Here is a 57,671-nt window from a genome sequence, read left to right as displayed (position 1 = left end):
TGAATAAATCGTAATCATTTATGGTACGTAATGAATTCTCTAAACTCATCAATATAGAAAGCTACATAACCGCAGTTCGGGCATACAGACGCTTTAGGGTATGCAGAAACACTACTGAAGAGTCCTTTCTTTTGACTAATCTTTATCCCATTCATTCCGCCTTGAATATTTACTTTGCATTCATCTATCATTTCAGTTTGGCACTGATTACAAATTCGATTCATTAACAACACTCCCTTTTCATTTGCCAAAAACTACTTAAGCAGAAACACTCGGAATTTAATGTATATTTTAACACAAATAGCCAAAATACCTTATGGGATTACATAAGAAAAGTCATGTTAATAGTGGAAGGGTTGATGACTTTAAGACAGCAAGTTTAGCAGTCTAAAAGAGAATTTAACAATACCATTTTTATGTTCCTGGCCGAACATGAATATGAAGTGAATACACCATGACCGAAGGAGCCAGCCATGAAAGAAGAAGCTTATTGATAGTGATGGGCGTGATCGTATTCGGGGTCATTGCCTCGATAGCATGGGTATCTCAAACCAAGAAGAAAGAGATTGCCGGTAAAAGGGCTTTTCCCCAACATACAGTCTATCAAGACATTCACAGATAGGACGAACACGCCTCTTACAGAACTCATATGCCTAGTAAAAGGCTTCAGTTCATCGAATGTATGATTGAAGGGTATTCCCTTCGGATTGAGCATCATCGCTTTAAAGCAAATGGTAGGGAGCAAGTTAAAGGGATCAGCCGTTTAAAGAGCTGGATGGAACGTTTTAATGGTGTAGCGACTAAATATCTAGACCATTATGTTAGATGGTTCCAATTCTTAGACACCATCTAACATATAAAAGATAACCAAAATGGTTTTAGACAGTTGTTCTTTCTCAGTTAACACAACTTCTGATAAACTAAGGTTATCAGAATTTTCCAAATAACGGAAGGTTCATTGTTCCGTAAATGGCCAGATTAATTGAACAAGGAATTGGCATGACACCTTAATTAGTGAGCTATCTACAACACGCCGCAAATGAATTTTGACCAAAGGGATTAGCTATTAAAGGGATTAAATTGGAGGGAATAGAAAATGGATGTAAAGACACTTTTGTTACAGCAATGGGCAAGCTGCTTAGATGAAGAAGACTGGTTTCCACCACTTGAAAAAGTGCTAAAGGATATCACTTTTGAACAGGCCATTTGGAAACCAGCTGATGGGGCAATGAATTCCATTTGGGAATTAGTTTGTCATTTACTTTTCTATGAAAAGAGATTTCTGATGCGATTTCTTGGTGAAACAGCGAATGAACCACAGGCAGAAAATAATGAATCTACATTTCGATTACCAACTGAGACGGTAGAAAATTGGAAGGAAACAAAACAAGAATACTTTTATGTTCATCGTGAACTTGGAAAAATACTAGCAAAATCAGAACATGAAGATTTGTATAGACAGATCCCAGGAGAAGATAATTCATTAGTGCTTGAACTGAAGAGTTTAGCAATGCACGACGCATATCATATTGGACAAATTGTATTCCTAAGTAAAATGCAAGGAGCTTGGCCAGGCAAACGCAGCTTTTAAAAAAGCTTCATTAGCTTTACAGTTATCATTATAGGGGGCTTTAATGGAATAAGAACGGGAACGTCCAAATCGGATGTTCCTATATTTTTACTTTAAATGGGCAATTTCAATCATGGCCCTTTTATTGATCGTTCATTTCGAGGATCTCCTCTTTCATAAATGAGAGATTTGGATTCCAGGAAGTGGCGTCGCTGCCCAGTACGTAGCAAAGGTACATTAAACGGGCAAGAGTTAGATTGATCCAGGATAAACCGTTTGTGCTGTGAACGAATTAATTATATATTAATCCTTGAGTACATTAATTCATGGATTAATGTATGAGGATAAGAAAAGCCCGGAGGAGACGATCATGAAAAATATCAATACAGAACAAGAATACCGTGAACAAATCAACCAAGAGGGACTGACGGTCGGGATTTTTACGACTACATGGTGTCCGGACTGCAAACGTTTAGACATGTTCATCGATGAGATCACTCAAGAACATCAGGACAAACAGTGGTTTACAATCGATCGTGACGAGTTCCCTGAGATTTCTGAAGAGCAAACGGTAATGGGAATTCCATCATTTTTAGTATTTAAAAATGGAGAAAAGGTTGCACATCTGCACAGTGCAAATGCTAAAACTCCAGAAGCGGTCAATGAATTTCTAAAAGAACTATAATAGATCCTGGTAAAGGTGAACCCCGTATGGTGCTGTAATAAGGGGTTCATCTTTTTTTAGGAATTTTTTCTAAAAATAACTTGATTTCTAAGAGGAAACGGGCTTTAATTATAGATACCGAATATCCATTATGGATATCGAATATCCATATAGATGCTGAAAGAGGTGAACTGATTTGCAATTTACAAAAGGGGTCGAGCAAGCTATATGCATCATTGTTATACTCTCTACCCAGGATAAAAATGTACCGCTTTCTTCAAATGAGATCAGCAGGCGATTAGAAGTATCTCCTTCTTATTTGAAAAAAATCATAAGGAAATTGGTCGTTAAGCAGATAATCACTTCCGTTCCTGGTAATAATGGCGGCCTTACTCTTGCCAAAAGTGTAGATAAGATTAAAAACCTTGAAATCATTGAGGCGATGGAAGGTCCCATTTCGATGTTTCCGGATACAGGACTTATAGAAAAAGCGTTTAAAGATGGAGAATATGCGGAGAAGGGGATGGACGTCCTTCGTCGGATGTTTTCTCGGGCGGATCAACTTTTAATCGAGTTCTTTTCCAGTCAAACAGTAGCGGATTTGCTTAAAGAAAGCTTTGGCACCACGGACATACCGACTCTTAATTGGAATAAGGCGTCATTGAGTGATGTACTGCGTGAAAAGAAAGGTGAAAAGAAGTGAACATGCTTAAACAGGAATGGAAGCTTTTCCTTACAAATCGAAAACTGCTCGGTGTCGCAATCGTTTTACTGTTCGTCCCGATTATTTATGGGGGGTTATTCCTTAGTTCTGCTTGGAATCCATATGGGAATACAGGTAAATTGCCTGTTGCGGTCGTGAATAAGGATGTGAAGGCGGAATATGAGGGCAAGACCTTATCAGTCGGTAATGAGCTAATCGAGCAATTGAAGGACAATGATGATTTAGAATGGCATTTCGTAACGGAAAAAGCGGCGAAAAAAGGATTCGATGATGGGACCTATTATATGGTCGTTACCATTCCGGAAGACTTTTCAAAAAATGCTTCAACCGTCATGGATGATAAGCCAAAAAAAATGAATTTAACGTATGACGTGAACCCTGGACGAAGTTTCGTTTCTGAAACGGTCGGAAAACAGGCAACGAATAATTTGAAAACGGAAATTGCCGAAAGTGTCACAAAAGAATATGCGGAAGCGATCTTTTCCCAACTGGATGAAATCGGAGAAGGATTGGACGATGCAGCAGATGGGGCATCCAAACTGGATGACGGTGCTGAAAAACTGCATGAAGGAAACACAGAAGTGACAGAAAATCTGAATAAATTAGCTTCCAGCACTTTAACCTTTAAAGATGGAGCGGATAAACTTCAAATTGGCGTAGGCGAGTTTATGGAAGGAGCAAATAAGCTTGAAAGTGGCGCGTCGGAATTAAATAAGGGAATTTCGCAATACACTTCCGGTGTCGGTCAGTTGCAACAGGGTGCGGACGAACTCGCATCAGGCACAGGGGAATTAACTAATAATAGTGAGGCACTTATACAAGGTTCTACCCAACTTTCCACTGGGCTGGCCAAAGTGGTTCCAGGAGCCCAAAGTTTAAATAATGGTTTGGCACAAGCTCAATCAGGCAGTGCGAATTTGAATGATGGGTTGAATCAATTATCACAAAATGCAAGCCAGCTGACGGACCAATCGACAGGAATTCCAAAGTTGGCAGCAGGTCAGCAGAGTTTAAATGAGGGAATCAATCAATTGGCAGAAGGAAGCGAGGCGTTAAATGACGGCCTGAAAAAAATGGATGGCCAATTGCCCGCAGAGGAACAGCTGAGTCAACTTGAGCAAGGACTGACTAGCATTCAAAGCGGTGTAAATCAATTGCAAGAAGCGGTTCCCGCAGGAAGCGGCACGTCCGGTACCGTATCAGGCATTAATGAAGATCTCAAGAATAGCCAAGCGGCTTTAATCGAACTTCAATCAACAATTGCGAATAATGGGCAAAGTACAATCAATGCCGTTCAAAACACGGAAGCGTTCAAAAGCTTGACCGGTGAACAACAATCCGAATTAATCGGAGCCATTCAAAATGAACTTCAAAACCAGGCGGAAGCACAAAAACAGATTGCATCGACTCTTGCTGCAAGTGTATCCGACTTATCGACGCAATTAACGGATAAAGTAATGCCCGTATTGAATGGATTAGGTCAGCTTCCGGAACAAGTGGCCAATTTAAATAATGCGGTGAATAAGGTCAATCCAAACACCGTTACAGCGTTAAACGGATATACGGCAATAAGGAACGCACTGGAAGAACAATTGATTCCTGGTGCAACCCAATTAAATGGCGGCTTGAATGAAGCTGTTGAGGGGAGCAATCAATTAACGGAGGCAACACATAGTTTAAATGAACGGACACCAGAATTAGTGAAGGGGATCAACCAGTTAGCACAAGGCGGTTCCTCGTTAAATAATGGTCTTTCAAAACTAACTGAGGGTTCTGGTCAGTTGGTAGATGGGGTTTCACAACTTCAAGCAGGGTCATCCTCCTTTGGGAATGGTCTTGAGAAGTATGCATTCGGTGTTAGCCAAGTTGGCGAAGGGGCAAACAAACTGGCTAGTGGTGCCAATCAACTAAACGCCAACTCAGCTGCCTTGAACGAGGGCTCATCAGCACTTGTTAAAGGCACTGAACAATTGGCAGGCAATCTGCCTACTTTAAGCAATGGAGTCATTCAGCTTGCTGATGGCGCAGGTAAGATCAATGAAGGCTCATCAGCACTTGCTGAAGGTTCCGGTAAATTGGGTGATGGAATTTCCTCGCTTAAAGATGGAACGGTCGAGCTCTCTGAAAAACTCAGTGATGGTGCAGAAGAAATAAGTGAAAATAAAACTACAGAGGATAATTACAGCATGATTGCTGAGCCGACTCAGGTTAAGGAACAAAAAAGCAGTGACGTGCCGAATTATGGTCATGCATTGGCTCCTTATGTATTGTCCCTTGGGCTATTTGTAGGAGCCATTGCCTTCAATATGGGATTCCCGACAGGCTTGCCTTCAACAAGGCCAACATCAGGAGTGGCATGGTGGTTCAGTAAATTTACGGTTCTATTCATCCAAGCGACACTATCTGCATTGGTGTTGGATGCGATCATGATTTGGGGAATGGATTTACAGGTCGAGAACATGGGGCAATTCATTGGGGTTTCCATACTGACTTCCCTTACCTTCATGTTCATCGTAACCTTCTTGACCGTAGGATTTGGAAATCCAGGTCGTTTATTGGCGATGATATTCCTTGTATTGCAGCTAGGTGCAAGCGGAGGGATGTTCCCAGTGGAGCTGACCAATAACTTCTTCAGTCATGTTCACCCGTTCATACCGATGACATACTCGGTCATGGGCTTCCGTCAGGCGATGAGTACGAGTCTCGGAGCGGATGCATTGACAACGAGTATAGTGTTCCTTACTGGATGCATCATAGTCTTTAATCTATTATTATTGCTAACGATGGTCATCAGGAAGCGCAAAGCGCACAAGGTTGAGCTGGATGCATAAATTAATGAAGAAAACCCCCGGTGCAATGCGCCGGGGGTTTTCTTATGAAGGTTCATCCGTGTCCATTTCTTTTTCGATGATTTTCAATCCATTTTCCGCTGAACCTTCAATCACATGTTTAAGGATGGATAGTTTGTTATCCCAGAATTGATCGTAAAAGGAAAGCCACTGTTTCAATTCCGCTAAAGGTTCTGGCTGAAGCCGAAAGCGTTTTTCCCTTCCTACCTTCCGACCACTGACCAATTCAGCTTCAGAAAGGATATGAAGATGCTTGGCAATCGCTGTACGGCTCATGGAAAAGTGAGAGGTGATTTCTGAAATGGGTAAATCCCCTTCAGCGAGCAATTGCAGGACCTTTCTGCGGGTTGGGTCGGCGATAGCCTGAAATACATCATGCTTTTCTGCTGCAGCCACTTAGCCCTCAACAGCCTTTTTAAGTTTTTGATTAACGATCTGTTCCCAGCCATGATCCATTCTATCACGAATGACTGAGCTTTTTTCGTTCGGTTTCGGAAGAATCGTTTCAGGCCCTTTCCAACCACCATGAATAAGGGTGAACTCCGTTTTGCCATCCATTTCTTTTAAAATGAACGAGATGCTCCACCCGTCCGTATCCCAACTGAATGAAAGCCGATGTGGAGCATCTAACTCCGTTACCTTACAAGGAGATGGACCAAAAGGTGAGTGGACATGGAACTCATGTCCCACTTTCGGTTGAAAATCATTAGGCATGAACCAAGAAGCTATGCCCTCGGAAGTCGAAACTGTATCCCAAACTTTTTGGATAGGTGCTTCAAGAATGACCGTCTTCTTGATATCCTGTAATGTATGTTGATTTTCCATACTGATTCTCCTTTTTAATTAAAGATATAAAACCAATTGGTTTCGCTTTGTCGATTATATAAAACCTTTTGGTTTCATGTCAATAATTTGTTTCGGACCGCTCCTTTTTATTCATTGCAGCCTGCTTAATTACCAAACTCTTCAATTTGTTTTGCCAATCCAGTTATATTATCGATTGATTTCATAATCTCTGAGTCTTCCAATGCCTTAGGGTCAATCTGGCCATTTTCAATATTATTCAGATATAATTCAATGCCCTCTGAAAGCTGTTGATTTGAGCTGACGAGCTTCTCGTGGAAGCCTTCAGCGATTTGGGGTGGTTCAGTTGCATTGAATTCTTCAATCTCCGTTTTCATCAATTCCAGTTCTTTTTCAAGATTTGCTCTTGCTTCGTCATTCGTGACGGCATCTTGTGATAATGCGGGCACCTCATTGGTAAAATCCTTAACGGTATTTACATACTCCGTCGCATTATCCGCATACTCCAATGATGAATTGACTTCTCCCAAAAGCGAGCATCCGCTTAATGTAAGGATGGACAGTAAAGCAATGGTCATTATTTTTTTCATATGTGCCTCCAATGTGATTTTTTATAGTGATGATCAGATGGGTAGAAATCTCTTTTTATAAATTGCTGCAATGGAATTCAATATGAAGCTGGGGATCTTCTTCGGAAAAAATGACTTCGAATAGAAAAGGTGAAATGCACTTTTCAAGTCGTGCCACTGATTGCAGGATTTCACTTGTTTAAACCTTGCAACGTCAATGATCTTCACCTTTTTTTCGGAAGTGATGAAGATGTTTCGTAAATGGATATCCGAAGGGTTCAATCCCTCTTTCCTTGCCAATTGCAGCGCATGGTCTATCTCCGCGATGTTTTCTTCCGTTACCGGGATCCCTAAAGTTAAACATTCAAAAAGAGTGTTGCCTTCAATGTGATCTATAACCAGGTAATTTTCCCCCGCATCATATAGGGTGGGATAGTATTCGATGGATTGGACGGTTTTGTATATTTCAGCTTCAGTTATAGCTGTTTGAGTATGATCTGGGAAAAACACTTTTAGTGCTTTATTGGTGGATTGTATTCGGAATACATATGCGCTGCGGCCTTTTCCGATTAGTGATAAAGATGGGGCGGCATCAAGCAATATATGCTTTTTATCATCGGAAATCTTAACGCTTTGAGCTAATTCATTATAGTTCTGCATACTTTTCACCTCTATTGTGCAATTTTTTCGAATAAAAAAGACGGTATAACCGATTATTGGTTATACCGTCTATTAAAAATTAAAAGACCTCACCAAATAATCGGCAAGGTCTTGCAAACAACTAAAATCAGTTGCCAATAAAGCCGAGGATTCAATCCTGTACTGACGACTTTATTGTATAGCTACTCCCCTTAACAGAAGGATTCTTATAAGTTATATACAGTAATTATATAGGTTATTGCCTCGATCCGTCAAATATAAGGAACGGGTGCTCACCCTTTATGTATATTCGGTAAATGCAGAAAGATGCTCGTCCCATAAGGATTAATTTGAGCACTAAGTAATTATATCAATATATTTTATTTTCATTATTGGCTTATCGCGGAAGCTTCATTGCGAATATTTCTAATTAGTTACTTAAATCTCAATCAGTTTGCTATTATGTTACAAATCTCTTCATCTCCCTGTAGATCTAAAGGAATTTGATATATTTTAGATGAATGAGTATAAATACCTATATCATCATACTAATTTTAACCGATATTTAAATAAATGTTAAAAATATAATTCTTTAGTAGGGAGATTGAGATGAAAAAATTAATTATACCAACTTTCTGTTTTGCAGTGTTGTCTACAGTTGCTTTCGAAGAAAAAATATCTGCAGCTCCACTAAATGCTGAACAGCAAAATATTGAAGATGTCATGTTTGTACATGTGAATTCCGGTTCGCTCAATATGAGAAAAACCGGGGCGGAAGGTGCAACCATAGTTGCAAAGCTGGCAAATGGCACACAGGTAACGGTCTATTCGGAATCTAAAGGCTGGGCGAAGATCAAAGCCAATGGAAAAGAAGGATATGTCAGTACGAAGTATTTATCGGCCTCAAAGCCAGGGACTTTAACGAAAACTGCAGTAGCCAGTAAAACGACAACAAAATATGTGAATGTAAGCACAGGTTCACTAAATATACGAAAAAGCGGCAGTGATAGTGCCAGCATAGTCGCGAAGCTTACAAGGGGTACACAGGTGACGGTGTATTCGGAATCCAAAGGCTGGGCGAAGATCAAAGCCAATGGAAAAGAAGGATATGTCAGTACCAAGTATCTATCGGCAATGAAGCCTGGAATGGTAACCAAAGCTTTGGCGACGGTTAAAACGACAACGAAATATGTGAATGTGAGCACAGGTTCACTAAATATGCGAAAAAGCGGCAGTGATAGTGCCGGCCTGGTCGCGAAGCTGACAAGAGGCACACAGGTAACGGTGTATTCGGAATCGAAAGGCTGGGCGAAAATCAAAGCCAGTGGAAAAGAAGGATATGTCAGTACCAATTATTTATCGGCAACGAAGCCTGGAACGGTAACCAAAGCTGCGGCAACGGTTAAAACGACAACGAAATATGTGAGCACGGGCGCACTAAATATGCGAAAAAGTGGAAAAGCTGCCGCAAGCATAGTCGCCATACTTTCAAAAGGAACGAAAGTGACGGTCTATTCGGAATCCAAAGGCTGGGCGAAGATCAAAGCGAATGGAAAGGACGGATATGTCAGCACCAAATATCTGTCTGCTGCAAAGCCGGGATCGGGATCAACGGCAGCCACACCTGCAAAAACGACGACGAAGTATGTGAATGTGAGCACGGGCGCACTAAATATGCGAAAAAGTGGAAAAGCTACCGCAAGCATAGTCGCCATACTTTCAAAAGGAACGAAAGTGACGGTCTATTCGGAATCCAATGGCTGGGCCAAAGTCAAAGCTAATGGAAAGGACGGATATGTCAACACCAAATATCTATCTGATTCAAAGCCAGGAACGGGATCAACGCCTGTCACACCTGAAAAAACGACAACAAAATATGTAAATGTAAGCTCTGGAACGCTCAATATGCGAAAAAGCGGCTCGGAAAGCGCCAGCTTAGTCGCGAAGCTGTCCAAAGGAACGAAAGTGACGGTGTATTCGGAATCCAATGGCTGGGCCAAAGTCAATGCAAATGGAAAAGACGGCCATGTCAGTGCCAAATATCTATCGACAACAAAACCAGGAACGGAATCAACGGCCGTCACGCCTGAAAAAACGACGACGAAATATGTAAACGTAAGCTCTGGGACGCTCAATATGCGAAAAAGCGGCTCGGAAAGCGCGAGCATAGTCGCAAAGCTGTCCAAAGGAACCGAAGTGACGGTGTATTCGGAATCCCAAGGTTGGGCGAAGGTCAAGGCAAATGGGAAGGATGGATATGTCAGTACTGTCTATCTTTCAACGGCAAAGCCAGGAACGGATTCAAAACCATCCATACCTGAAAAAACAATGACGAAATATGTAAATGTCAGCTCGGGTTCACTGAATATGCGGAATCAGCCAGCAGAGAGTGCTTCCATCATTGTGAAATTGGCAAGGGGTGTAGAGGTAGAAATAGTCTCGGAATCCAATGGCTGGTCAAGAGTTAAAGTGTATGGCGGGGAGGGTTATGTCAATACGCAATATCTATCAGCAACGATGCCTGGTTCTTTACCGGAGCTGAATCCGGAGGAAGTAGAGAACACGTTAGTTAAATATGTAAATGTGAATGATGGCTCCAATCTGAATATGCGGTCTGTTGCATCAGCTACCGCTTCAATTATAGCCAAGCTTGTAAATAATACGGCCGTAACGGTGTATTCAGAGTCTAATGGCTGGTCAAGAGTCACGGCCAATGGAAAAACGGGATATGTCAGCACGCAATATTTAACGGTCAATGCACCGGAAGGTCCAGGAAGTTCGAATGAATCGATAATCAGGATTGATAAGGAGTATAATCTTACGATGGAAAAGATGGTTGAAATTCAAATGGCCGTAAATAGTCAAACGGATAAAAACTATAAAACCTACATACGTGAAGATGGATTAACTTTAATCAATTCAACAAAAGGTACGGTAAAAGGAACCGGATGGCGTGTCAGGGGTGGGGCTGGATCTAATTATTGGGTTGTAGGTCCTGTCAGCGATAATCAATCTATGAATATTAAATCAAAAGTAAAGGGCTCTGACGGATACTATTGGTATGAGGTGGACTATAGCAAGACATGGGTAAATGCCAGTCCGGAAGATATAGAATATAATCTCAACCCCAATAATTTTGTGAATGATCCAATCAAGTCATTCCAATTCGTCAAGCTCTCCCAAGTCACCAACATGAACGTTTCTGAAGTGAATAATAGAATCCTTTCAGGTAAAGGGATTCTACAAGGCCAAGCTGCAACCTTCAATGCGGCAGGGGAAAAATATGGGGTCAATGAAATCTACCTGATTTCACATGCTTTGCTGGAGACCGGGAATGGCACCTCACCGTTAGCAACTGGCGTAAAGGTGAACGGGAAAACGGTCTATAATATGTATGGAGTCGGAGCCTTTGACGGAACGGCGGTAAGCAGCGGCGCTCAATATGCCTATAATGCAGGCTGGTTCACTCCGGAGGCGGCCATCATAGGCGGAGCCGAATTCATCGCCAAAGGATATATCTCTGCTGGCCAGGACACGCTTTACAAAATGAGATGGAATCCTACAGCTGTAGAGAAATATGGATATGCTTCACACCAATATGCAACTGATATTGGCTGGGCAACAAAACAAGTGAAACAGATTTATAATTTGTATAGTTTAATAGATTCCTATAAATTGACGATTGAAGTTCCTAAGTACAAATAAGAAAACGGTAAAAAAAGAGGCTGGGACATAAGAAATTTAGTCAACGATAAACCCGAACTATAAGCGGAATTTCCGGCTGATAGATCGGGTCTTATTTGTTCTTTTCCATAGATTTTGTTGCTTTTTGCATCCTATTTTTAAAAATCTAGTGTAATGGAGCGGAAGACAATCGACTACTAAGGGAAATGGAGGAAAGGCTGAGACCCCGCAGGCTTGCCGAGGAGGCTCCGCTTCCTCCCCGCGGAAAGCGAGTGTCTGTAGCGCAATGGAACGGACTTGTTCTTCCAGCTTGAATGGATGAATAAAACAAAATATACGGAAACAGCATGATATTTAATAGGTAGAATAACGTAGAATGATTCGTCTTTGAGGATGGTTTATTTAGTTATGTCCCAGCCTCTTTGCTATTTAGTTTTATCCTTTTCCAGAATGCCCCTAACGACATCCTCGATCGTTACCACTCCCAATGCCTTCTCCAAGGCAAGTTCCGCAACTGAAAAGATGGGTTCGATCGCATCCTGTATATTTCTTCCAACAGTGCATGCTGGATTAGGATTTTCATGGATTCCAAATAATTCTTTATCGGAGACAACGTTAACAGCCTGATAAACATCGAGCAAAGTAATATCCGATAAGTCCTTGGCCAATGTCGCTCCGGCGATTCCTGGCCGAACGTTCACTAAACCTGCACTCTTCAGCATGCCGGTGATTTTTCTGATTAAGGCTGGGTTGGTGTTTACACTTTTGGCTATAAAATCAGAAGTGTTAACGCCTTCTTTGTTTATTTCTAAAAGAGATAATATATGGATTCCTACGGAAAAGCGGGTACTGATGGACATCTCTTTTTTCTCTCCTTTAAAATCTCTATTCTTATATAGTATAAAATATTTAACATGTAATTCAAGTGGTTACAAGTTATAATGGCCTGCAAGAATAATATTTATCCATTAAACGTTTCCTTGTCAAGTCACTTCGTGTTGCAAGAGCAAAAATAAAAGGTATGTGTAATTGACAAACCATCATGATGAAACTTATATTATAACGTGTAAATGAAACAGTTACAGGTGGAAACGTGCAGGAAGGGGGAACTGATCGGCCGCTATGGCTGTAGAAGGAATATCGACACAACTACAAGTGATGGAGGTATATGATGGCAAATAATAAAAAGGGTAAACAAAAACAATCTTCTGCATTCACGTTTTGGATCATAGGGTTAATCGCTGTAATCATTATTGGTTTTATATTTTTGGCAAATGGGAAAGGCGAAGATACAGCCGTTAATGAAATCGATTATGAATCACAGCCTTATTTGGGAGAAAAATCGGCTCCTGTCCAAATAGTGGAATTTGGTGATTATAAATGTCCAGTCTGCAAGACATTCGAGGAACAGTTCTTTCCTTCTATACAAAGTGAATTGATTGATACAGGAAAAGCGCAATTTTATTTCATGAATTATTCGTTCATTAACGTCGATTCAACCAGATCCGCTAAATTTGCGGAAAGCGTTTATCAGGAATTAGGAAATGAAACCTTTTGGGAATTTCATGAGCTGTTGTACGATAAGCAGCCAGATGACCTGAAATATGAAAAGGAAGATGTCTTTACTGACAAATTCTTAGAAGAAACCTTGAAAGAAATCGCAAATGACAAAGATGTGAAAAAGGTCGTTTCCTCTTTTAAAGCCGATAAGTCCGAGGACGCATGGAACAAGGATATGGAGTTGGCCGACGAATTGGGCGTTTCTGGAACTCCTTCCTTATTTGTCAATGGCAAGAAGTTTGAAGGAAATACAATTGATGATTTAGTGAAAATGGTTGATGATGCAGCGAAGGAGAAATAGTGATGAACAAGTCACTATTATTTTCTTGGATCCTGTCCATCATGGCCACTGCTGGAAGTCTCTATTTTAGTGAGATTCTCCATTATGTTCCCTGTACCTTTTGTTGGTATCAAAGGATCTTGATGTACCCGCTCGTTATTTTATTGGGCCGGGCCTTTTATGAGCAAGACCTGAAAATTTATCGATACATCCTCCCCTTATCAATTTTGGGCATGTTGGTGTCAGGGTATCACTATAGTCTGCAAAAAATTCCAGCCCTGCAGCATTTCGAAATGTGTCAAAGCGGTGTTCCCTGTTCTGGTGAGTATATAAATTGGCTAGGATTCATCACGATCCCGTTTTTGGCCTTCATCGCTTTTACTCTCATCACTATCTGCATGGGACTGCTAATGAAAAGAAAAAACAGCATGTAATGAAGCGCACCATTCCAAAAGGAATGGTGCTTTTTTACATATAACGACGAAAAACAGGATATATCTCCGGAAATCTGCAATATATCGACGAAACTCCTCTAAATAATAAAAGTTGACAAAAGAACACCTGTAACTTATATTGTTACATGTAAGTTATTCGGTTACAATCAAAGTTTCAAAAACAATATATAGGAGGAATTTAAAGTGAAAATCGGTATTATTGGTGCGAGTGGAAAAGCTGGAAGTCTGATTTTAAAGGAAGCATTGACTAGGGGACATGAAGTTACGGCCATTGTCAGGGATGTAGCCAAAGTCCAAATTCAAGTATCCGTACTGGAAAAAGACGTATTCGATCTGAAATCAGGAGATATTAAAGAATTTGATGTGGTAGTGAATGCATTTGGCGCTGCTCCAGGGAAGGAACAACTGCATGCCGAGGCAGGAAGAATCTTAATTGAGGCAATGAAAGGGGCTCCTCAAACTAAATTGATTGTTGTTGGCGGAGCTGGAAGCCTTTTCGTAGACGAGGCAAAAACGATTCGTGTCCTGGATACGCCTGAGTTCCCTAAAGAATACTATGCAATAGCCTTTAATCAATCCAAGAACCTTGGAGATCTACAAAATGCAACTGGCATCCAATGGACGTTCATCAGTCCTTCCGCCTTCTTTGATCCGCAAGGAAATAGAACAGGCGTGTATAAACTGGGTAAAGACCACCTTCTTGTAAACTCAAAGGGTGAAAGCTATGTAAGCTATGCTGATTTTGCACTTGCAGTACTTGATGAAATTGAAAATCCGCAGCACAGTAACCAACGCTTTACCGTTGTTGCTGAGTCTGAATAATTTGTAAGGTTTTAGTGGACGTCGCCCTTTGTGGTGACGTGATTGAAGGCGCCGGGCAGTTTCAAGGGATATTGAATCAGTTACGTGAGGCTCCTCCAAAACACATTGCGGGAAAAGGATTATCAAAGCGGTGTGAAGCTGACGGCAGGCACCAATAAGGAGGAAGACATTGATTTACCTAAATCAAATGTAAGTACTTCCTTGAAGATGGTACATGGGTGGGTATGCTTGCGGCCATCTGATACAGAACCTGAAAACAAATTCTATATCGGGATCCAAGGTGAAACGATGAGAAACTGAGCTGAAATTGAACCAGGTCATGAAATCTTTGATGGGAAATATTAACGAGAGGATCAATGGTTCTAAAAGAATGAGCCTTTGGACCTATCGGACGTATAATTAAGAAAAATAAGGCCTTTCCTGAAATATCGGGGAAAGGCCTTATTTTTTCAAGAAGAAAGCGGGATATTGTATTGGGCGTAAGTTTTAAATTTTGGATATGTATACAAATGATGGTTATTTTTTCCGATAATATATTTACAAAAAACGAGTCTATGTTACTATGAAAAGGGTGAATAAGTAAAATTTGTAGTTTTATCCTAATGTGAAGGGGTTACAAGGAATGAAAAAAGTTAAAAAGGCCATTATACCTGCAGCGGGTTTAGGAACTAGATTTTTGCCTGCAACGAAGGCAATGCCTAAAGAAATGCTGCCAATAGTGGATAAACCAACTATTCAATATATTATAGAAGAAGCCGTGAGAGCGGGAATTGAAGATATAATCATTGTTACAGGAAAGAATAAACGAGCGATAGAAGATCATTTTGATAATGCATACGAACTAGAGAATAACTTGAGGGATAAAGGGAAATTCGATTTATTGGAGAAGGTGCAATTCCCATCCAATTTAGCTAATATCCACTATATCAGGCAAAAGGAACCGAGAGGCCTCGGACATGCTGTTTGGTGTGCACGTAACTTTATTGGTGATGAGCCTTTTGCCGTCCTTTTAGGCGATGATATTGTAGAAAGCGATGTGCCCTCCCTACTCCAATTAATCAACGAATATGATGCGACAGGTTCGTCCATCATTGGTGTGCAGCCGGTAAATGAGAACGAAACACATAGATACGGCATCATTGACCCGCTTGCGCAAGAAGGCAGAAGATACGAAGTGAACCGTTTCGTTGAAAAACCAAAACAAGGAACGGCGCCATCCAATTTAGCCATCATGGGACGGTACATACTTACTCCGGAAATATTCGATTTCCTAGCCAAGCAGGAAACAGGGGCTGGCGGTGAAATCCAATTAACGGATGCCATCCAAAAACTGAATGAAATCCAAAAAGTCTTCGCCTATGATTTTGAAGGAAAACGCTATGATGTCGGTGTTGTCGAGGGCTTTGTGAAAACGACCATTGAATTTGCCCTGCAACGTCCAGATTTAAGAGACGACATCATAAAAGTAATGGAAAATATCCTCGAACTGCACAAGACAGTGGGCAAATAAACTATTACTGCCAAGCATAATCATATGAATTTATCGAATTTTCTAACTTAATAGAGTGAGTGAAAATAAAAATCTCCAACTATTGACCATTCATAGTTGTTATTTTTTGTTAATGGAAGACAAACATAATTTTGAATGGTGAGTATGAATCCATAAAAGGGGATGCCTATTTAGTGAATAAGAAGGTAATAAAAAGAAAAGTCGATTTCCTCAAACAGCCTATCACTAATTTCTTAATAAAGGAAAACCATCAGCGTGTAAATAGATATGCAAAATATTATGAGAAATTAAGCGTACAAAAACACACAATTCTATATGAGAGTCGTGATGGAAACAGTATGACTGACAGCCCATACGCTATGTTTAAATATATGCTGGAAAATCAAGACTATCAAGACTTTATGCACATTTGGTCCATCCAGGATTTCAGTGTCCTCTCAGGTGTAATAACGAAGTTTAAGGATATGCCGAATGTTCAATTTGTTCAACGTAATTCAAAGGAATACTTAAAATGGTTGGCAACAAGTGAGTATTTAATCAATAACTCCACATTCCAGTCGTTCTTCATCCCTAAAAGCGATCAAATTTACATCAATACCTGGCATGGAACGCCACTAAAGAATATGGGCTTTGATATACCAGGTAACCCATCTCATTCTCAAAACGTTGTCAGGAACTTTTTGAGTGCAGATCACATTTTGAGCCCTAATGCCCATACCACCAACATATTTACACATAGCTACAAGTTAAATGGATTGTATAAAGGTGAAATTATAGAAGAAGGATATCCGAGGATCGATTTGACGCTGAATACGAATCCCAGGGAGTATAAGGAATATCTAAGGACTCTAGGTTTGAAAATCAGTGATGCCAAGGAAAATATTTTATATGCGCCGACTTGGAAGGGGACGAATCTGGCCAAAGTGGATAATGATCTCCTTCAAATCATTGCGGATATGAATGATTTACAAAGTCAAATTGGTGAACAATATAACCTACTTATTAAGGTGCATCCATTTCTATATAAAGAGGCTGCCAAGCATTCGGAAATCCTGGATCGACTAATACCTGACCATGTGGATACAAATGAACTGCTTGCTGCAGTCGATTTGCTCATCACGGATTATTCCAGCATCTTCTTTGATTACCTTGTTACCGATAGGCCCATCCTATTTTACACATGGGATACGGACGTTTATGCAGAGCAAAGGGGACAATATCTCCAAAACGACGAACTTCCGGGACCCATGCTTTTTAACTCAAAGGAATTGGCTCTAGCCATTAAAGATATTAAAAAGGTGAAATTGGGATATTCAGATAAATATAAAAAAATGCAGGGGAAATTCACTAACCATGAGGATGGAAGGGTAACAGAAAGAATAGTTAATCATATTTTCAAAAAGTCTACGAAACAACTAAACACAATTACTGGTCTGGATTCCGCAAAGGAAAAAATACTAATTTATCCGGGCGGATTGAGGGATAACGGGATAACATCCTCTTTCCTAAACTTAATGAATAATATTGATTATGAGAAATATGATGTCAGCTGTTTTACGGCCACTCCCCACTCGCACGAGGTTTTGAAAAACATGGGTAAGGTTAATAAGAATGTGCGCTTTCTATTCAAACCTGGCTTGCCTGTGTATAAATTTTTGGAAATCTACAAAGACAAATTCATCCATAACAGAGGGGAAAGAGGTTTCTTAGGGAAGAGGCTTTACCCGGAAAATGCCTATATTAGAGAGCATGCACGTTTATTCGGTAAAACAAAATTTGATTTTGTTATCGATTTCAGCGGTTACAGCCATTATTGGGCTAAATATCTGCTGGCGGCTGATGCAAAAAAGAAAGTTTGTTATATGCACAATGATTTGCTTTCTGATAGTGAGCGAATCATTAATGGAAAGAGACCTCACCGTATCAATCTAAGGGGACTGTTTTCCGTATACAATCGATTTGATAAACTGGTGAGTGTTTCTGAGGGCACGATGGAATTAAACCGTAAGAATCTATTGGAGTATGCAGACTATGATAAATTTGATTATGTAATGAATTCTATCAACCCGGATAAAATCCTTCAAATCGAGTCAAATGAATCTGAAGTTATTGAAAATGATGAAATGGCATTGTTCACAGAAAACTTCAAAGCAAGGGCGATAGTAAGGCATGTTAAGGATAATCAAGTTTGGAATACCCTTCCGGGAATTGCGAATGCCAATCAATTTCCACTGGAAGAACGATTTGAAGACGCTGATATCGTGATTTCAAGAAAAGCCTATGCTGATCAAAAGACTTTTTACAAATTCAGTCATGACAATCAAGTAATTGGCTGGATTAGTGAAGAAGCAGTGGAGCTGTTGCCAGACAGCATTATTTATGAAAAAGAATTGGATAAATTGGCGAGGTTAGTAAGACCAAGAGGAAACTTTATTTGGTCCCTGCCGTATAAGGTTGATGGAACGTACAAAGTTTCCGGCAGTCAAGATTTTAAAGGGATCATTGTAAAAGTCGATAGGGAAGCAAAAACCCAGCATTCGATTTATAGCAGAATATCTGTAAAAGAAAAGATAATAGGCTGGATAGATAATTCAGCTTTATCCATGCTTGAACATTATACAATCAATGAAAACATGGGATTTAATGAAAAGCTGCAAATCATGATGAAAAGAAAGTATATACTATCCAGAAACTATAGAAACAATAAAGAATTCATTGATAAGATTGAAAATAGAACGCTGAAGGAAATAAACACCGGTAATCAGAAGTACGGAAAAATAACTACCCCGGAAGACCATACAATCTGGACGAAAGCTTATCCGAACTACAAGGCTAAGAGAGTGGGCAAGGCAATCGATTTTGAAGGGCAAGTTGTCAGAATCATAATGTATAACAGAACCAAAAAAGGCGGCTATTACCTTTTCGAAAGCGATAATAAGAAAATTGGCTGGTTAAATACGGGAGCATTCGAAATCATAGAAGAGCCAATACTGTTAAAAGAACGGGAAGTGCGCGGCACTGCCGAAATTAAATTAGGCGATTATAATATTTGGGATAAGGCTTATGGGCTGCAAGATGCCATGGTCTTGGAAAATGGGCCCACCTTTAACGGCCGGATCGTGGAATTCGATAAAGAAGCGGTTACTCAACTTGGTACTTATGCCCATATATTATTGGATGGGATATCTATAGGTTGGATCGATAAACAGGCGTTAATCGTACAAGAGGTGCGTGGATTGGAAGTGAATAATCAATTCGTTCCATATCCGGATGAAAATGATTTTAACTTTGTCAATATGGGAAGGTTATCTCCTGAAAAAGGTCAAGATAATTTGATTCGTGCATTCGCAGGCTTTCATGGGAAACACAAAAAAAGTAAACTGTATATTTTAGGACAAGGACCTTTAAAGGAAGATTTGCAGGCAATCATTGATGAGCTGGACTTAAATCATTCCATTCATCTTTTGGGTCAGCTTGAAAATCCATTTTCGTTCATGGAAAAATGTGACTGCTTCGTTCTTTCCTCACATTATGAAGGGCAGCCTATGGTATTATTGGAGGCAATGACCTTAGGAATGAAAATCATGGCTACTGACATAGTGGCTAACCGTACCGTTTTGGAAAACGGTAAATATGGTTTACTTGTTGAAAATAACCTAGATGGACTGGAAAAGGGCTTATCTACTATGGTTAGTAATGATTATCCTAAACTAGCGAAGTTTGATTATACCCAATATAATGGATTGGCCATGGAAACTTTCAATAAATGTCTATAAAAGAGAGAGGTTCTTATAATTAGACCTCATACTCATGACATATATAGGTTGCTAAATTTGTTAATGATTCATTCAAGCTTAAAGTAAAAGGGGAAATTCTATATGATTTTGGTCGTTGGCGGTGCGGGATATATTGGAAGTCATCTTGTAAAAGAGTTAGTGAATACGGAAGAGGTAGTCATTCTGGATAATCTTTCAACAGGTTTTCGTTCGCTGGTCGATTCGAAGGCTATCTTGGTGGAAGGAAATCTAGGGGACGAAGCGGTATTGAATGAAATATTTCTTAAATATCCCATTAAAGCTGTTATGCACTTTGCCGCTAATAGCTTGGTTGGTGAGTCTGTTCAAGATCCCTATAAATACTATGATAATAATGTAGGTGCAACTCTTACATTATTGAATACCATGCTCAAGCATGATGTTAAGAATTTCATTTTCTCATCAACGGCAGCTACTTACGGGATACCGAATGCTGATATGATTGATGAAAATCAGCCAACCAATCCGATAAATCCATATGGTCGTTCGAAATTGATGGTAGAGCAGATCTTAGGGGACTTTGCAGAGGCATATGGACTTCATTATATCGTCTTGCGTTACTTTAATGCGGCTGGAGCGCATGCATCAGCAGAAATCGGTGAAAGCCATGATCCGGAAACACACCTGATTCCAATCATTTTGCAGCATTTATTAGGTCAACGTGAAAAGATTTCCGTGTTTGGTACGGACTACGACACAGAAGATGGCACTTGCATTCGTGATTATATCCATGTAACGGATTTAGCTCAAGCTCATATAATCGCGCTTCAAGCCCTATTATCCGGGAAGAAGGATACGGCCATCTACAATCTTGGGAACGGAAAAGGATTTTCGGTTAAGGATGTAATCGATACTTGCGAAAAAGTCACAGAAGTGAAACCGACCATAGAGTATGCAGATCGTCGCCCTGGAGATCCAGCCCGTCTGGTTGCTTCGGCTAATAAGATATATGAAGAGCTTGGGTGGAAAGCGTCGATAAATTTGGAGGAGATCATTGAAAGTGCGTGGAAATGGCATAAATCACAAGTGAATTAAAGGCCCTATAGGGACTCGATAGTCGTTTCGGACTGTAGACAAACTCGAAGAAAACGAGTTTGCCTGCAGTTTTTTTGTTTGAAGAAAGTTGCAGGTTTCAGAAATCGACTCCTTTTCGCCGACTTTCTGCCAAGTCTCATCAAAGCAAGCGCCTGTGGGGTCTCGGCAATCCAGTTATTCGGTAGGAGTGTCGCAGATTTCTTCAATCCAGTGCGGTTTCATTTCGGCTGATCAAGAGATATACAACATTAGGATGAAGCAGGCCGCATAGCAGTCTGAAGCGTATAACCGGAGATAAGGGGGGAGCCAGTTCCCCTGGGCCTTGATAAAGAAGATCTGGAAAGTGAGTTACCTCTTGTATGAATTTAAAGTGGAAGTCTAAAGGTTCATGCAGGGGAGGAGGGGCGGATGAATGATTAGCATATCTGAAAAGATATAGTGAACATGGAAAAACCCTGTGCTAAGACGTTTTATGTCTTAGCACAGGGTTCTTGATGAATCATTCTCCCATGCTCATTCCTTTTAGTACGACCGCAGTCAGAAACACGGTCACGCAAATGATTGAGGTGGATACGACAATCGCGATCGGTAAAGTCATTGGAAATTCCTCCTTAGATGATGGTCACGCCGCTAAGATCAACCTTAGCTCCATGTAAAAAGTTGTAAGTGAGTTTATCCATCGAAGCTCCAGTAAAGTCGATTTTCTTTAAATCGGACATCCTGAATTGAACATTGATGAGTGTGGCATCACGAAATGATGCCTTTTTCAATGAGGAACCTTCGAAAATGGTTTGGTTGAATGTTTCCCCATCAAATATGAGACCAGATAAATTACAGCTTTTAAAATGGGTTTTATTATAAATGCTGTTCTTGAAAGTTACGCCTTTTAAATTGGCACTTTTAAATAGGGTACTGGTTAAATTGGCGTTTTCAAAGGTACAATTATCTAAGTTACTGCTTTTAAATGTGCTGTTCGTCAGGTCGGAATGGCTGAAGTCGGAACGGCTTAAATCGCAGTAATTAAACTTCCCATCATGCACCGAAACCGAGCGGAAGTCGGAATCCAATAAACGTTGCCTGGAATAGTCCATGTTTATAGCCTGCTCAAGCACATTATATTGAAGGTTGAGTGATTCCATGAGCTCTGATACTTCCCCAATCGAATCCACAGTCAGCTTATACGCTTCCTGCTCACTGGCGCCATTCCTTCTATGGTCATTGTATTTTTCCAGTAAGTTTTGCAGCAGTTCTTCTTCCAATTCCTTTGTTGTTTTTGCACTTTTGTACGGGGCAAAAATGCTATGAACATGTGTATGCAGTTTTTCAATCACATTTTATCTTCCTTTCTTATAGGAGGCGCTCAAGTATTCGTTTGGCCTGCTCCCAGTCATTTTTATTTTGGGTATATGTGTCTTCCCCAATCGAGGTGATTTTGTAATATTTCCTTCTCCCGCCTTGTGTGGCATCACCCCAATAAGAGATGATGCATCCATCCTTTTCCAGCCGTTTTAAGCTGGAATACATCGTCGCTTCCTTAATTTCATATTGCTCGTTGGAATTCGTATATATCAGTTTACTGATTTCATAACCATATTTATCGCCACTTTGCAGAAGCTTTAGAATCATCGTATCTACATGTCCGCGAAGCAAGTCAGAGGATAGTTGCCGTTGAACCAAATCCTCACCTCCTTTGGTATATCCTATAGTATATTACTATGACAGTCAAGGTAATTTGGTTAATAATATTTCTCGAAGTTAGGGGCTTTATATTTGGAGGGTCGTTCTTGACATGTCCGTTTTCGTGGATCACTGCGTCGCATACTATTTTTAATTTTACTAATTTGCCAGATATAATATCCGCTTGGAAGGGATTGATTATGCTTTGTAGAAGAAATATGTAAGGGGGAGGGGATGTTGAATAATTCGTGGAATAAAGTGATTAATAAGGTGTGGTCGCCGATTTATGACAAAATCTTCAATTCCCATCGCTTTTTAGATGCCAGGAAAAGATTAGTTGAAGAGTTGCATTTTCACGATGATGCAAAGGTTCTGTTTGTGGGCGTAGAAACGGGGGCCGATTTGGAGCTGATCAAGAGTCTTGACCTTGAGATAACGCCGATAGACCTGTCAGCCGATATGCTAGAAAAAGCGATGGAGAAATTTGATCATACATCGATCAATTTCCTCGAGATGGATACACAGCATATGGAATTCGAGAATGAATCGTTTGACTATATACTGGGAAGTTTGGTCCTTTCCCTTTCCGTCGTACCTGATGCCAATGTATGTCTTCAGGAAATGATCAGGGTTTTAAAAGGGGATGGGAAAATAATACTATTCGATAAGTTTATTTCTAAAGATGAAGTGCTTGCACTACCGAAAAAGCTTCTGCGACCCATCAGTAGTTTTTAGGAATGGATATCGGCTTGCGGTTTGAAGATTTGTTCAGTAGACATGATCAGGGTATGAAAATTAAAGAAGATCGACCGATCATGCTGAATGGAATGCATAGAAAGATAATCATTAGTAAACGGATGTAACAGGAAGATGGAGGAAGCATGTTTCAGAAGTGGCTTGGGATCGGATTCAAAGACATCAGGATACATCATAGAGCTGGTTTTTGTTGTAGCCGAAATCAGTATAATTAACAAGTGGGATACAATGGGAAGAGGTGAAGGTTTTGCCGGAGACGATTACAACCTATGAAGATCTATTGAATATGCTGGACTCGTTATTGCGTGAGCCAACTGGATTCTGGAATGGTTTCTATGAAGACCGTGAGAAAGAGGTCCCCTTTTTCGGGAATTTCCCTGATGAGAATTTGGTTACATATTTTGATAGTGGGTTAATTGGGACAGGAAAGGTTCTTGAGCTTGGGTGCGGACCTGGAAGAAATGCCATTTATCTCGCTCAAAAAGGCTGTTCCGTTGATGCGGTGGATCTTTCGAAGGAAGCCCTTGAATGGGGGAAAGAACGAGCGGTAGATAAACATGTGCACGTGAATTTCATTCAAAGCAATATATTTGATTTGGATATTGTGGAAGGGCAATATGACTTCGTGTATGATTCAGGTTGTTTTCACCATATTGCTCCACATCGCAGGATCAATTATTTGGAGATGGTGAAAAAGGCGTTAAGGCCTAAGGGGCTTTATTCGATTACTTGTTTTGAAGAAGGCGGCATATTGGGTGGTGCTGACATTTCCGATTGGGAGGTATATAGGCAAAGAAGCCTTAAAGGCGGATTAGGCTTTACTGAAGGAAAACTCAGAATGATCTTCAAGGAATTTGAAGTAGTGGAAATACGTAAAATGAGGAAGATGGAACAAACGGATAAGACCTTTGGGGTGCAAGGTTTATGGACGTCCTTATTTATGAAAAATTGATTCTCATAAGATAACAGGTCCCTTTTTGTTATAAAGAAAAGGGGAGTTCGTTAACAAAATGGAAAAATAGAAAACTATAATGAAATGCTTTTTGGGTGAACGCTGATTTTCCAGGATAATAGATGAAGGTTCTTGATCTTTTTTTTGAAAATACAGGGGTTGTTTGGTTTCAAAAACAGCTGGGAAGGTATATGGAAAGTAGGGCAATTGGGTATCAGGTCATCATAAGATTTTTAAGTATGGAAGAGATTATCTTCTATGCTTACTTTTTTGATAATTTTTCTATAAAAAGCTGATTTCAGTGTTAGATTTATCAATGTTGATACCAATTGGAATGATTTATAAAAATAAACAGGAGGAGTTTATGCACAGAAATAAAGAACTATATTCTTTTTTATTGGGTGTGGCAGGACAATTGACTGAGGATTGGTACGCAACATTGAATAAAAATGATAAGGCGGGTGTTTATAGCTCACCCGATTCTAAAGTGATTAAAAAACTTAAGCAACAAAATAATGAATTCCATTTACGTTTCTTTCAGGTCTTCGTTACAGAGGAGAGGGAATTCTTTAAGCATCTTGGTGAGTGGATTGAAGATATCGGTCAGGATGAGGAGCATTTAAATACACCCATCTTTTTTATATTGAGGGAGTTTTTTCGAACGCAAGAACAATATCTGGATTATATTGACCGGTTTGTGGGATTGCATGGAGATAAATATACACAGGACGAAATAAATTCCTGGTATCGGATAGTGGTGAAGGTGTTCAGTGAAGTAATGGAAAGGTTTACGGAAGCGAATCATAGATATGCCAATAAAATCATGAAAGCCCAACAGGCAACGATCGATGAATTGAGCACACCTATCATTTCCCTTAAGGATAACACGGCGTTGCTTCCCCTGATAGGGGATATTGACACGACGAGGGGCATGTCCTTACTTGAAAACACATTACAAAAATGCGCTGAAAAAAATGTCACAAGGCTTTTCATAGACCTGTCGGGCGTTCATTCAATAGATGGTGCATCCGCCCACAAGCTGTCACAAATGATTGAATCCTTACATTTGATTGGTATTCGAACAACCCTTTCAGGACTTCGGCCGGAAATAACCATGACTGCCGTTAAGCTTCAACTGCCTTTTGATAAAGTGACGATAAAGTCCACCCTTGCCCAAGCTATCAGTACGATAAAATAATGCATACATATCCAAGGCATGGGGATGCTCGTCATAAATTTCATCGAGAAGACCTCCATATGGCGGTCTCTCCATGTATATGTGATGCTTTATATAAAACGGGTACGAGTTTCGATAAAGCAAGAGCCGGAACCGGCTGGGTTATTCAATATTGGCAAAGACGGCTAGATCTTCTTTATTGCCAACCACTAAAAGCAAATCTTTTTCATGGATATACTGATCCGGTGAGGGTGCTATGATAATTTCTCCATTACTCACGGTGGCAATGGCACTGATATTATATATTGCACGCAAATCCTCAGGGAGCCCTATAAGTTCAGCATGGGAAAGGAGCTGATTCACGACCCTGTGTAAAGCTGTATGATATTTTAATCATCAATCGTCTTTTCGAACCTTTTTAATGCATAATAAAAAGTCCTGCGAAAACACCGAATAGCATTTTGCCAGAAAAAGCGTGCAAAAAAGCTCCTAAAATAGGCGGTCTTATACCCTTCTTCGCTTTAGCCGACGAAGTAAGAAAGAGCTGATTTCATCCCTTCCGCATGGCGGAATTAACCCCAATTGATAGGTCCTCCGTACTCAATTCCCACGAGCTTAGGCCGAAATGCATTAAATGGATAAACGTATTATAATTCCCATCATTTAGCTGTTGTAATCCCCTAATTGGTATAAAAATATTTCTTTAACAAGACTGAAAATTTACGTTTTATTTACATTTTAAAAACGTATTGACAAATATTAGTTAGCACATTATGATAGGTTCGATTAATCCGATTAGGATAACCAGCATCGATTCACTTTATTCCATACTTTCAGTCATCGCCAATCAAATTTGGAATATATATATTATGTTTCTTTTGTGAATCATAAAGAAAAAAGCATTGCATTCGTATTTAAAAATTCAATACATTTTATTAAAAAAGGCGGGCAATTATGGAGAAGACGTTCAATAGATATGTTATTAATGCCACAGGCAAGGGTGGCCAAACATATTTAACACAATGCCAGGATAAAGATGCACTAAGGAAATGGATAGCCGATCATGAGGATCAAATCATCATGAATGAATTAAGGATAACGGATAAGAAAAAGAATCCGTTTTTAAAATGGTTTTCCCTTAGGTAAATCAACCGAATCCAATGTTCATTAGCGGTATTCAATTATGTAATCTGTGTTCTATCCAGGAACGCTGAACGAAAAATCCATATCTTGTTTTGCTTTTAAACTCATTTATTTTGAATGAGTTTTTTCGCGTTATTTACACTTTTAAACGATTGAGTTTAAATTTAGTAATGGTAAATGTAGAGGTGAAAGCGGGGGGGAAAAGGTGTAATCCGATATAAAGGCATGTTGATGGAACATGCCTTTATATCGGATTGTTCATTGAATGAAAGTCCGCAATTGGCTGATGAAGTTCAAGATTTGAAAATGGATTTTCGCCATTTCTTCCACCGTTTGCTCTTCACAATTCTCTAGCCACTCCTGTATCACCCCTAAAATCGCCGATGTCAGGAAGGCGTGCATATACATGCGGAACGCTTCATTTTTAGCCGCTGGATGCAGGCTGATCAAACGCTCCAACAGGACTTCGCCGAATACGCGCTTTATTTTTTTGGCAAAGGAAGGATCGCCCTGATCACCAAGAATGGCCCTTAATGGGTGAGCATGTTCACTGATGAATTGAAAAATCGCGACGAAGGGCGGGTATAGTTGTTGTTGATGAAGAGCCAAAAAAGCCTCTTTTGGCAAAATGGCAGTAATGCGAGTCTGGAGCTCCTTTAACAATTCCTGCTGTACGTGATCCATCAATTCATATTTATCTGCGTAATGCAAATAGAATGTGCCCCGATTAATGTTAGCGCGCGCTGCAATTTTCTTCACTGATACATGTGAGAAACCCTCTGTTTCAACGAGTACAATAAAATGATGTTGTATCTGCATTTTCGTCCTTTGTACCATATCCTCATGAATTGATGCCATGGAATGTCTCCTTCACTAAACACTTTTCCAAATGTGTTGATTGTATTAGAACTAATGCTACCTTAGAATGATGATACACTCAACACTGTGTTAATTAAAGAGGGAGGATGTGTGTACAATGAAAAAGGCGATTTCCATTGAAGGAATTGCTAAGGATTTCCATCAAAAGAAGGTCATTCAGCCGTTGAGCCTGAATATTGAAAAAAGCGGGATTTTTGGTTTGTTAGGTCCATCTGGATGCGGAAAGACGACCTTGATTAAAATGATTGTCGGATTGATTAAGCCCGATGCTGGTAAAGTCACGGTTCTGGATCTTGAAGTGCCAAATGAAGCACTGTTAATGGATGTAGGCTATATGGCACAGTCCGATGCTTTATATACAGAACTGACGGGTACTGAAAACCTCGAATTTTTTGCGAAGCTATACCGTTTTTCGAAAAAGGAACGAAGGGAACGGATTCAATATGCAGCTGAAATCGTACAGTTGACGAATGATTTGAACGTTCGGGTTGCGCATTATTCAGGTGGAATGAAGCGCCGACTGTCACTGGCGGTTGCACTCATTCAAAATCCGGAGATTCTCATTTTGGATGAGCCGACAGTGGGAATAGACCCTTTGCTGAAACAATCGATTTGGCAGGAACTTGAGCGTTTAAGGAATGAAGATCAGAAGACGATCATCATCACGACGCATGTGATGGATGAAGCGGAACGGTGCGATAAACTGGCGATGCTGCGTGAAGGTGAAATCATCGCGGCAGGAACCCCTGCAGATTTAAAAGAACAATTTGCCGCGGAAACGCTTGATGATGTCTTTTTAAGGATTGGAGGCGGCCTAAAATGAGAATTGCCTCCCTTGTTACTCGAATTACACGGCAGATGCGCCGGGATCGAAGGACGCTCGCTTTATTTTTCCTAGCTCCATTGCTCATTTTAACGCTCATGTATTTTATTTTCGATACAGAAGCAAGTGATTTGAAAATCGTTGTTACAGGCAGTGATGAAGTGATGGTTAAAGCATTGAAACAAGCGGATTTTCAAGTAACCGCCACTGAGGAGTTTTCACAGGAAAAAATGATTGAAAATGATACGGATGGCTGGCTGCAGGTTGAAAATGGCAAAATGAAACTGACACTATTGAACGACGAACCTCCCCGGGCAAAGGCTGTTCAAATGCAAATGTTGCATGGCTTGCAAGGGAATGAAAAAAACACTCCTTCCATTGAGGAGCAATATGTTTACGGAGATGCCAACACAAAGGGTTTTGATACTTTCAGTCCGATGCTCGTCAGCTTTTTCGTGTTCTTCTTTGTCTTCTTAATAGCGGGGATCGCGCTTTTGAAGGAGCGTACAAGTGGTACGTTGGAACGGCTGCTTGCTACACCAATTAAAAGGTACGAAATCGTAGCGGGCTATGTGGTTGGATATGGCTCATTTGCTCTCGTTCAAACCATAATTGTCGTACTATATGCTGTCAATGTATTGGATATCGTCCTTATTGGCTCCATATGGCTCGTTTTATTGACGAATATACTCGTCTCGCTCGTTGCATTATCGCTTGGTACATTACTATCGAGTTTCGCAACATCTGAATTCCAAATGGTACAATTCATTCCGCTGGTCATCGTGCCGCAAGTCTTCTTTACAGGGATTTTCCCATTGGATGGCATGGCAGACTGGCTGCAAAAAATCGGCAAGGTCATGCCGCTCTATTACGCATCGGATGCCATGAACGGCATTATGTACAAAGGTTTCACGTTCAATGAGGTTTTACTTGATTTACTCATTCTCCTGACCTTTGCCGCCGTTTTTATCACCATCAATATTATTAGTTTAAAAAAATACCGTGCACTTTGAACTACCCACCCCTTATGACCTTACAGTCTGATTGAAGTGGGGCATTCATAAGAACATCAGCCTATCGGCCAATTTTTAATAAGGCTATCCCAGCCGTTCCTACGGTTAGCAGCCTTATGTCTTCATTCATTAGATTGAGTCCTGCGTTAATATCCCGATCGTGGTGAGTAGTACAAGAAGACAATCCCATTCACCAAGATTCAGATGTATAACGTCTTTATATTGGTACCCACAGCTAGAACACAATTGGCTAGAAGGTTACTTTGGCTTATGCCAACCGCCATTCATATCCCCCTTACCTTTGGGATCTCCCCTTCATACGCTTGAAGAGGAAGCCTTCTGGCGGGAAATGATAAAACGAACAACTAAAAAAAGAAGCCGGATTCCTGGAGTGTGAGGAACCGGCTTTTTTGTTTTACTGGACATACTTTTGAGTTGAAAAGGATCTAGGTATTAACAATAAATAATAGATGCTTATACTCTTTTGACCATGACCTTTTCATCGTTATAATCTGATTCGCCATTGAATGCAAAGCCGAATTTCTTATACAAATGGAGCGCAGCCTGATTATCTTCAACTATGCTTAAATAGATTTCAGGACAATCATATTCTTCTATTATTCTTTTTATTAAAGCCTCCAACAAGATACTTCCAAGGCCGAAACCCTGATGTACAGCGTCAATGAAAAAGCGGTCTAACCAAACCCTGCCATTTTCGCCTTCCCCAGGGAAAAATCCATACATCGCAAAGCCGACCAAGATATTATCCGAATAGAGCCCAACTGGCCTGTAATATTTACATTCCTTAGCGTCTTTTAAACATTGTTCAGTCGTTTCGATGTAAGCCTTTTGCATTTCGTTAATTCGCAATTTCAAAATATCCTTCACATTTTCGTTCGAGACTTCATTTATAGTGGTCTTCATCATTTATTTTCCTTCCCCATTTCGCAACTGGTTATCCGCTTTGTTATCATGATATATTAATACCCTAAGGTATATGGTTACCATATAGTCAAGAGGAGAGATTATAATGCCCGATGGAAGTGTAGGCAAATATTTTACTACTGGCGAATTTGCCAAATTATGCAATGTAAATAAACAAACGCTTATTCATTATGATGAGATTGGGCTTCTTACTCCCGATTTAAAAAACGAAAAGGGCTATCGGTATTACTCTTATCAACAATTTGAAGTTTTTTCGGTCATCACGCTTTTAAAAGAATTCAATATGCCTTTGAAAGAGATCAAATGGTTTCTTACTAACAGGTCACCTATGGAACTAATTGAACTTTTCAAAGAAAAGACCATAGAATTAGAAAAAAAGATAAAGAGCCTTCACAGAGTGCAGAAGATCATTGAAACGAAAATATCCCTCACTGAAAAAGCAATTTGTATGGATGACTCTCAAATCACCATGAAACTTCAGGAGGAAGAACAGCTCTTCCTAAGTGAATCCATCCTGAATTCTTCTGATGCCGAATTCATAAAATCTACATCTGACTTCATTGATGTCTGTCATGAAAATGAATTTTATACAGGTTTCCCTATCGGGGCCATGATTAGTAAAGAGAACATCATCGACGGGAATCATGATGACTATTCATTTTTGTACACGAAAGTCATGGAAAAGCTCCCAGCCCACACCTTCTATATAAAACCTAAGGGACTATATGTTGTTGCCTATCATAAAGGCAGTTATAAAAATATCTCCGAAACGTACGAAAGAATATTACAATTCATGGAGAGTGAAAACTTGAATCTCAAATCATTTGCATGCGAAGAATACATCTTGGATGAAGTCGCAGTAAAGGGGTATGAAAATTACCTGACGCAAATCATGGTTGAAGTGGAATGAGATTGGGGGATTTAACTCGGGCGAGGACCAAGACATGCCGAACGAATCATTCCAAGCAATGCCATTAGCTTTGAAAAAGCTTCTCCTTGGCGGTTTTCTAAATAGGTTCAGGCAGTTTGTTGACGGGTTGTTAAAGGTGTTCTAGGATATAAGGGTATGTGAAGTTTTGGGAATTAATAGAAGAGGGATTATATGTCTATAAAATCGGTCATGCTTTCCCTCTTGCTGTCGCAAGCAATGTTTTTGTGCGGTTTGCCTTTTTTTCTTCAGCTTCTATTATATTTGAACCCTTTGGTAATCATGGTTGTCTGGTTTTGTATACTTCTTTTCGTTTCGTTTGCGGTTTTTTATTTTCGAGGTGAAACGGTGAGAATCCCTTACCTTTTATGGCAGGCAGTATTGTTTGGCTATAGTTTATCATTATTGGTTTTGCTGTTCTTCCGGCCGGAAGGGCAGGTATATTCGTATAATTTGATTCCTTTTTCCACGATTCTTTCCTATTCATCGAACGAAATGAACGGACTTGTGTCATTTTATAACCTTAGCGCCAATGTGGGGCTGTTCATTCCATTCGGTTTGTATTTGTTATCCAGGGACGGGAAAGATTACGCCGCTCTAAGGAAATTTCTTTATCCATTACTTTCGATTTCGGGCATCGAAATCTGTCAGTTTGTTTTTCGGCGCGGAAGTTTGGATGTCGATGACCTGATCCTGAATATGATGGGTGTTTACCTGGGGTACATTCTGTATCCTTTGTTCAAGAAAGTTGTAGTGTTCCGTTTTGGAAGAGTAAAAGGATGAGAGGCAGTACAAATATGTTAAATGAAAGGGTGTATTTCCATGTATAGCACGTTAGAAGAATTAGCGAGCCATCCGGTGTTTCATTATTTTGCAGCGATTTCCAAAATCCCGAGAGGATCGGCTAATGAAAAAGCGATCAGTGACTATCTGGTTCGCTTCGCTAAGGATAGGGACCTGAAGGTGATCCAGGATGAGGCGCTGAATGTGATTATCAAAAAGCCTGCCACAATTGGATATGAGAGTGCACCTCCCGTCATTATCCAGGGGCATATGGATATGGTTTGCGAAAAGAACAAGGGTACGCTTCATGATTTTGAGAAAGATCCGCTTCAATTAAGGATTGTGGGAGACATGTTGTATGCGACGGATACAACGTTGGGGGCGGATAATGGGATTGCTGTTGCTTATGCTTTGGCATTATTGGATGCAAATGACATTCCGCATCCCTCTCTTGAAATAGTCATAACGACTGAAGAAGAAACGACGATGAACGGGGCACTTGCTGTGGATCCGGCTCACTTTAAGGGGAAAATGCTGATCAACATCGACTCGGAGGAAGATGGAAAGCTGCTGGTCAGCTCTGCAGGAGGGATACGCGTACGGCAAATCCTGCCAATCGGATGGGAATCGGCTTCTATTGTTGATGCTGTATCTTATAACATCAGGATTAAAGGGTTGACGGGCGGACACTCCGGTATGTCCATACATAAGGAAAGAGGGAACTCCAATAAACTTTTGGGCAGAGTATTACATGAATTAACGACTGACTTCCCTTGCTTCATACAGCAAATGAACGGGGGCCTGAAAGGGAATGCAATTCCTCGAGAAGCTGAGGCAACTGTACTGTTTGATGCAGAAGATGTTCAGAAGATAACGGAGAGACTTCAGCAATGGGAGGAAACTTTTAAAAATGAATTGCGATCTTCTGACCCTGAGGTGTCGATAAGGCTTGAAAAGATCGAAACGATTTCTTCAAACGTTTTTTCCAAAGAGACGGTGACTAAAGCCATTACCTCCTTACTGATAATTCCGCATGGCGTTCAAGGAATGAGCATGGGGATAGAAGGATTAGTGGAAAGCTCAACGAATCTTGGGGTTGTTACAACAAATGAAATGGAAATGATATTCGAAAGTGAAATCAGGAGTTCGGTCAAAAGTATCAAATATAATATGGTCACTCAGGCAAAGGCGATTGCCGACATGCTTGGATGCAAACTCGTGGTTGACGCGGATTATCCGGAATGGCCCTATAATCCTGAATCGAAACTCAAGAAATTATTTGAAGAGACATACAAAGAAAAATATCAAGAGGATATTGAAATCATCGCTGTGCATGCAGGGATCGAGTGTGGGGTATTCATCGATAAGATACCAGGGTTGGATACTGTTTCAATCGGACCGGATATGTTTTCCGTACATACACCTGAAGAACACGTTAGCATCCCTTCGACCATAAACAACTGGGAATATTTTGTTTATACATTAAAGAGGATGAAGGATCTATAATGTCTGGGGAATAATTGTGATTTAATGGATTTTAAGACATCCTATCGTTCAACGATAGGATGTCTCTTTTTTTAGGGTAGTAAAATTTGAACGTTGCCTCCAGTCACTCGTTTTTCCACGGGCGGTCTTTACGCCTGTGGGGTCTCCCTTGGACACGCCTAGAGACGCTTGCCTTGGTGAGGCTTGGAAGCCAGTCGGCTGAAAGGGAGTGGGGTTCTGTAAACACTGAAACGTTAAAAGAAAAACTGCAGGCAAACTCGCTTTTCTTCCAAATTGACTACAGTCTGAAGGAAACAGGGGTTTCTTTACAATCGTTATAAAAAAAACTATGGTAAAGAAAACCTATCAGTTAGTCTGAATTATTGTTCGAAATCATTATGTATAGAGGAAGGTATAGGGAAATATGGGTGTAAAGTATAGAATGGTCGTAGAGCAAATGGAGAAAGAAATATCAGATGGAAAATATACATTAAATACTAAGTTACCTACTGAAGAAGAGTTGATGAAGAAGTACGATGTCAGCAGGAATACCATAAGAAAAGCAATCAACATATTGGTTGAGCGGGGCTATATCTATCAAGTTCAAGGAAGCGGGATATTCCTTAGGGAATTTTCCAGGCCGGGATGCATTTCGATGAGGGATATGAATGGCTTAACTAAAGTTTTTGCAAAAGATGAAATGAAAAGTAAAGTGTTGAAATTAGAATTAATAGAAGCTGATGAAAAATTGGCCAAACAAATGAAATGTAAGGTAAAGAACAAAATCTATAACCTCAAAAGGGTAAGATACTTAAATGGTGAACCCATTGTAATAGAAGAGTCCTTTTTCAATAAAGACATCATCCCCATCATAAATAAAGAAATCGCAAATGGTTCCATTTATGAATATATAGTCGAGGATTTGAAGTTGAATATTGGTTTTGCAGATAAAATCATTTCGTGTGAAAAACTAAATGACGATGATGCCAAGCTATTGGACTTGCAGCCAAGTGATCCGACTTTAATCGTTGAAAGTACAGTCTTTTTAAAAGCGGGAACCGTTTTTGACTTATCATTCGAGAAATATAATTACACTTCAGCCAAATTATTAACATTGACTTAAAGAGGTCAGGAAATTCTTAAATAAGATTGTTACGGTGTGAATTGGAGATATCGAATCACACCGTTTTTTTACATTCATTTCTCCTTTTTCCCAACTATCCCATAAAACAAAAGCTTCATGATATCCTCAGTCAAAGGCAGGACTTTTTGATAAACCTCTTCCCGTTGGAGATATTCATTCATCGCTTTTATATAAAATAAAATCGCTTCATTAGATAAGTTGGGGTCAACATATCCTTGTTCCTTCCCCTCGTTAAAAAGATCAATCAAGCGTGGCAGGGCTTTTTCTGTATATGTTTTTTCCATATAATTGATTCCGGTAGTATATTCCCTCATTAAATATTGATAAAAATCTTCATGAATTTGTTTCGCTGTTTCATTCTTCGTGAACATAATTTGCTTTATTTTTTCAGGGAAAGTAATGTTGCTGGTAAGTATTTGTTCAAATTCATCCATTGCCTTATCTGTATAATAAATAAAAACAGCATGAATTAAATTATGCTTACTTTCGAAGTAATTATATATCGTTACTTGAGATACATTCGCTTTTTTGGCTATTTCTCCGATAGAAATCTTTTGTACACCATACTCCATGAATAAAGCTAAGGCAGCCTCCAGTATATTCAATTTTTTTTGTTCCCTGCGGCGTTGAAATCCGTCCATTTAGTTCACCTCAACCTTAGTTTAATTAAAAATATGTAATAGAACAATTAAATACGTTCATAAACTATTGTCAGGAATCCTTATTTTATATATTATGAACTAAATTAATAAAAATATTTCATAATTTCTTTTCGGAGGAAGAGGTGGATGAGGAATGTCAGTATTGAAAACAACTGATTTAACGAAAAAGTTTGGAAGGTTTACCGCTTTAAATGGTGTGAACATTGAAGTGAATAAAGGTGAGGTATTTGGATTCATCGGTCCTAATGGTGCTGGAAAATCAACAACGATCCGTGTGCTGCTCGGGATTTTAAAAGCGACGGATGGGGAAGCGAAGATTTTCGGTAAGGATGCATGGAAAGATGCGGTTGAAATTCACAAGCGAATCGCGTATGTTCCGGGGGATGTGAACCTATGGCCCAACTTAACAGGCGGCGAAGTTATTGATCTATTTACTGAATTACGCGGGGCGAACAATAAAAGCAGACGCGAAGAACTAATGAAAATATTCGATTTGGACCCTTCCAAGAAATGTGGAACATATTCAAAAGGGAACCGGCAAAAGGTTGCTTTGATTGCTGCTTTCTCATCTGATGCCGACCTTTATATATTGGATGAACCAACATCAGGTCTTGATCCATTGATGGAAAGAGTTTTTCAGGAATGTGTGATGGATGCGAAAGATGAAGGAAAAAGCATATTACTTTCCAGTCACATTCTTTCCGAAGTGGAAAGGTTATGCGATAAAGTGGGCATCATTCGGCAAGGGCAAATGATTGAAACGGGAACATTGGATGAGTTACGTCATTTAACGAGAACAAGCTTGCTTGTCGAAACGAAGCAACCTATTCCTGCTTTAGGAAATGTAAACGGGGTTCGGGATATCGTGAAGAAAGACCAATCACTTTCATTTCAAGTGGATACAGATGAATTGGATAATGTAATGAAGTATATAAGCCAATTTGGAGTTGTGAAATTGGAAAGTGCGCCGCCTACATTGGAAGAGTTATTCATGAGCCATTATGAAGGGGAAAGGAAAACTTCTGATCCTGGATCGGGAGGTGCGTTATAATGGCAAACCAGTCTTATCATAATACAGGAAGACTCTCCCGGTTCATCGTACGGCAAGATTGGATTCGGATCCCTGTTTGGATAATTTCCCTATCAGTCCTTTCATTTATGGTTGCAATGGCATTCACCGACCTATACCCGAATGGGCTAGAAAGGCAAACCATTGCCGAAACGATGAAGAACCCTGCAATGACAGCGATGGTGGGGAAAGGTTATGGCCTGGATGACTATACAAACGGAGCGATGATGGCGCATCAAATGTTACTTTTAACCGCTATGGCCGTGGGGATCATGAGTATTTTACTTGTTACACGCCATACACGCGCAGATGAAGAGGACGGACGTATCGAAATGATCCGTTCTTTGCCAGCTGGCCGGTTGGCTAATTTATATGCAACCATTTCCGTATCGTTTGGTACGAATGCATTGATCGCGATAATAATGGGTTTCGGATTGTACGCTCTGGGAATTGAAAGCATGGATTTGGAAGGTTCCCTTATGTATGGAGCTGCTTTAGGGGCAACCGGTATTTTCTTCTCGGCGATAACGGCCTTATTTGCCCAGCTTACGGAGAGTGCGCGAGGTACGGTTGGTTACTCCATCTCTGTTTTGCTTCTCTCCTATCTTATTCGGGCAATTGGGGATGTTAGCAATGAAACACTTTCCTGGTTTTCACCATTGGGTTGGGTGTTAGGTTCAGAAGTATACGTGAATAATTATTGGTGGCCAATCATCCTTACGATCGGTGCGGCAATGATTTTGGTTGTCCTATCTCTATATTTGAATGCCATCCGGGATTTGGAAGCTGGAATCATACCGGCTAAGCCCGGCAGAAAAGATGCTTCATCGTTTTTGAAAGGTCCGCTTGGCCTCGCGCTAAGGCTTCAGCGTACAGGATTAATTGCGTGGGCAGCCGGGATGTTCATATTAGGAGCATCTTACGGTTCCGTTTTAGGTGATTTAGAATCGTTTTTTGCAAAAAATGAAATGATGGCTGAATTATTAACGCCAGTTGAAGGCTATTCGCTGACAGAGCAATTCTTGACAATGTTGATGTCTGTCATCTCCATGATATGCACCATTCCGCCTTTAATGGCGATGTTTAAGCTTAAAGGGGAAGAGAAAAAGAACCATACTGAACATTTATTGAGTCGGGCTGTATCCCGTACAAGGCTTATGGTCAGCTACTTTATCATCTCCGTTATTGGCGGTTTTCTCATGATTACGCTTGCTGCAATGGGTCTTTGGGCAGTCGGGAATTCAGTAATGGATGAGGGGATTGCTTTCGGCACTTTATATAGTGCAGCAGTGGTCTACCTGCCTGCGATGTGGATCATGATTGGTATCGCAGTGCTGTTTATTGGCCTTGCACCAAAGTTATCGGGCTTGACCTGGCTTTACTTGACATACTCAATCTTAGTCGTTTATTTAGGGGGGATGCTTCAATTTCCGGAATGGATGGGAAAACTAACACCATTTGGCCATATCCCGAAACTTTCTGTTGAAGATATGGACTTCATGAAAGTATCCATCCTTACGATCATAGCTATAGTTTTACTGGCTTTTGGCTTTATCGGATATAACAAACGGGATATCCGAGGTTGACTTTCAACTATGATTCTATTATTCCTGTAAATTGTCTTCAGACTAAGGCCCGATTTCTTTGTTTCAATGAGAAATCGGGCTTTTATTGGTTATCAGTCAAGGGGGAATAATAATAGTACACCTAGCGCAATGATGATAAAGAATAAATAGCTTTCGAATTTCTTCGCAGGAATTCGCTTATTCATGAAGATTCCGAGACCTGTCGCAAGTAATATAGCTGGAATGGAATAAACGTAAAGAATAAGTGAATCGGCAGTCCATAGTCCTCCTAGCGCATGACCCGTCACGACCAGGATTCCGGATATAAGAAAATGGGCTTGCAAGGTTCCGCGGAATCGATCTGGATTCCATCTTCGTAAAGTTCCATAGACGACGACCGGCACACCATTAAAGTTATAGGCGCTGCCGAGGACTCCCGATGCAAAACCGAACGGCCATATCCAGCCCTTCGAGTTGAGTAACGGTTTATACATGGCGTGAAAAAGTTTTTGCTTAAGAAGAGAATATCCTCCATATGCAATCAAAAAAACACCGAGTGCAGAAGTAATGATCATGGAAGGTGCGTAATGAAGCAAAGCGAGGCCGGCTGGTATGCCGATGACCGTTGCAAGCGCCAGCCTGATTAATACCGAACGTTCGATATGCCGCCATCCGCTAACGACGGTTAATAAAGCAACGGTAAGACCGGCCAATCCAATCAGGGAAACCGAAGTAGTAAGCGGAATGTGAAGTAACGCAAGCAGAGGCATGCTGACAATCGCTTCACCGAATCCGAACATCGACCGCATCAACGCGCCGATAAAGACTGCCGCCACCACCAATATGATGCTGCTGATCGTCATTATTTCACCTCCTGAAGCAAAAATTTAAACCTCTATAATTATACCACACCAAACCATTTTCGGCTTGGTGTAACGTTGGTTTAGAACGGAATATTTAAGGTCTTACTATGCCTGTATAACGCGTTTTTTATGCAGTTTAATAGAGAGGTACATGGGTGGGTTTTCGTTGTTCAGTGAGGGGGTATATGGGTAAAAAAAGGGGTACGCATCTTGTGACGCCGTGTGATGAAAAAAGATGGAAGATCCTTCTGGTTATTTGAATTTTCTTACAGATTACTAGAGGAAGCGAATGGGTGTTTGTGAAATACGGTACGGGCAATACGCAGGTATTTTTTCGATGCAAAAAGAAGAAAAAGCCATAGCCTTTCATTGGATTTAGAACCAGGAAAGGCTATGAATGCATTCATCTTTTATCAAGCTTAGCAGAAAGGTAATTTCCGGTGAATTGGACGGATTGAACAATGATGATAAGAAGGAATACGGTTGTTATCATGATGTCAGTCTGAAAACGGTAGTATCCATAACGAATGGCCAGGTCGCCAATTCCCCCGCCGCCCACAACCCCGGCAATAGCCGAATAGGATATGAAAGAAACGGAAGTAACTGTGAGTCCTAACAGAAGACCGGAACGCGCTTCTAATAATAATACCTTGCTAATGATCTGGAAGGGGGATCCACCCATCGCAACAGCTGCCTCTATTGTTCCCTTTGGCACCTCACGTAAAGATTGTTCGACAAGCCGGGCTAAAAAGGGAATGGCGGCTATTGATAGTGGGATGGAGGCGGCCAGCGGACCTACAGATGTTCCCAATATTGTTCTTGTAAATGGAATAAGAGCAATGAGTAAAATGATAAATGGGAAGGAACGGACCGTGTTGATCATTGCGTTTAAGACGTTATTTAAGATAGTCTGTTCGAGTAATTGCTCCTTTGAAGTTAAAAATGTAATGAAACCAAGTGGGAGGCCCAATAAGATTGCTGCCAATATCGCTATGCCCACCATTAAAAATGTTTGGCCTACACCTAAGTAAATTTCAGGAAGTAAGGAAATGATATTATCAAACACTTACCTTCACCTCTTCAGATTCATGTTTTAATAGAATTTTTCCGATTTTCGTCGTGGGTATGGTTCTATTATCCGCTAAGTTCAATTCCTCCATGATTCTCCCATTTTCCATGACTGCCACCCGATTTGCTAACCTTCGAATTACATCCATTTCATGAGTCACGATCAGGATGGTCACACCATAGGTTTCGTTTATTTTTTTCAGATAGGCCAGGATAGATTGAGTGGTTTGTGGATCAAGTGAAGAGGTTGGCTCATCACAAAGCAATACATTAGGTCTTGTGCTTATGGCACGGGCAATCGCGACCCTTTGCTTTTGTCCGCCAGAGAGCTGTGCCGGATAATGATTGGATTTATCAGATAAATCAACGATTTCCAGGGATTCAGCTATAATTTTGGATCGCTTTTGTTTTGGTACATTGGCAAGTTCCAATGCGAGGCTAACATTTCCTTGCACCGTTCGATTTGCCAAGAGGTTGAAATGCTGAAAAACCATCCCGATTTTATTGCGTGCTTCTCGAAGCTGTTTGCCAGATAAATCACTAAGGATAGAATCATTTATTGCTATCGTACCTTCCGTAGGCTTTTCTAATAGGTTACCCATGCGCAGTAAAGTCGATTTACCTGCACCGCTAAAACCGATGATCCCATAAATTTCATTTTCCTTAATATCCAGATTTACATTGGAAACGGCAGTGAATAATTCGTTTTTTACAGAAAATGTTTTACCTACATTTTTAAATGTTATCATTCTGGAACCTCCCAATCTTAAAGCGTCATATACATTCATTTAAAATAATCAGGTCGGTGAAACCCTTCGAATTCTTTATTGCTTTCAATCGCTTTTTGAAATTCAGGGGATTGGTAGGCGCCAATGATTTCCTTCACGAATCGTTTGTTCTTATCTTCAGTTCTTACTGCCACAAAATTTTGATATTCAAATGGGGGATCCTCTAAATAAAGGGCCGAAGACAATTTTCGGTCGGATACTAAGATGGTATACCCATTGGCTACCGCATAATCTACATCAGGCAAGATACGGGGAACTTGAGCCTGTTCCACCTCAACAAATGAAAATTTCACTTTTTGATCGACGATATCTTTTTTGGAAACAGTCAAGGGATCGTATCCTTTTGTTAATTGAAGCCACCCTATTTGTTCGAGCATTCTTAATGCCCTTGCCACGTTAGCGGGATCATTCGGGATTGCCACCTTTTGCCCATCCTTCAATTCGTCCTTGCTGCCATGCTTATCTGAATATAACCCCATGGGTGCTGTGGGGACTTTAATGGTTTCGGTAAGATCCAGTTTGTTTTCATTGATGAAATTCTTGAAAAAAGCAGTATGCTGAAATACATTTACATCGATGGAGCCCTCAGCTAAGGCAAAGTTTGGTTGGTTTGGGTCACTGATTTCTACATATTTAACAGCATATCCCTTGCTTTTCAAATAGGGTTCTATGCCTTTTTTCACTTGGTCACTATAAGGGCCTGGAGTGAAGCCGAAAATAATTTCTTTCTTAGCTTCACTCCCGGCTTTATCACTGCCGCTGCCGTTGCAAGCCGATAGCAGCATGATGAATAATAGGGACATGATGATGAACGGTAACGAATTTCTCATGTGGGATTCCTCTTTTCTTTTTTTGTATGGGGTTCATTCTTTTTTTAGGAATAAAAAAAAGCATGAACAAGGTTTGTTCATGCCGCCGGTTATCCGGTAGGCTTTCATAAAATAGTTTTCCAATTGGAATAATTAAACTATAACAAGAGCATGGATCATTTATCAAGTGTTATTTTACTCTGGATATTTATGGGTTGGAATCAAAAACTCACTTGACCAATTGATTTTATCGGATTATGATAGTGAACATAAAATAATAGCTTATCGGACAACCGAAAGCCCTTGTTAGGAGTCAGTTCCATACTCCTTCAAGGGCTTTTGTGTTATCCAGGGAGGAGTTGGGAACTTAATGAATAAGAGAAGCCGGCTTGCCGAAAGTTTGAAAGATGGAAGAAATGTTTGGCTTGATGGAAAGAAAATAGACGATCTATATGCCCATCAGGCTTTCACAGGCACTTTAAAGACTTTAACTAATTTGTTGGAGATGCTGGATTCACCTGAAGAACAAAAGATTGTCGGGTATGAAAGTCCAAAAACAAAGGAATATGTCCATAAATCTTTTCTCATTCCTAAAGATTTGGAAGAACTGATTTCAAGAAGGAAGGCCTTTGAGTTATGGTCGCGGAAAACTTACGGAGTGATGAGCCGATTATCCGACTATGCGAATTCGATGGTCACGGCATATTTCATAGATAGGGATTTCTTTAACCAGTATGATTCAGGGTTTTCCGAAAAAATCACTGCCTACTATGAACAGGCTAGGGATGAACGGCGTATTGTGATCCAGGCCATTCTTGATCCTCAGATAGATCGGTCAAGGCCCAGTGATGAACAGGAAGATGCCTTATTGAAAGTCATAAGGGAAACGGAAGAAGGAATCGTTGTTAGAGGTGCGAAAATGATTGCTACCGCTTCCCCGTATGCACATGATGTCATCATCATGCCGCATCAGAAGCTGACTCCTGATAAAACGGAGCATGCCAATATGTGCATTATCCCTTTGAATCTTCCTGGCCTGCAAATTGTCTGTCGTGAGTCATTCGCTTCAAACGACGAAAAGAAGCATCCCTTAAGTGCACAATTTGATGAAATGGACGCTGTTTTACTTTTTGATGATGTGTTGATTCCGTGGGAACGCGTATTGATTAGGGGATCCGTAGAAGGAGTGTTTGAAGCACAGCGGCACCAGCAATTAAACTGTCTCTCCCATCATCAGACGGTCGTCCGCTTGCTGACTAAACTTCAATTCGTTACAGGGGTGGCCACGGCCATCGCCCAATCGATCGGTGTTGATCAATTTTTACAAGTGAAGGAAAAGCTTGGTGAACTATATACCCAAATCGATAGTATAGAAGCGTTGCTCATCGCTTCAGAGGTTCAAGGTTCACTTAACGAAAAGGGCGTTTATCTGCCTGCACTCGTACCTTTGCAAACGGCACGAAATCTTGGAACCCGCCATTATCCAAGAGCGATCGAGATTTTAAAACAAATCGGGGCGGGCGGTTTTATTCAGCTCCCTTCTACAACGATAGAGGACAGCAACGACCTCATCCCTTTATTGGAAAAGTATTTTAGAGGAGCGAATGTTGACGCCGTCACTAAAACTTCTTTATTTCAAATAGGATGGGAACTGATCGGAAGCACACTGGGATCGAGGCATGACCTGTATGAAAGGCTGTATACCGGGGATCCCATCCGAACCTACGCTTTGCAGTATGAAACCTATGATAAGGAGCCATTAAAACGAAAACTCCACCATTTTTTGGAGGGGATACATGGAAAGGGGAATCGTGATGATCGAAAACAATCGGTATCTTCAACGACTTAATGATGGCAGGAATATCTGGTTAGATGGGGATATCGTCAAAAACTTAGACGAACACCCTGCATTTAAGGGAACGGTCCATACGATACAGTCATTGCTGGATTTACAAACAAAAACAGACAGTAAATCCTTGCTGACCTACCAAACGGAGGAAGGGCTTGATGCGAACCTGTCATTTCTCGTTCCCAGAACACATGAGGATCTGGAAAAAAAACGTTTGGCGTATCAGCATTGGGCTGATCAGACTTTTGGAGTCATGAGCCGCCTATCTGAATATTCCCGTTCCATATTTACTGGTTGGTTTGCAAACCGTTCAGAGTATGAAGAGGCACATCCAGGTTTTTCTGAAAAAATAGAAAGCTATTACTATCAATCACGTAATCTCGATTTATTGTCAACAGTTGCAGGGCATGATCCACAAAAGGATCGTTCAAAAACAGCAGGGGAAAAGAAACCGGGGATTTTACATATCAGTCGTAAAGATAGCGAAGGGATCTATGTTCGCGGTGCGAAAATGATTGCGACAGCAGCTCCATATGTTGATGAAATTTTGATCTTTTCTTATCACAAGAGAGGGGAAAATGAACGTGAATTCGCAAATGTTTTCTTTGTGCCTGTCAATGCCAAAGGATTGCATATCGTTTGCAGGGAGTCATTTGCCGATGAACGAGAGGAGGATCACCCGCTAAGTGCACGTTTTGACGAAATGGATGCAGTACTGATTTTTGATGATGTATTCATCCCTTGGGAGCGAGTGCTGGTTCATGAGGATCCGGAATTTGCATGGAAGCTTCGTTGTGATGCCCCTTCATCACTGCTTAGCCAGCATCAAACAGTGGTGAGACTTGTGAGCAAACTGGAAAGTGTCGTAGCAATCGGGAACGAATTAGCGGAAACGGCTGGGGCAACACAATTTCTGCATGTGAAAGAAAAGCTTGCAGAATTGATCATCCAGCTAGAAACCATTAAAGCATTACTGCTCGCTTCAGAATATAAAGCAAAGATGTATAACGGCATACTGCTTCCTAATCAAGATTTCTTAGCCACAGCAAGGAATTTAGGAACTAGATTCTACCCAAGAGCGTTGGAAATTCTCCAGCAGATTGGGGCAGGGGGGTTATTGCAGGTCCCATCCAGCATAAAAGAATTGGAAGGTCCCATAGGCCCTTTGTTAAAGGAATTTTACCAGGGTACAGAGACATCTGCAGAAGATAGGACGCGGTTAATTAAATTAACGTGGGATCTATTGGGGAGTCCGCTGGCATCAAGACATGAGTTATATGAGAGATTTTATTCAGGAGATCCTGTCAGAATGTATGCAGCCCAGTACAATAATTATAAAAATAAGCAGAAACTCGTTGAATATGCTTATGAGGTTTTAAAATAAGGAGGTCCTATAATGTCTGTGCATTTTTACTGGTATGTACCTACAAATGGTGATGGTGAATACTTAGGCCTAAACGAGCCGCAGAGGAAGCCTACTTTGGATTATATAATAAGTGTTGCGAAAGCAGCTGAAAAGGCAGGTTTTGAAGGGATATTAATTCCTACGGGCATACCTTACCTTGATTCATGGATAGTGGGTTCGGCCATCATTCATCATACGAGAACGATCAAGCCATTGATCGCCTTTCGCCCAGGATTCATTGCTCCGACAGTTGCGGCTAAAATGGCCGCGACCCTTGATCAATTCTCAGAAGGGAGAATGCTTGTCAATGTAGTGACAGGTGGTTCGGCAAAAGAATTGGGGCAGGACGGTGACTTCGTTGAGCATAATGAGCGATATGCCAGAACAGGTGAATTCCTTGAAGTCGTGCAAAAATCATGGACGGAAGAGAAGGTTAATCATATAGGTGACTATTTTACGATCAGCGATGGAGTATTGAATCCAAGTATCCGACAAAGTCCGAATATTCCGATTTATTTCGGGGGTTCATCGGATGCAGCAAAGGAAATTGCAGCGAAATCTGCCGATGTTTATTTGCAATGGGGAGAACCAGCTGAGCAAATTGAACAACAAATCAATGATGTCAAACAAAGAGCGAAGAAGTATGGAAGGCAATTGGAATATGGTGTCAGGATTCATGTAGTCGTTCGTGATGAGGAGAGTGAAGCATGGGAGGCAGCCACAAAAATAATAAGTAAGGTTGACAGGGAAACTCTGAATAATATGAATCATTACTATGAAACAACGGATTCAGTGGCTCAAAAACGGATGAATGAATTAACGAGGAACAATGAGCGTTTTGGAAGATATGGCTGGTCGGGGATCGGGAAAATCAGGAAAGGAGCGGGTACAGCCATTGTAGGCACCCCTGAACAAGTAAGGGAAGGCCTACAAGAATATATCGATATTGGCGTCAAGCATTTTATCCTATCCGGTTTTCCCCATTTAGAGGAGGCAGAAAGATTTGGGCAGGCAGTACGCTCATTATTTGGAGAAAAGGTTTTATGAGCAAACATAAGGGGGGAAGAATATGAAGTTTTCAATCTGGGGGGCTAATTTATCAGGTGGTTTCTTGCGGGCAAACGTAGAACAAAATACGGATGGAAGTATGGAATATAATCGGAAACTCGCTAAAATGGCAGACCAGCTACAAGTGGATTCCATCCTTTATGCCATTCGCTATGTGGGCAATATTGGAGGTAGCTCGACGGATAGAGGTCAACTTGATCCTTTATCAGTCATTACCGCTTTGGCAGGGGATACCGAAAACGTTCATTTTATTGCTGCGGTTTTACCGGGATTCATTCACCCTGCGACCCTCGCAAAAGTGAGTTCAAGCATCGACATTATCTCAAATGGGAGATTCCACATAAATTTGGTCAGCGGTTGGTTTAAAGAAGAGCAAGAAATGTTTGGGATAGAATGGATTAAGCATGAAGAGCGTTATAAGCGTTCAAGGGAATACCTAGAAGTTTTAAAAGGATTGTGGACGTCCGATGAATTTTCTTTTCAAGGGGACTATTATCAAATAAAGAATGCCATATTGGCACCGAAACCCATTCAAAAACCATATCCAGCAATCTATCAAGGTGGAAATTCTCAGGCTTCCCAAGAGATGGCCGGGGAATTCTCCGATTATTACTTTATGAATGGAGCTTCCATAGATGAGTTGAAAGAACAAATGAATTATGTAAATGCTGTAGCGCAAAATCATGGTCGTGAAGTGAAATTTGCCGTTAATGCGTTTGTCATTGCCAGACAGACGGAAGAGGAGGCAAGAAGCGAATATCGGTATATTATCGAACAGGCAGATGATACGGCGATAGCACAGTTCAAAAACCGTAAAGATACGAAAGGAATGTGGAAAAATGCCTCCTCAATTAGTGATTTTGTTGCTAATAATGAAGGATTCAGGACAGGGTTGATCGGTAGTTACGAATCGGTCGTAAGCAAAATTCAGGAACTTCAAGCAATTGGAATCGATAAGATCCTATTAACTTTTCGAAATGCACTTGAGGAATTACCGGATTTTTATATGAACGTTAACAACCGCTTACAATCAGAGTCCATAAAGAAATAAATATGAATAAGTAATCCAGGGGCTTGATCGAGGATGCCATATTGAAATCTGAATGAGTGGAAAAATACAGAAAAGAAAAAGACCGCTATTGAAGTGAACCCAAAAAGTTAGACGCTTTATTTAATTAGGCAACCTTGAGGGCATGAACCCGGTAATCTAGGGCTCATGCTTTTTAAATTTTACTTTGATTCGTTTATGACTGTAATAATGGATATAATCTTTCAGTTCTTTTTTTGAAAGGCTCCATGCTGTCGAACTTCTGTAAATAAAGTAATTCCGATTTCAGTAAGCCAAAGAAGTTTTCTATGACGGCATTGTCTAAACCATTTCCTTTGCGGGACGTCCGTGACCCATTTTTGATTTGGCTTTGTTGCCTTAAAATTACGATTGAGGTCAAGAGCGTCAACTCCTTAGCTTTAGCCAATTAGGCATAGTGGAAGGAGAAGCAATGTTTTACACAGCAGCTGCATAGGTACAAGACACTCCAAAATCGTTCATATAGTTTAGTACATCCATCTTAAAGCTAATATCATAATTTTTATAGGTAGACATTAGCCCTTCTATCCCATGTTCTTTATAATGCGCCACCCATTGCTTTAAAGGAGTCAAACTGCTATTAAATGGATTGGCTACAGTTCTAAATGAGTCCATTCCTTCTAAATAAGCAAGGACAGCTTTTAATTTCAACTCTAATGAAAATTTTGTCATAAAAAAGCACCTCCCATTGTTAGATGGTGTCTAACCATGGGGGTGCAGTTCATATGGTGGTCTTTTCCTTTTAATGAGATAAAGAGAATTCTTAAAAAACAGGTAAAGGTAATTATTAAAGGAAATGTGTTCTTCATTGTGGAAATATATTACGGACAATCCCATTTAAGGAGGCACTTTTTATGGAATTAACCATCATTAATACGTTTACAGATCAACCTTTTAAAGGAAACCCTGCTGCAGTCTGCCTACTTACCGGGGAAAGTGACAGTGAGTGGATGCAGCGAGTAGCTAAAGAGATTAATATACCTGTTACTGCCTTTATTAACCGTCATAAAGATGAATGGCAGCTGCGTTGGTTCACACCTTCCATTGAAATACCGATTTGTGGACATGGGACGCTGGCAAGCTCTTTCTTTTTGTGGGAGAAAGGATACGTACCAAGAGATGAAACAATTGTCTATCAGACGAAAAGCGGGCTGTTTACTGCAAAATTCGTGGATGGAATGGTTCAGTTGGAATTTCCGTCATTAATCGAGCAGGAAATCGCTGCCCCTGAATTATTGATTAAAGCTTTAGGTGTTGTGCCTGCGTATGTTGGACAAAACAAATGGGATTATCTAGTCGAAGTTCAATCAGAAGAAATCGTAAGGAATTTAAAGCCGGATATCGATTCCATTGCCCAAATGCCGATTCGGGGCATCATTGTAACGAGTCAATCGGATAGCAGTGAATATGATTTCGTTTCGCGTTTCTTTTCCCCTGCCCAAGGCCTTGACGAAGATTATGTAACGGTCTCGGCCCATTGCTGTCTCGGCCCCTATTGGAAAAGCAAACTGGACAAAAGTATCACCATAGCCTATCAGGCATCGAAAAGAGGCGGACTATTGAAGGTTGAAGTAACGGGAGACACAGTTAAACTTTCTGGCCATGCCGTGACAATATTCGAAGGGAACTTAACCATTTAATGCATACATTTTTTTGGGGGGATCTCGAACGTTGATTTCCATTCCAGGCACTCTTTTTCCACAGGCGGTCCACCTCAACGCCTGTGCGCCTGCGGGATCGCCCTTGGACGCGCGTTTCCCGCAGGAGTCTCTCCCCCCATTCCCCTTTTTTAGTGAACAAGGATCGAAAACGCGCTATAAACTAATAACAAAGCCATGATTACATTAAATTGACTTCGATACTTTGATAAGAATGTTTGAAAAACCGAACCGAACATACTCCAACAGAACGTACTCATAAAACCAACAGAGGCCAGAAATAATGAAAAGAATAGTAAGCTGGAATTTGTAGAGTGATAAGGTAGTATGAAGGTCGATATTGCAGTGATGCCATATAAGATGCCTTTTGGATTAATGAATTGTAAAAGCATGCCCGCTATGAAGCTGTTGTTCCTGTCATCATTATCGTCCTTATCTTTATTTGAACTGTAAATGATTTTTATGGCCAGATACAGCATATAAATTGCACCTAGGATAGTCATGGTAAATTCAATCTTTGGTATGAAATTTTCAAGCAAAACATTAAAATAACTGCACAATAACATGATTACAAAAAAACCGGCACCTACCCCGAAACAAAATTTAATCGTCTTTTTTAACCCGTACTTATTCGCAAATAACATGGCCATGATGTTATTTGGTCCTGGAGTGAAACTTGTAACAAAAACAAATAGCAAAAAAGATAGTAAAGGCATGGTTGACTCCCCTTTGTATGCTATAATGACCAAAAGGAACATTATAACGACTTCCATTTTATTGTACAATGCCGACGTTATATTGTAAATAAGGAGAATTTTTATGGAAGAAATAAATTTTATTATTGCAAACAATTTAAAAGCTATCAGGGAAAGTAAGAAATTAAGTCTTGAAAAGGTTGCTGAATTAACCGGAGTAAGCAAAACGATGATCGGACAAATTGAAAGGGGAGGATCAAGCCCTACGATCACAACCATTTGGAAAATAGCCAATGGATTAAAGATTTCATTTTCTTCCCTGATAAATAGTCCCCAGCCAGATACAAAAATTATTTTAAAAAGTGAAATTCAATCATTATCTGAAGATAACGGTAAATATCGAGTTTATCCCCACTTTCCTTTTGAAGATGAGAAGCGCTTTGAAGTATATTCAGTCGAGATAGAAAAAGGTGGATTCCTTAGTTCCGATTCGCATAGAGAAGGAACTGAAGAGCACATAACTGTTTTTGAAGGGGAAGTGACTGTACGTGTAAATAACGAAGAATATACAGTAAGGAATGGAGATTCTATCAGATTCAAGGCTGACAGACCGCATTCCTACCATAATTCAGGGGACACGTTAACTCGATTAAGCATGATCCTGTATTATCCAGCTTAAAAAAGGGAGTCATGCTGTCTCTGCTTGTTAGATATCTTTGCAAAAATATTGATGTTGGAAATATTAATGGTGAAAATATTGGAAGTTTATGTTGAATTAATAAAGAGTGGGAGAAATTTTAATCCCTCTCTTTTTTTGTTTTCGGTAAATCAGGTATAAAGAACAAGGGTGGTTGCATGAAGAATTGATGCTATTTTACCACTAGATCGTTTTATTGATATATCATCAATCTGTTACTAGGTATTTTGGGGTGATCAAAATGAAAATATTCTGTTAATATTCCGTGTAGTATTGTAAATTTGTTTTAAAAATGGATTATTTTGTTGTAATATAGGAGATGCACGGATCTTTAGAGGAAAAAAAGTAGGGTGGATTTGTGCATGGGTAAGTAAATTTGTCGGGATTTAATTTTTGGAAAAGCGTGTCAATTAAATGGAAAAGTTAGCTGAATGTTATGCCAGTATAGAACTTATGGGAGGATTACTATAATGGGGAAAAAGAAAATCGTAAAAATTGCATCAGCTACCATAATGGCTGCGACAACGATCGTAGCAGTGGCACCGGCACCTTCGGATGCTGCCACTAGCCTGAATAGTAAAATTAAAACGGCCAAGGCCGCCATCAAAAAACCATTCGACACCTATTTCTACACTTCAAAACTCGCTTCAGTGTCCACTGTTGAAAAACAAATCAAGTCTGCAAAACAAGCAAAAAAAGACATCAACTCTACCATTAAAAAATCAATGTTAAGCAAAAAAGAAAAAGATGCCAAATACAAAGAAATCGAAGCTTATGATAAGTACATCACTCGTTCAGAAGGTTATGTAAAAGGGTATAAAGCGGCTGAGAAGGCAAAGGCTGCACATGGTAAATCGGTTAGCTCCCTTACGAATTCAATACTTGCCAAGAAATCAATTGATATCAGGAATCAATATGAAGCACTGGATAAAGCCGTAAAAAAGACAGATAAAGATATTAAAGATACCGTTTACGGTGCGAAAATCGAAAAGCTCCTATATGATAAATTCACTAAATCGACCAAAACGTCTTTGAATGGTGACTTGAAAGTCCCGTACTACTATGAAAAAGCTGCTTACTGGGTGAAGAAGGGTGATTTAAAGACCGCGGACAAGCGGATGCAAACCGTTTCTGCGCAGTTGAAAAAGGTCAGCAAAACATCCAAGCTCGGAAAAGCCATACACGCCTATGTTAAAGAAGTGAAAGGGAAGTATGATGATGCGGTATATGCAGAAAAGAAAAAAGAAGTGGCAAAACGGGTCAATGCCTATGTAGCACTTGCCAATGGGGAACTTAAAACGAAAGAACAAATAAACGCGGCTAAAAAGGCGAAAGCATCCATTAATTTAAATGGAATAAAGGAGTCGGACCGAAAGGAATTCCTATTGAAAATAGCATTGGCGGATAAGAAAGTCGCTGCCGCTGAAGATGCCTTGAAAAATCCAGCGAAGGCGATCACGCTTTCCTTGATGCATACGAATGATACCCATGCCCACTTGGATAATGTGGCCAAAAGGGTGACGGCTGTTAAGGAAGTGCGTAAGAGTAAACCGCAAGCTCTTTTGGTTGATGCTGGTGACGTATTCTCGGGAACTCTCTATTTTAATGAATTCAAAGGGCAAGCGGATCTTCGCTTCATGAATCTAATGAAATATGACGTCATGACATTCGGGAATCATGAGTTTGATTTGGGATCAAGTGCCGAAGGCCATCAAGCTTTGGCTGACTTCATTAAAGGGGCACAGTTCCCATTTGTCAGTTCAAATGTGGATTTCTCCAAAGATGATAAGTTCAAGGGACTATTCTCGGACTTGATTTCAAGTAAGCCAGAGCAAGGGAAGATATACAATGGAATCGTAAAACAAGTGGATGGCCAAAAGGTAGGTTTTTTCGGACTTACAACTGAAGAGACGAAAGATATTTCAAGCCCTGGATATATAGAATTTGAAAACTATCTGGAAGAAGCCGAAAAAGCGGTCAAGGCGTTCAAAGGCATGGGTGTCAATAAGATAGTTGCCGTATCTCATATTGGTTATGATGACAATGCGGCTTATGACAATGATTTAACATTAGCTGCCAAGGTCAAGGGCATCGACGTGATTGTGGGCGGACATAGCCATACGCAGTTAGACGCCCCCATTGTTGTCGACAAAGATGATAAAGGGAAAATGAAAGAGCCGACTGTCATCGTTCAAGGGTATCAATATAGCGACTATTTAGGAACGGTCGATGTGAATTTCGATAAGGAAGGCAAGATTGTTGGACAAGCCGGTCAGCTGATTAAGCTTTCTGATAAACAGGATGATGCGCAAGCGGCAAAAGTGCTCGAAACATACTCCTCTAAGATTAAGGAGCTGAAGGAAACGAAGACTGGGGCATCTGCTGTGAAAGCCTTGGAAACACCGCGTGATGCAGGAGATGCAACGAAGCCGAGCGTTCGCAAAAATGAAACGGAACTGGGAAATTTAATTACGGATGGAATGCTCAGTAAAGCGAAAGAATTCAATAAGGATGCAGTCATAGCTTTCCAAAATGGTGGGGGCATCCGAGCTGGCATCGATCAAGGTGAGATCACTTTAGGGGAAATCCTAACCGTTTTACCGTTTGGGAATACGTTAGCGACGATGAAGCTTACGGGTGCAGAAATCAATGAAGCATTAGAGCATAGTATAAGTCTCGCTCCTCAAGAAAATGGCGGATTCCTGCATGTTTCTGGAATGAAATTCAGCTACGACAGTTCGAAGGAAGCAGGCAATCGTGTCACAAAGGTTGAAGTCCTGGGACAAGATGGAACATATTCCGAATTGGCTTCAACGAAGGAATATGTCGTGGCGACCAATGCTTTTACAGCCAAAGGCGGAGATGGATTCACCGTTTTCAAGAAGGCTTATGAAGAAGGAAGAGTGACCGATATCGGACTCGCTGATTGGGAGAATTTACGGGATTATGTAAGCGGGCTGAAAACTGTCGATCCAAGCATCGAAGGGCGCATCAAGGATGTTGCCGGGAGCAATACAGACCCGACTGTGGTATTGGCCAAGGACTTTGGCGGAAAGGCTGATGCACCAAAAACACATGAAGGTGATGTAGTTGTGGACATAACGGATATTACTTCATTGGAAAATGCAGTGGTTAAAGGGAATCTTACATTAACAGGAACTCCTCCGGATCACTTTACTTTTTCACAGGTTACAGTCGGGGGTAATTTGGATTTATCGGGACTTAACGGTAAGAACGTGGGCATGAGCGGTGTCACGGTGAATGGCGAAACCATTCTTTAAGCGGTATTCAAATGATTCCTGAGCCTAAGAAAAAAAGTTGGAGGGGTTGAGAGCTTGAAGAAGAAAGGGATAAGTAAGCTTTTCATTGCCATACTGATAGTTCTGTCAACATTTTTTCCAAATAATGCCGCTGTAAAAGCGGTAGGGACAATATCAGTAATGGAAGCGATTAATAATAACAGTGGGACGGCGACGGTGATGGGATACATCGTCGGTACAGCTAAAAGCGGTACAAGCTATCAACAAACATCGCCTTTTACTGAAAGTACGAACATGGGTATTGCCGATAGTCCGAATGAAACGGATGTTAAGAAAATCATGCCTGTTCAGCTTCCGGCCGGAAATATCCGAACGGCCTTGAATTTGGTCGAACATCCAGAATTACTAAAAGCGCAGGTCACGATTACGGGAAAGCTGGAAAAGTACTTTTCAGTACCCGGTCTGAAATCTGCAACGGATTACAAGATCATCACTGATGGGGGAACAACTCCTGAACAGCCTGATGTGAAGGTTCTGGATTCCATTGCCGAGGCGCGCACGAATACCGAAGATGTAGTGCAGGTCGATGGGGTGGTCACCACGGGGCTTGGTTATTGGGGAGGAAAAGGCTTTTATATCCAAGATGGAACGGCTGGGCTATATGTTTATGGTTCCTCGTGGCCTGCGGATGTAAAGCAAGGGGATAAGGTTACTTTGATCGGAAAAGTATCCGCTTATAATAAGGAATTACAAATCCAACCAACCTCCCTTGAAGTCGTTTCTTCCGGGAATGAACTTCCTGAAATCAAAAAAATTGATGCATCTGGCGTCAATGAGGAAACACAAGGTGAGCTGGTCACCATTGAAAAAGCGACCATTACGGAATTGGCGGCATCGGGAACATACGGAACTTTCGAATTCAAGGCAGAAGATACTGAAGGGAAATCGATTATCGTTCGCCATGATAACCGGACGGGTTCGAGTTATGAGGATTTCCTGAATAGCTTTAAAGTAGGGGATGTCATTTCCGTAACTGGAATCGGATCGAAGTTCAATGACATGTATCAGTTGAAGCCGCGTGGTATTGAAGATTATGAACTGGTGAACAAACCAGCCGTATTCACGGATATTTTCCCTGGTACGGTTAGTGAAAATACAAAAGTATCACTTGAATCTGGTTGGGAAGAAGCGAAAATCCACTATACGCTGGATGGATCCACACCGACGTCTTCAAGTGCCTTGTACACAGAACCTATCATTTTAACGAAAGATACTGTCATCAAGGCAATCGCCGTCAATGACAGGATATCGGAAGTTTTTACATTTGCCTATACCGTAACCAAAACCCATGAAGTGAAGATTCGTGACATTCAGGGGTTGGATCATTTTTCATCATATGAAAATCAACTCGTCTCAGGTGTGGAAGGTGTCGTCACATATGTAAAAGATGCAAATAACTTTTACATCCAAGATCTCAACCCGGATAAGGATTTAACGACTTCCGAGGGAATACTAGTGTACAACAAAGTACATGGTCTAAAAGCGGGAGATCATGTCAAAGTGGCAGGTAAGGTCGTAGAGTGGTATATCGAAGGGTACGCTGAAATGAAAACGACTGATCTGCCAACGACTGAATTGACTAATACGACGATTGAAAAGCTTGGCACTGCAGCAATGCCAGAACCGATCGTCATTGGAAAAGATGTCATTCCTCCGTCTGAGAACATCGATGACGATAGATTGACAGACTTTAATCCAAGTGAAGACGGCATCGATTTCTACGAGAGTCTGGAAGGAATGCTCGTGCAAGTATATAACCCGAAAGTGGTTGCTCCTCAAGACTATGGTGAATTGGTCGTGATTCCAGGGAATATGGAAACGACGACTGCAGTTGGAGGCGTCAAAATAACGGAAACGGATTTCAATCCTGAAAGAATTACCCTCGATATAAATGATGAATCATATGCAGCGAAAACGGGTGATTCCTTTGAAGGCTCGGTTACGGGGGTCATCAGCTATGGATATAGCAACTATAGGGTAGTGACGGATAAAGCTCAGCTGCCTGCGCTAAAGGATGGCGGTGCGGATCGGGAAGTGACATCTTTAGAAAAGGATGCTGATAAGCTATCGATCGCTTCCTATAATATAGAGAATTTCTCCACTCAAACCGCTAATTCGAAAGTTGAAACGATCGCAACATCCATCATCACCAATCTTAAACAACCCGATATCATCGGCGTAACGGAAATGCAAGATAATGATGGGGCAACAGATAGCGGGACAACGGATTCTGCTCAAAGTGCCAAGAAGTTAACCGAAAAAATAAAAGAGCTGGGCGGTCCGCAATATCAATTCATCGATATCGCTCCAGAAGATAAACTTGATGGCGGGGCACCCGGCGGGAATATCCGTGTAGGTTTTTTATATAATGTGGACCGTGTCAAGTTGACTGAGGGAACGAAAGGAACGGCAACACAGCCCGTGGCCTTCAAAGATGGAAAACTTACGTTGAACCCTGGACGAATCGAGCCTACCGATCCCGCCTTCACTTCAAGCAGGAAGCCTTTAGCCGCTCAATTCGAATTTAAGGGCGAAAGCGTAGTGGTGGTGGCCAATCATTTTAATTCCAAGGGCGGTGACCAGCCTTTATTCGGCAAAAACCAGCCTCCTTTCCTATCTAGTGAAACGCAAAGGCTTCAAATTGCCTCCATCGTCAATCGGTTTGTCAGTGATATCAAGTCACAGGATGCCAAAGCGAATATCGTCTTGCTTGGAGACTTTAATGATTTTGAATTTTCGGCACCGCTTAAAACGTTAAAGGGCAAAGATCTAACCAATATGATCGAGAAAGTCCCTTTTGAAAAACGTTATTCTTACACATATCAAGGCAATTCACAAGTACTGGACCATATCTTGGTATCGAATAAAATGGCTGCGGCCACGAAAGTCGATATTGTCCATATTAACTCATCCTTCATGGAAGCTCATGGAAGGGCGAGCGATCATGACCCTGTATTGATTTCAACCTCGTTATCTGAATCAGGTGGTGTTGAATCTCCTGCTCCAGAAAAAACGTATCATGTAACAGACGTTAAAACGAAAAGACTTACGATTGCTTCACCTAGTATTTTGATCGATCTTGACGAAACATCCAACATCGAAGAAGGTATTTGCTTAAAAGGTTCATATGCTGTACTCAAAGGCCTTGGGCTGAAGAATGCAGCTGTGACGATAAAACCGGATAAGGAAGGCGCAATCATTGATTTTGGAGGCATGGCGGTGAAGGATGTCATCATTGACAACGCCCATGTAAAAGAAATCAGGGGCGCTGAAAACGTTCAGAAATGGTCGGTAACAGAAGGTGTTGACACATCGAATATCAAGTTTGTCAATTCGAAAGGGGAAGCAATTGCTTCCCCTTTCGAACCTAAAAATCAGGCGCCCGTCGTAACGAAAAAACTGAAAAACCTTGAAGTGAAAGCCGGTTCCACGGTCACCATCGATTTGAGTAAGCATTTCTCAGATCCAGACGGAGATAAGCTGGCCTTTTCATCCACCATCGGTACAGTCTCCGGACGGACATTAACCCTACCTGCAATTGAGGCTGGAACATACCTTGTTGCAGTCAAGGCCGAGGACCAGCTATCGGAAACGGTTGCCCGTTTCACGTTGACCGTATCGAATGATAAGCCACTTGAAGATTATTACGAAACGGCGGCAGGAAAAACGGGAACGGAATTGAAGTCGGTTCTGCACTCGATTATTAAGGGACATACGATGTTATCTTATGATCAAGTGTGGAATGCCCTTAAAGAAACGGATGAAGATCCGGTGAACAAACAGAATGTCATCTTGCTTTACTCTGGAAAATCCATTTCGAAAAACGCGAATGGGGGCAATACCGGACAATGGAACCGTGAACATGTCTGGGCAAAGTCCCACGGTGATTTTGGGACAGGCAAAGGTCCCGGGACAGACCTTCACCACCTCCGTCCCGCTGATGTGACAGTGAATGGTAAACGAGGCCACCTTGATTTCGACGAAGGCGGTCAAACATATAGTGGATGTGAATGTAAGTTTGATTCAGATTCATGGGAGCCGCCAGACCATGTTAAAGGCGATATAGCAAGGATGTTATTCTACATGGCCGTCCGATATGAAGGAAACGGTGAGTTGGATCTTGAATTATCCGATACAGTCAATACGTATCCGAAGCCGCTTCATGGAAAGTTATCGACACTTTTGAAGTGGAATGATCTCGATCCAGTCGACGATTTCGAGAGCCATCGCAATGATGTCATTTATGACTGGCAAAATAACCGCAACCCATTCATCGACCATCCTGAATGGGCATCCGAAATTTGGGGTGCCGCTAAATCCATCGATGAGAAAAAAGCGAGTTAGATCGGAGATAGAAGGGGGAAGCAGCCTGATGGCTGCTTC

The 57,671-nt window shown here is 40.8% G+C and carries 51 protein-coding genes and 3 pseudogenes; 34 read left to right on the top strand and 20 right to left on the bottom strand.

All coding sequences use genetic code 11. The features are described from left to right. Positions 1 to 14 precede the first annotated feature (14 nt). Entirely contained in the window at positions 15 to 224 is a 210-nt protein-coding gene (locus IOC57_RS13670) for a hypothetical protein (RefSeq protein ID WP_207439249.1), read from the bottom strand. A 230-nt stretch (positions 225 to 454) separates the two neighbouring features. Here IOC57_RS13670 and IOC57_RS13665 point away from each other — a divergent pair, with 230 nt between their 5' ends. From IOC57_RS13665 to IOC57_RS13640, 6 genes and pseudogenes are all read left to right on the top strand, one after another. Further along, positions 455 to 622, top strand: coding sequence for a hypothetical protein (locus tag IOC57_RS13665; protein WP_207439248.1), 168 nt, complete (start codon positions 455 to 457; stop codon positions 620 to 622). Between the two features lie 84 nt (positions 623 to 706). Next, positions 707 to 947 (top strand): annotated as a pseudogene (locus tag IOC57_RS25915) (IS1595 family transposase); the annotation flags it as partial. Positions 948 to 1,096: 149 nt separating this feature from the next. Beyond that, positions 1,097 to 1,591, top strand: a complete 495-nt coding sequence (locus IOC57_RS13655) for a DinB family protein (RefSeq protein ID WP_207439247.1) — start codon at positions 1,097 to 1,099, stop codon at positions 1,589 to 1,591. A 313-nt stretch (positions 1,592 to 1,904) separates the two neighbouring features. Beyond that, complete coding sequence (locus IOC57_RS13650; protein WP_286184850.1) at positions 1,905 to 2,255, top strand: thioredoxin family protein; 351 nt, start codon at positions 1,905 to 1,907, stop codon at positions 2,253 to 2,255. 175 nt (positions 2,256 to 2,430) lie between these two features. Beyond that, positions 2,431 to 2,937 carry an RrF2 family transcriptional regulator gene (locus tag IOC57_RS13645; protein ID WP_207439245.1) on the top strand — a complete coding sequence of 169 codons (507 nt, stop codon included), beginning with the start codon at positions 2,431 to 2,433 and terminating at the stop codon, positions 2,935 to 2,937. A gap of 2 nt (positions 2,938 to 2,939) precedes the next feature. After that, positions 2,940 to 5,789, top strand: a complete 2,850-nt coding sequence (locus IOC57_RS13640; RefSeq protein ID WP_286184849.1) for a YhgE/Pip domain-containing protein — start codon at positions 2,940 to 2,942, stop codon at positions 5,787 to 5,789. Between the two features lie 42 nt (positions 5,790 to 5,831). On the opposite strand, the gene IOC57_RS13635 is transcribed toward IOC57_RS13640, so the two are convergent. The 4 genes from IOC57_RS13635 to IOC57_RS13620 all read right to left on the bottom strand — a co-directional run bounded on the left by IOC57_RS13635 (position 5,832) and on the right by IOC57_RS13620 (position 7,840). Further along, positions 5,832 to 6,203, bottom strand: coding sequence for an ArsR/SmtB family transcription factor (locus IOC57_RS13635; protein WP_207439243.1), 372 nt, complete (start codon positions 6,201 to 6,203; stop codon positions 5,832 to 5,834). Next, complete coding sequence (locus IOC57_RS13630) at positions 6,204 to 6,632, bottom strand: SRPBCC family protein (RefSeq protein ID WP_207439242.1); 429 nt, start codon at positions 6,630 to 6,632, stop codon at positions 6,204 to 6,206. A 125-nt stretch (positions 6,633 to 6,757) separates the two neighbouring features. Next, entirely contained in the window at positions 6,758 to 7,201 is a 444-nt protein-coding gene (locus IOC57_RS13625) for a DUF6376 family protein (RefSeq protein WP_207439241.1), read from the bottom strand. 33 nt (positions 7,202 to 7,234) lie between these two features. Next, on the bottom strand, positions 7,235 to 7,840 hold the full coding sequence (locus tag IOC57_RS13620) for a protein kinase family protein (protein WP_207439240.1): 606 nt from the start codon (positions 7,838 to 7,840) through the stop codon (positions 7,235 to 7,237). 588 nt (positions 7,841 to 8,428) lie between these two features. Here IOC57_RS13620 and IOC57_RS13615 point away from each other — a divergent pair. Continuing rightward, on the top strand, positions 8,429 to 11,524 hold the full coding sequence (locus IOC57_RS13615) for an SH3 domain-containing protein (RefSeq protein WP_207439239.1): 3,096 nt from the start codon (positions 8,429 to 8,431) through the stop codon (positions 11,522 to 11,524). Between the two features lie 404 nt (positions 11,525 to 11,928). Here IOC57_RS13615 and IOC57_RS13610 read toward each other — a convergent pair whose 3' ends face one another. Continuing rightward, on the bottom strand, positions 11,929 to 12,363 hold the full coding sequence (locus IOC57_RS13610; protein ID WP_207439238.1) for an Rrf2 family transcriptional regulator: 435 nt from the start codon (positions 12,361 to 12,363) through the stop codon (positions 11,929 to 11,931). Positions 12,364 to 12,674: 311 nt separating this feature from the next. Here IOC57_RS13610 and IOC57_RS13605 point away from each other — a divergent pair, with 311 nt between their 5' ends. The 7 genes from IOC57_RS13605 to galE all read left to right on the top strand — a co-directional run bounded on the left by IOC57_RS13605 (position 12,675) and on the right by galE (position 20,980). After that, positions 12,675 to 13,364, top strand: coding sequence for a DsbA family protein (locus tag IOC57_RS13605; protein WP_207439237.1), 690 nt, complete (start codon positions 12,675 to 12,677; stop codon positions 13,362 to 13,364). Positions 13,365 to 13,366: 2 nt separating this feature from the next. Further along, positions 13,367 to 13,777, top strand: a complete 411-nt coding sequence (locus tag IOC57_RS13600; RefSeq protein WP_207439236.1) for a disulfide oxidoreductase — start codon at positions 13,367 to 13,369, stop codon at positions 13,775 to 13,777. Between the two features lie 204 nt (positions 13,778 to 13,981). Then, a complete protein-coding gene (locus tag IOC57_RS13595; protein ID WP_207439235.1) occupies positions 13,982 to 14,620 on the top strand; it encodes an NAD(P)-dependent oxidoreductase in 639 nt (212 codons plus the stop codon). A gap of 84 nt (positions 14,621 to 14,704) precedes the next feature. Beyond that, positions 14,705 to 14,920: a hypothetical protein gene (locus tag IOC57_RS13590; protein ID WP_207439234.1), complete on the top strand. Its 216-nt coding sequence runs from the start codon at positions 14,705 to 14,707 to the stop codon at positions 14,918 to 14,920. Positions 14,921 to 15,242: 322 nt separating this feature from the next. Beyond that, the gene (galU, locus tag IOC57_RS13585) at positions 15,243 to 16,130 is read left to right on the top strand and encodes a UTP--glucose-1-phosphate uridylyltransferase GalU (RefSeq protein ID WP_207439233.1); all 888 of its coding nucleotides are present in this window, start codon (positions 15,243 to 15,245) and stop codon (positions 16,128 to 16,130) included. A 173-nt stretch (positions 16,131 to 16,303) separates the two neighbouring features. After that, positions 16,304 to 19,906 (top strand): CDP-glycerol glycerophosphotransferase family protein, encoded by a 3,603-nt coding sequence (locus IOC57_RS13580; protein ID WP_207439232.1) that lies wholly within the window; start codon positions 16,304 to 16,306, stop codon positions 19,904 to 19,906. Between the two features lie 102 nt (positions 19,907 to 20,008). After that, positions 20,009 to 20,980: a UDP-glucose 4-epimerase GalE gene (gene galE, locus IOC57_RS13575; protein ID WP_207439231.1), complete on the top strand. Its 972-nt coding sequence runs from the start codon at positions 20,009 to 20,011 to the stop codon at positions 20,978 to 20,980. A gap of 611 nt (positions 20,981 to 21,591) precedes the next feature. Here galE and IOC57_RS13570 read toward each other — a convergent pair. Together IOC57_RS13570 and IOC57_RS13565 are read right to left on the bottom strand one after the other, a co-directional pair. Further along, complete coding sequence (locus tag IOC57_RS13570) at positions 21,592 to 22,311, bottom strand: pentapeptide repeat-containing protein (protein WP_207439230.1); 720 nt, start codon at positions 22,309 to 22,311, stop codon at positions 21,592 to 21,594. 16 nt (positions 22,312 to 22,327) lie between these two features. After that, complete coding sequence (locus IOC57_RS13565; protein WP_396020817.1) at positions 22,328 to 22,606, bottom strand: PadR family transcriptional regulator; 279 nt, start codon at positions 22,604 to 22,606, stop codon at positions 22,328 to 22,330. Between the two features lie 288 nt (positions 22,607 to 22,894). Here IOC57_RS13565 and IOC57_RS13560 point away from each other — a divergent pair, with 288 nt between their 5' ends. The 3 genes from IOC57_RS13560 to IOC57_RS13550 all read left to right on the top strand — a co-directional run bounded on the left by IOC57_RS13560 (position 22,895) and on the right by IOC57_RS13550 (position 25,563). Further along, complete coding sequence (locus tag IOC57_RS13560; protein ID WP_309487707.1) at positions 22,895 to 23,392, top strand: class I SAM-dependent methyltransferase; 498 nt, start codon at positions 22,895 to 22,897, stop codon at positions 23,390 to 23,392. Between the two features lie 268 nt (positions 23,393 to 23,660). Further along, a complete protein-coding gene (locus IOC57_RS13555) occupies positions 23,661 to 24,365 on the top strand; it encodes a class I SAM-dependent methyltransferase (RefSeq protein WP_207439228.1) in 705 nt (234 codons plus the stop codon). Between the two features lie 364 nt (positions 24,366 to 24,729). Beyond that, complete coding sequence (locus tag IOC57_RS13550; RefSeq protein ID WP_207439227.1) at positions 24,730 to 25,563, top strand: STAS domain-containing protein; 834 nt, start codon at positions 24,730 to 24,732, stop codon at positions 25,561 to 25,563. 141 nt (positions 25,564 to 25,704) lie between these two features. Here IOC57_RS13550 and IOC57_RS13545 read toward each other — a convergent pair whose 3' ends face one another. Then, positions 25,705 to 25,857, bottom strand: coding sequence for a TrkA C-terminal domain-containing protein (locus IOC57_RS13545; RefSeq protein WP_207439226.1), 153 nt, complete (start codon positions 25,855 to 25,857; stop codon positions 25,705 to 25,707). Between the two features lie 639 nt (positions 25,858 to 26,496). Here IOC57_RS13545 and IOC57_RS13540 point away from each other — a divergent pair. After that, the gene (locus tag IOC57_RS13540; RefSeq protein ID WP_207439225.1) at positions 26,497 to 26,688 is read left to right on the top strand and encodes a hypothetical protein; all 192 of its coding nucleotides are present in this window, start codon (positions 26,497 to 26,499) and stop codon (positions 26,686 to 26,688) included. A 255-nt stretch (positions 26,689 to 26,943) separates the two neighbouring features. On the opposite strand, the gene IOC57_RS13535 is transcribed toward IOC57_RS13540, so the two are convergent. Next, the gene (locus IOC57_RS13535; RefSeq protein ID WP_207439224.1) at positions 26,944 to 27,543 is read right to left on the bottom strand and encodes a TetR/AcrR family transcriptional regulator; all 600 of its coding nucleotides are present in this window, start codon (positions 27,541 to 27,543) and stop codon (positions 26,944 to 26,946) included. 118 nt (positions 27,544 to 27,661) lie between these two features. Between IOC57_RS13535 and IOC57_RS13530 the strand changes: the two genes are divergently transcribed. Together IOC57_RS13530 and IOC57_RS13525 are read left to right on the top strand one after the other, a co-directional pair. Further along, a complete protein-coding gene (locus IOC57_RS13530) occupies positions 27,662 to 28,387 on the top strand; it encodes an ABC transporter ATP-binding protein (RefSeq protein ID WP_207439223.1) in 726 nt (241 codons plus the stop codon). Next, positions 28,384 to 29,400, top strand: a complete 1,017-nt coding sequence (locus IOC57_RS13525; RefSeq protein WP_207439222.1) for an ABC transporter permease — start codon at positions 28,384 to 28,386, stop codon at positions 29,398 to 29,400. The genes IOC57_RS13530 and IOC57_RS13525 overlap by 4 nt, the downstream gene beginning before the upstream one ends. Positions 29,401 to 29,461: 61 nt before the next feature. On the opposite strand, the pseudogene IOC57_RS13520 reads toward IOC57_RS13525, so the two are convergent. Beyond that, a pseudogene (locus IOC57_RS13520) lies at positions 29,462 to 29,655 on the bottom strand (zinc ribbon domain-containing protein); the annotation flags it as partial. Between the two features lie 219 nt (positions 29,656 to 29,874). Beyond that, positions 29,875 to 30,324: a GNAT family N-acetyltransferase gene (locus IOC57_RS13515; RefSeq protein ID WP_207439275.1), complete on the bottom strand. Its 450-nt coding sequence runs from the start codon at positions 30,322 to 30,324 to the stop codon at positions 29,875 to 29,877. Between the two features lie 106 nt (positions 30,325 to 30,430). Between IOC57_RS13515 and IOC57_RS13510 the strand changes: the two genes are divergently transcribed. The 4 genes from IOC57_RS13510 (at position 30,431) to IOC57_RS13495 (ending at position 34,664) form a co-directional block, all read left to right on the top strand. Continuing rightward, positions 30,431 to 31,255 (top strand): MerR family transcriptional regulator, encoded by an 825-nt coding sequence (locus IOC57_RS13510; protein ID WP_207439221.1) that lies wholly within the window; start codon positions 30,431 to 30,433, stop codon positions 31,253 to 31,255. A 192-nt stretch (positions 31,256 to 31,447) separates the two neighbouring features. Beyond that, positions 31,448 to 32,056, top strand: a complete 609-nt coding sequence (locus IOC57_RS13505) for a VanZ family protein (RefSeq protein WP_207439220.1) — start codon at positions 31,448 to 31,450, stop codon at positions 32,054 to 32,056. A gap of 39 nt (positions 32,057 to 32,095) precedes the next feature. After that, positions 32,096 to 33,562 carry an aminoacyl-histidine dipeptidase gene (locus IOC57_RS13500; RefSeq protein WP_207439219.1) on the top strand — a complete coding sequence of 489 codons (1,467 nt, stop codon included), beginning with the start codon at positions 32,096 to 32,098 and terminating at the stop codon, positions 33,560 to 33,562. 403 nt (positions 33,563 to 33,965) lie between these two features. Further along, positions 33,966 to 34,664 carry a GntR family transcriptional regulator gene (locus IOC57_RS13495; RefSeq protein ID WP_207439218.1) on the top strand — a complete coding sequence of 233 codons (699 nt, stop codon included), beginning with the start codon at positions 33,966 to 33,968 and terminating at the stop codon, positions 34,662 to 34,664. A 74-nt stretch (positions 34,665 to 34,738) separates the two neighbouring features. Here the strand turns inward: IOC57_RS13495 and IOC57_RS13490 are convergent, their stop codons facing one another. After that, the gene (locus tag IOC57_RS13490; RefSeq protein WP_207439217.1) at positions 34,739 to 35,326 is read right to left on the bottom strand and encodes a TetR/AcrR family transcriptional regulator; all 588 of its coding nucleotides are present in this window, start codon (positions 35,324 to 35,326) and stop codon (positions 34,739 to 34,741) included. A 154-nt stretch (positions 35,327 to 35,480) separates the two neighbouring features. Here IOC57_RS13490 and IOC57_RS13485 point away from each other — a divergent pair, with 154 nt between their 5' ends. Then, the gene (locus IOC57_RS13485) at positions 35,481 to 36,398 is read left to right on the top strand and encodes an ABC transporter ATP-binding protein (protein WP_207439216.1); all 918 of its coding nucleotides are present in this window, start codon (positions 35,481 to 35,483) and stop codon (positions 36,396 to 36,398) included. Next, entirely contained in the window at positions 36,398 to 38,002 is a 1,605-nt protein-coding gene (locus tag IOC57_RS13480) for an ABC transporter permease (protein ID WP_207439215.1), read from the top strand. Before IOC57_RS13485 ends, IOC57_RS13480 begins: the two co-directional genes overlap by 1 nt. Before the next feature lie 92 nt (positions 38,003 to 38,094). Here the strand turns inward: IOC57_RS13480 and IOC57_RS13475 are convergent, their stop codons facing one another. The 4 genes from IOC57_RS13475 to IOC57_RS13460 form a co-directional block, all read right to left on the bottom strand. After that, complete coding sequence (locus tag IOC57_RS13475) at positions 38,095 to 38,844, bottom strand: sulfite exporter TauE/SafE family protein (protein WP_207439214.1); 750 nt, start codon at positions 38,842 to 38,844, stop codon at positions 38,095 to 38,097. A gap of 403 nt (positions 38,845 to 39,247) precedes the next feature. Next, positions 39,248 to 39,910, bottom strand: a complete 663-nt coding sequence (locus IOC57_RS13470; protein WP_207439213.1) for a methionine ABC transporter permease — start codon at positions 39,908 to 39,910, stop codon at positions 39,248 to 39,250. Further along, positions 39,903 to 40,661, bottom strand: a complete 759-nt coding sequence (locus tag IOC57_RS13465) for a methionine ABC transporter ATP-binding protein (RefSeq protein ID WP_207439212.1) — start codon at positions 40,659 to 40,661, stop codon at positions 39,903 to 39,905. Before IOC57_RS13465 ends, IOC57_RS13470 begins: the two co-directional genes overlap by 8 nt. 35 nt (positions 40,662 to 40,696) lie before the next feature. Further along, positions 40,697 to 41,530 carry a MetQ/NlpA family ABC transporter substrate-binding protein gene (locus tag IOC57_RS13460; protein WP_207439211.1) on the bottom strand — a complete coding sequence of 278 codons (834 nt, stop codon included), beginning with the start codon at positions 41,528 to 41,530 and terminating at the stop codon, positions 40,697 to 40,699. Positions 41,531 to 41,879: 349 nt separating this feature from the next. Here IOC57_RS13460 and IOC57_RS13455 point away from each other — a divergent pair, with 349 nt between their 5' ends. The 4 genes from IOC57_RS13455 to IOC57_RS13440 are packed head-to-tail and all read left to right on the top strand — an operon-like array spanning position 41,880 to position 46,882. Next, positions 41,880 to 43,358: a 4-hydroxyphenylacetate 3-hydroxylase family protein gene (locus IOC57_RS13455; RefSeq protein ID WP_207439210.1), complete on the top strand. Its 1,479-nt coding sequence runs from the start codon at positions 41,880 to 41,882 to the stop codon at positions 43,356 to 43,358. Then, positions 43,306 to 44,742 (top strand): 4-hydroxyphenylacetate 3-hydroxylase family protein, encoded by a 1,437-nt coding sequence (locus tag IOC57_RS13450; RefSeq protein ID WP_286184837.1) that lies wholly within the window; start codon positions 43,306 to 43,308, stop codon positions 44,740 to 44,742. Before IOC57_RS13455 ends, IOC57_RS13450 begins: the two co-directional genes overlap by 53 nt. A gap of 12 nt (positions 44,743 to 44,754) precedes the next feature. Beyond that, positions 44,755 to 45,810: an LLM class flavin-dependent oxidoreductase gene (locus tag IOC57_RS13445; RefSeq protein ID WP_207439209.1), complete on the top strand. Its 1,056-nt coding sequence runs from the start codon at positions 44,755 to 44,757 to the stop codon at positions 45,808 to 45,810. Positions 45,811 to 45,832: 22 nt separating this feature from the next. Further along, positions 45,833 to 46,882 (top strand): LLM class flavin-dependent oxidoreductase, encoded by a 1,050-nt coding sequence (locus tag IOC57_RS13440; protein WP_207439208.1) that lies wholly within the window; start codon positions 45,833 to 45,835, stop codon positions 46,880 to 46,882. 124 nt (positions 46,883 to 47,006) lie between these two features. Here the strand turns inward: IOC57_RS13440 and IOC57_RS13435 are convergent. Both IOC57_RS13435 and IOC57_RS13430 read right to left on the bottom strand, forming a co-directional pair. Then, a pseudogene (locus IOC57_RS13435) lies at positions 47,007 to 47,222 on the bottom strand (IS3 family transposase); the annotation flags it as partial. Positions 47,223 to 47,335: 113 nt separating this feature from the next. Further along, positions 47,336 to 47,590 (bottom strand): helix-turn-helix domain-containing protein, encoded by a 255-nt coding sequence (locus IOC57_RS13430; protein ID WP_207439207.1) that lies wholly within the window; start codon positions 47,588 to 47,590, stop codon positions 47,336 to 47,338. 182 nt (positions 47,591 to 47,772) lie between these two features. Between IOC57_RS13430 and IOC57_RS13425 the strand changes: the two genes are divergently transcribed. Beyond that, positions 47,773 to 48,558 carry a PhzF family phenazine biosynthesis protein gene (locus IOC57_RS13425; RefSeq protein WP_207439206.1) on the top strand — a complete coding sequence of 262 codons (786 nt, stop codon included), beginning with the start codon at positions 47,773 to 47,775 and terminating at the stop codon, positions 48,556 to 48,558. A gap of 149 nt (positions 48,559 to 48,707) precedes the next feature. Here the strand turns inward: IOC57_RS13425 and IOC57_RS13420 are convergent, their stop codons facing one another. After that, positions 48,708 to 49,292, bottom strand: a complete 585-nt coding sequence (locus tag IOC57_RS13420) for a LysE family transporter (RefSeq protein WP_207439205.1) — start codon at positions 49,290 to 49,292, stop codon at positions 48,708 to 48,710. 103 nt (positions 49,293 to 49,395) lie between these two features. Between IOC57_RS13420 and IOC57_RS13415 the strand changes: the two genes are divergently transcribed. The 3 genes from IOC57_RS13415 to IOC57_RS13405 all read left to right on the top strand — a co-directional run bounded on the left by IOC57_RS13415 (position 49,396) and on the right by IOC57_RS13405 (position 57,632). Then, positions 49,396 to 49,950 carry a helix-turn-helix domain-containing protein gene (locus IOC57_RS13415; RefSeq protein WP_207439204.1) on the top strand — a complete coding sequence of 185 codons (555 nt, stop codon included), beginning with the start codon at positions 49,396 to 49,398 and terminating at the stop codon, positions 49,948 to 49,950. A 488-nt stretch (positions 49,951 to 50,438) separates the two neighbouring features. Further along, on the top strand, positions 50,439 to 53,249 hold the full coding sequence (locus IOC57_RS25910) for a bifunctional metallophosphatase/5'-nucleotidase (protein ID WP_286184836.1): 2,811 nt from the start codon (positions 50,439 to 50,441) through the stop codon (positions 53,247 to 53,249). A 54-nt stretch (positions 53,250 to 53,303) separates the two neighbouring features. Further along, positions 53,304 to 57,632, top strand: coding sequence for an endonuclease (locus IOC57_RS13405; protein ID WP_207439203.1), 4,329 nt, complete (start codon positions 53,304 to 53,306; stop codon positions 57,630 to 57,632). The last annotated feature ends 39 nt before the right edge of the window (positions 57,633 to 57,671 follow it).

This window comes from Bacillus sp. SD075 (assembly GCF_017355165.1).
Classification (GTDB): domain Bacteria; phylum Bacillota; class Bacilli; order Bacillales; family DSM-1321; genus Peribacillus.
The sequence above is the reverse complement of the archived record's forward strand: the minus strand, read 5'-3'. Positions and strand labels throughout refer to the sequence as shown.

Bases quoted from the DNA above. Each gene is read 5' to 3' on its own strand.
- IOC57_RS13670 (WP_207439249.1), bottom strand. From the start codon at position 224: ATGAATCGAATTTGTAATCAGTGCCAAACTGAAATGATAGATGAATGC.
- IOC57_RS13665 (WP_207439248.1), top strand. From the start codon at position 455: ATGACCGAAGGAGCCAGCCATGAAAGAAGAAGCTTATTGATAGTGATG.
- IOC57_RS13655 (WP_207439247.1), top strand. From the start codon at position 1,097: ATGGATGTAAAGACACTTTTGTTACAGCAATGGGCAAGCTGCTTAGAT.
- IOC57_RS13650 (WP_286184850.1), top strand. From the start codon at position 1,905: ATGTATGAGGATAAGAAAAGCCCGGAGGAGACGATCATGAAAAATATC.
- IOC57_RS13640 (WP_286184849.1), top strand. From the start codon at position 2,940: ATGCTTAAACAGGAATGGAAGCTTTTCCTTACAAATCGAAAACTGCTC.
- IOC57_RS13630 (WP_207439242.1), bottom strand. From the start codon at position 6,632: ATGGAAAATCAACATACATTACAGGATATCAAGAAGACGGTCATTCTT.
- IOC57_RS13625 (WP_207439241.1), bottom strand. From the start codon at position 7,201: ATGAAAAAAATAATGACCATTGCTTTACTGTCCATCCTTACATTAAGC.
- IOC57_RS13620 (WP_207439240.1), bottom strand. From the start codon at position 7,840: ATGCAGAACTATAATGAATTAGCTCAAAGCGTTAAGATTTCCGATGAT.
- IOC57_RS13615 (WP_207439239.1), top strand. From the start codon at position 8,429: ATGAAAAAATTAATTATACCAACTTTCTGTTTTGCAGTGTTGTCTACA.
- IOC57_RS13610 (WP_207439238.1), bottom strand. From the start codon at position 12,363: ATGTCCATCAGTACCCGCTTTTCCGTAGGAATCCATATATTATCTCTT.
- IOC57_RS13605 (WP_207439237.1), top strand. From the start codon at position 12,675: ATGGCAAATAATAAAAAGGGTAAACAAAAACAATCTTCTGCATTCACG.
- IOC57_RS13600 (WP_207439236.1), top strand. From the start codon at position 13,367: ATGAACAAGTCACTATTATTTTCTTGGATCCTGTCCATCATGGCCACT.
- galU (WP_207439233.1), top strand. From the start codon at position 15,243: ATGAAAAAAGTTAAAAAGGCCATTATACCTGCAGCGGGTTTAGGAACT.
- galE (WP_207439231.1), top strand. From the start codon at position 20,009: ATGATTTTGGTCGTTGGCGGTGCGGGATATATTGGAAGTCATCTTGTA.
- IOC57_RS13565 (WP_396020817.1), bottom strand. From the start codon at position 22,606: ATGATTCTAAAGCTTCTGCAAAGTGGCGATAAATATGGTTATGAAATC.
- IOC57_RS13550 (WP_207439227.1), top strand. From the start codon at position 24,730: ATGCACAGAAATAAAGAACTATATTCTTTTTTATTGGGTGTGGCAGGA.
- IOC57_RS13540 (WP_207439225.1), top strand. From the start codon at position 26,497: ATGGAGAAGACGTTCAATAGATATGTTATTAATGCCACAGGCAAGGGT.
- IOC57_RS13535 (WP_207439224.1), bottom strand. From the start codon at position 27,543: ATGGCATCAATTCATGAGGATATGGTACAAAGGACGAAAATGCAGATA.
- IOC57_RS13530 (WP_207439223.1), top strand. From the start codon at position 27,662: ATGAAAAAGGCGATTTCCATTGAAGGAATTGCTAAGGATTTCCATCAA.
- IOC57_RS13525 (WP_207439222.1), top strand. From the start codon at position 28,384: ATGAGAATTGCCTCCCTTGTTACTCGAATTACACGGCAGATGCGCCGG.
- IOC57_RS13515 (WP_207439275.1), bottom strand. From the start codon at position 30,324: ATGAAGACCACTATAAATGAAGTCTCGAACGAAAATGTGAAGGATATT.
- IOC57_RS13510 (WP_207439221.1), top strand. From the start codon at position 30,431: ATGCCCGATGGAAGTGTAGGCAAATATTTTACTACTGGCGAATTTGCC.
- IOC57_RS13505 (WP_207439220.1), top strand. From the start codon at position 31,448: ATGTCTATAAAATCGGTCATGCTTTCCCTCTTGCTGTCGCAAGCAATG.
- IOC57_RS13500 (WP_207439219.1), top strand. From the start codon at position 32,096: ATGTATAGCACGTTAGAAGAATTAGCGAGCCATCCGGTGTTTCATTAT.
- IOC57_RS13495 (WP_207439218.1), top strand. From the start codon at position 33,966: ATGGGTGTAAAGTATAGAATGGTCGTAGAGCAAATGGAGAAAGAAATA.
- IOC57_RS13490 (WP_207439217.1), bottom strand. From the start codon at position 35,326: ATGGACGGATTTCAACGCCGCAGGGAACAAAAAAAATTGAATATACTG.
- IOC57_RS13485 (WP_207439216.1), top strand. From the start codon at position 35,481: ATGTCAGTATTGAAAACAACTGATTTAACGAAAAAGTTTGGAAGGTTT.
- IOC57_RS13480 (WP_207439215.1), top strand. From the start codon at position 36,398: ATGGCAAACCAGTCTTATCATAATACAGGAAGACTCTCCCGGTTCATC.
- IOC57_RS13475 (WP_207439214.1), bottom strand. From the start codon at position 38,844: ATGACGATCAGCAGCATCATATTGGTGGTGGCGGCAGTCTTTATCGGC.
- IOC57_RS13465 (WP_207439212.1), bottom strand. From the start codon at position 40,661: ATGATAACATTTAAAAATGTAGGTAAAACATTTTCTGTAAAAAACGAA.
- IOC57_RS13460 (WP_207439211.1), bottom strand. From the start codon at position 41,530: ATGAGAAATTCGTTACCGTTCATCATCATGTCCCTATTATTCATCATG.
- IOC57_RS13455 (WP_207439210.1), top strand. From the start codon at position 41,880: ATGAATAAGAGAAGCCGGCTTGCCGAAAGTTTGAAAGATGGAAGAAAT.
- IOC57_RS13450 (WP_286184837.1), top strand. From the start codon at position 43,306: ATGGAAAGGGGAATCGTGATGATCGAAAACAATCGGTATCTTCAACGA.
- IOC57_RS13445 (WP_207439209.1), top strand. From the start codon at position 44,755: ATGTCTGTGCATTTTTACTGGTATGTACCTACAAATGGTGATGGTGAA.
- IOC57_RS13440 (WP_207439208.1), top strand. From the start codon at position 45,833: ATGAAGTTTTCAATCTGGGGGGCTAATTTATCAGGTGGTTTCTTGCGG.
- IOC57_RS13430 (WP_207439207.1), bottom strand. From the start codon at position 47,590: ATGACAAAATTTTCATTAGAGTTGAAATTAAAAGCTGTCCTTGCTTAT.
- IOC57_RS13425 (WP_207439206.1), top strand. From the start codon at position 47,773: ATGGAATTAACCATCATTAATACGTTTACAGATCAACCTTTTAAAGGA.
- IOC57_RS13420 (WP_207439205.1), bottom strand. From the start codon at position 49,292: ATGCCTTTACTATCTTTTTTGCTATTTGTTTTTGTTACAAGTTTCACT.
- IOC57_RS13415 (WP_207439204.1), top strand. From the start codon at position 49,396: ATGGAAGAAATAAATTTTATTATTGCAAACAATTTAAAAGCTATCAGG.
- IOC57_RS25910 (WP_286184836.1), top strand. From the start codon at position 50,439: ATGGGGAAAAAGAAAATCGTAAAAATTGCATCAGCTACCATAATGGCT.